Below are 42,255 nucleotides of genomic sequence, written 5' to 3'. Positions count from 1 at the left end.
ACCGGGCACCGGCCCGACAGGCCAGCCCGAACAACCCCGGCTCCACCTCGGCCAGGATCCCCCGCCCGACCAGCTTCTTCAGCTTGCCACGCATGCCCTCGGTGTGGTTCGCCTCCGTGCTCAACCCCACCCCGACGCACACGTCCTTGCAGCGCAACGGCCCGGACGCCTCGGCGAACACGATCAGGATCCGCCGATACGGCTCGGAGGTCACCGTCGTGTCCCCGGCCGCCTCGGCGGCCAACAGCACCGGCACCAGTTCCGCCAACTGCGGCAGCACCGCCCCCTCCGTATCCAGCACCACCCCCGGCGGCACCGCCGGGCCGACCGGTGAGGACAACACCTCCTCCACCGTCTCCCGCGTGATCCGCAGTCGCACCAACTGCTCCTCGGCCGTAGCCAACTCCGCGGTCAACACCTCCAGCCGCGCCCGCACCTCGGCCGCGGACGCCCGGACCTCGTCTTCCCTGGCCTGCAAGGCAGCCATCAACGACGGCACAGATGCCACCCACCCTCGCTCAACGCCCGCCCACCACAGCCGGACTCGACACCACGAGGCTAGGAACCAGCAACCCCCGACCGAGACCTGAACCCTGACGAATCACCCCAACGACGCACCCTCACAAGATGTGCACCCAACTCCAAGAGGACAACGGGCCGAGAGGCAGTCACCGACTGAGTTCCGGCCGCACGAGGAGGAGAGTGCCGTGAGGAACACCAGAGCAGGCACCACCGTCCCGGTGGTGATCTTGGGTGGGGGACCGTGCGGACTCGCGTGCGCTCACGAACTCCAGCGCCTCGGTCACCGCGACTGGGTACTGCTGGAGGCCGCGCAGACGGTCGGGGGCTTAGGATCCTCGGTCGTCGACGAGGCCGGCTTCACCTGGGATCTCGGCGGTCACGTCGTGTTCTCCACAGTGAAGAGCTTCGACGCGTTACTGGACGAGCTGTTCGCGCCGTATGAGCTGCTGCGCCACGAGCGCTCCTCGTTCGTCCGGCACAGCGGACGGTGGGTTCCCTACCCCTTCCAGCAGCACCTGCACCACCTTCCCCGGGCGCAAGCCCAGAAGTGCCTGGACGATCTGGCCATGGCCCAGGCCCGCGGCCCTGCCTCTTCGGGAACGGACTTCGGCGTGTGGCTGGAGGCCACCTACGGTCCGGCCCTGGTGGAAGAGTTCTTCGCCCCGTACAACCACAAGGTATGGGCCACCGCCCTGAGCGAGATGTCCTCCTCGTGGATAGCGGAGCGGGTCGCGCCCGCCGACTCAAGTGCGCCGCGAAGGAGGGTGGCGTCGGGAACGACGTCAACGAGCCGGTGGGGCCCCAACGCACAGTTCGCCTTCCCGGCGTCGGGCGGCACCGGCGCGATCTGGGAGCGGCTGGCCTCCCGCCTGCGCGGCGATGTCCGGACGGGGCAGGCCGTCCTGCGTATCGATGAAGCGGCGAAGACCCTGCTGACCTCCGACGGCGCCGTTCTCTCCTACGGGAGTCTGGTGGCCACTGGCGCGCTCGATCAGCTCGTCGCGATGACGGCCGGGGCACCCGCGCAGGTACGCCAGGCCGCCACGGCCCTGAAACACACCACCGTGGCCATGGTGGGTCTCGGCTACGAGTCCCCGACCACCGACAGGCGTTCGTGGCTGTACTTTCCCGGCCGTGAGACGCCGTTCTACCGGGCGACGAACTTCTCTCGGTACGCGCCGGCCAATGTCCCTCACTCCGACCCCAGCCGGTACTCGGCCTGGATGACCGAGACGTCGCTGCCCGCCGGAACCCTCCTCGACGAGGCCGCCCTGGTCGAGGAGTGCGACACGGCTCTGCGGCGCTGCGGTCTGGTTCCCGACGGTGCCCGGCGAGTCAGCGGCCACCTGGAGCTGATCCCGTACGCCTACCCGGTCCCGACCACCGGCCGGGACACGACCCTCGCGCGCATCCAGCCCTGGCTGGAGAGCCACGGGATCTACTCGCGCGGACGTTTCGGCACCTGGCGCTACGAGATCGGCAACATGGACCACGCCGTCACCATGGGCCAGGACATCGCCCGGCGGCTCGTTCACGGCACCGCCGAGAGGATCTACACGTCTCCCCGCCCGGCTGCCCGGGAGGCGGTTCATGGGCGCTGAACTCTGCCTCGATGCCCATCCGGTCACGAGCTGGCTCCTGCTCGGCGCCGCGCCCGACAGCACACGCGCCGTGGACGAGCTCCTCGACCGGGGCGTCACGCACGTCCTGGACTGCCGGACCCCGCGCCCGATGCCGCCGCCCGCGGCCATCTGCCCCGGCCTGGTGTGGTGTTCGGCGCCCACCGAGGACGACGGCGCCTCGCGCGGCACCGACTGGTACGCCGCCTGCGTGGCCTTCGCCGAACGGGCGGCACGCGAGGAGAACGCCCGGCTGTACGTCCACTGCGCGGCCGGAGTGAACCGCTCCCCGGCCGCCGCGTACACGATTCTGCGCTCGCGCGGATGGACGGCGTCCGCCGCGCGGTCCCGCATCCTGGCCTGCCGTGTCCAAGCCCGCCCCCGCTACTTCGAGGACGCCGAACAGTGCCTGGCCGAACTGGGCCTCGTCGAACAGGAGAGAGCGTGATCCGCGCCAGCCGGCTGCTCGCCGCCGCCTACACCGCCAGGGCCCTGTACATGACGGCCTCCCTGGCCCTGTCCTACCGGTCCCTGCGCACCGAGGCCGACCGTGCCGAGGAGGAACTTCCCGAGGAGACGCCGGGCCTGACCGTGATCATTCCTGCGCTGCGGGAGCAGGCAGTGATGCCCCGCTCGCTGGAGCACTTCGCCGCTCTCGCCGCCCGGTGGCCCACGTTGCGCGTCCTGGTCGTCACCGCGACACGCGAAGCCTCCGAGACCCCCAGCGGCCGGCCAACCACCGAAGAGGTCTGTCAGCGCCTCGCTCACCAGCACAACACCACGCTCGGCAGGGAGGTCTTCACCGTCCTGTCCTACCCGGGGCAGGGCCGCCGGGCCTCCCAGCTCAACTACGCCGTGGCGGCGTTGGACAAGCTGTCCCCGCCCGCGGGCGACTACGTTGCGGTGTTCGACGCCGACGCGGTCCCCGATGCCCGGCTCGCCTCCCAGTTCGCCCGCGCCGCGCGCGGTCGGCCCGCGATGATCCAGCAGCCGATGCTGCCCGCCTTCCCCGGCAGCAGTCGCGGGCGGCGCTCGGCGGTGATGTCCGGCCAGGACCTTGCCGCGTTCCGCCGCACCCTGGGCATCGAGTACCGCCGTATCAAAGTGGCCCGCTGGTGTGGCCCCGGCCGGCGCCCGCGGCTGCTGGCCACGCTCGCGCGCCCGATGGTCTACGGGGTGGGCTCCGGGCTCATCGTGCGCCGCGACAAGATCGAGGACATCGGGTTCTTCCAGGAACCGCACGACGACCTCGCCGTCGGTCACCGCCTGAGCATGGCCGGCGAGCCGATCGCGGTCCTGCCGTCGGTCAACATCGTCGAGCCGTACCAGAGCGTGGGGGCGATGGCGCGCGCGTTCAGCAGCGTGGCCTTCGCGAACGCCGCGACCCGCCACGACTACCGCTTCGCCGCGACGCACCCCACCCGCCTGTCACCGGCCGGGCAGCGGCTGCTGGCGGCCCGGGCCCTGGCCGATGGTGCGGCCTGGGCGCTGGGACCGGCGGTGATGGGCGCCGCCGCTGCCCACCTGGTCATGAAGCGGCGGTTCAAACCCCTGGTAGCCGCCGCTCTGGCAGCGGGCCTCCTCGAGCCGGTCGTGGCCTACCGGCTGCGCGGACGCGTCCTCGACGACTTCCGTACGACCGGCCCTGCCGGCGGAACCTGGCGCCAGCCGCCCCCCGTCGCGGCCGTCGCCACCTACATGCTGCAGCCCGCGGTGACCGCGCTGGGTCCCTGGCTGCTGGGCGTGCGCGCGAGTGCCGCCCAACTGGCCGGTCGGGAACTGAGGTTCACCAAGACCGAGCACCTGGGCGAGATCGCCCCCGAAACTCGAGGAGGCACCGTTCATGGGTGATCTGGACATCGGCTGGGCCGTGCCCACCGCGTTCCCCGAAACCGGCTGGAGCCGTGCGTTAATCAACGAGCACCTCGCGCAGGCCCGGGGCGAGGTACCGGCGTGGGACGACCCCGAGCAGACCCGGCTCGGCTTCGCGATGGCCGCCCCGCATCCGGAGGCGGTACGTGTCCTGGGCGACTGGTCCGCGCTCAACACCAACAACGTCGGCACCCACACCCGCTTCGGGGAGGGCAAGGCGGGCACCAGGCGGCTGGAGAAGGAAGCCCTGGCCGTCCTCACCGGCCTCTATCGCGGCGGCGCCCTCGACGGACACCTCACCGGCGGCGCCAGCGAAGCGACCCTCTCCGCCCTGCGGATCGCCCGCAACCTGCTGCGCGCCGACGGCCACCAGGTCCGCGTGATCACCTCCGACCTGTGCCACGCCTCGGTCGGCAAGGCCGCCGAGATCCTCGACCTCGACCTGGTACGCCTGCCTGCCGGGCCCACCTGGACCCTGACCCGCGAGCAGGTCCGCCACGCAGCACAGGAGGCGATGGCGGCCGGGATCACCGGCATCATCGTGGTGGCCACCGCCGGCTACTACAACAGCGGCTTCGCCGACCCTGTCGACGAGATCGCCGCCGACCTGCGCGACCTCGCCTTCCAGTACCCCGGACAGGCGGGCTGCTTCCTGCACGTCGATGCCGCCCACGGCGGATTCGTCTTCCCCTTCACCGCACCCGATCTTCCCTTCGACTTCCGCAGCCCCGGCGTGCACTCCATGGCCGTCGATCCCCACAAGGCCGGTCTCATGCCGTACGCGTGCGGGGCCCTGCTCGTGCGCAAGGGACTGCTCGAACACGTCACCCGCATCGACCCGCACACCCGGGTCCCCGACGAGACCGTGCTGGGCTCCCGCCCCGGCGCCACCGCGGCAGCCCTGTGGGCCACGCTGCACACGCTGGGCCGTACCGGCTACACCGCCCTGACCACCCGCTGCCTCGAACACCGCGACCAGCTCACCGCCGCCATACGGGCCGCCGACCCCGACGCCCTGCTGGTGCCCGCCCCGCACGCGCCCGTCGTCTCCGCCGCCTTCAGCCATCCCGGCGGACGGCTGCTGCCGGAATTGTGCGACCGCTACCGGCTCGTCCCCCTCAGCCTCCCGGACCCGCATGGAGGCGGCGGGAGCCGTCTCTTCTACCACTTCTACGCCTCCGCCTCCCTGACAGGTGCGCAGATCACCGCGTTCGCCAGGCACCTGGCCGATGTCACAGCCCAAGCCCGCGCGACGGCTCTCGACTGCCGCGGCAGCGGGCGGAGCATCACCTCCGAGGTGGTCGCGGACACCCGCACCCACACCGACTGCTTCCGTCACTTCGTCGTCCACCCCGAAGGACGTCGTGACCCGCAGGTGCCGGGCTACTCCTTCCACACCTTCGCCCACCGGCGCGCCACCGGCGAGCAGATGCAGGACATCCGCTGGGGCGGGGCGCGGGCCGGTGGCGACCTGTGGGTCTACGCTCCCGATCTGAAGAATCCCTTCGCCAATGAGCTGATGGGCGTACGCACCGAGCGCTATTTCCTCGAAGTCCTCGACCTCCACCAGCAGCAGTTGTCCCTGGTCGGCGCGATCCACGCCACGATGCTGCTGCCGGGCTCCCTGCGTGTCCTGCTGAACTTCGAGGCGGACGGCACCTTCCGCTCCGCCGAGTACAAGGCCCTGGGCGAGACCGGAGCCGACGAGCTGCAGATCTTCCCCGACGCCATCACCGCCAAGATCGGCAAGGACGCGGCGGGATTCCTCCGCCCCCACAGCGACGACTACTCCTTCTCCATCGACACCTCGGCCGAGATCAGCGTGCGCCACACCGACGGCGCCACTCCGCCCGTCGTCCAGACCGCCCGTCACAACGCCGATGTGCTGCTGCCGCGCCGCCGACACCTTCGGCGCGAGCAGTTCCGGCGCTTCCCGAACCGGTTCTTCGACACCGAACTGGAAATCGAGGCCGGCCGCACCTGGACCGGCACCGCCTACCTGGCGGAACTCCTCGCCCCCACCAGCATCGGCACCGTACTGGCGGCACGCTCCGCGACCGCGGGACTGTGCACCGTGGACGGCCGGGTCAGCGACAGCGGCCTGCACCTGGCGCTCACCGCGCTGTCCAAGCCCAGGACCGATGCCGTCGAACTCGCCGCGCCCTTCGACCTCGGCCGCCGGCTGCACGGCGCACTGCCCCGCCTGGACGTTCGCGACCCGGACCAGCTCGGCGTCGAGCAGGTCATCGACTTCGCCGAGAACGTCCACGAGGTGTTCATGCGCGACGGACTGCCCGCCGGCCTCGTCATCGCGGGAGCCGGCCGATGACCACAGCCGCGCTCGACCGCACGGCCCTCAGCCGTCTCCTGCCCGGCGCCAAAACCCTCAGCGCCCGGCCCTTGCCCCAGGGCCGCTTCAACACCTGCTGGCACCTTGCCGACTCCGACCGCGCCTATCTCCTCAAGCTCAACGACCGTGAGGGCGAACCCCATCTGCGCCAGATGGCCGCGGCCATGAGCGACGCGAGGGCGAGCGGCGCCGCAGTCCCGCAGGTCCTGCGCGTGGGCACCGACCCTGACCTTGGCCCCTTCCTGCTCCAGGAATGGCTGGATGGCCGCACCTTCGCCGAAGCCCGCCAGGACAACGCCATCACGGCGGACCTGTGGCCGCGGCTCGGACACCAGATCGCCCTGCTGCACTCCACCCAGCCACCACATCCCCTCATGGCGACACCGGCCTCCCGTGCCCGCCAACTTTCCGACCTCCTGGACGGCCTGCGCCGACACCGGCTGATCCCCACCGCGCTCGCCGGGGCAGCCCGCAGGCGTGGGCTGCATCTGGCCGAAACACTCGGCGACCACGAATGCGTGAATACCCATCAGGACATCCACCCCGATAACATCCTCATCCGTCCCGGCGGCAAGATCGCCCTGCTCGACTTCGACCACGCCACCACAGCGGAATACGCCAGCGACTTCGTCAAACCCGACCGCTGGTGCCTGCCCTCCGCCCACGACCGGCAACAGATGCTGCACGCCTACTGGCAGCAACGCGGGGAAGGGGCCGACCCGTTGTTCGAGCAGCGCCTCGCCTTCCACCGCCTGGTCATCACCCTGTCGTACTTCCTGTACTGGCACGGCCGTGACCCCACTCAGCTCCCCGGGTGCACCGCGGCCCTGCGAACCGAACTGGAGCGAACATGACCGCCAACGACACCGCCACCACAGCCGTTCCGGCTCCCGCCCCGGTCACCGGGCCCGGTGTCCAGGTCGTCGCCGCACTGCTGCGCCGCGACGACCACATCGTCCTCGTCCAGGAACAGCGCGACGGAAAGGAGATGTGGTCCGTCCCCGGCGGCGGCGTCGAGCGCGGCGAACTCCTCACCGAGGCCCTGGTCCGCGAGGTCAAGGAAGAGACCGGCCTGAACCTGAGGGCGGTTGGCCCGCTGGCCTACCTGGTCAACACCACGACCGACAGGTACCCCTCCACCGTGGTGTTGACCTTCGACTGCACCGAGTGGGACGGCGAGATCGCGGTGCACGACCCGGACGGCAAAGTGACCGGCGCGGTCCTGCTGCCGCTGACCGAGGCCAAGGCCGTCCTGGCTCCTCTACCGCGACCCGACCCGAGATCGAACCCCTGCTGGACTACCTCGGCAGCCTCAGCGCCGGCCGCGTGTGGTCCTACCGGGACGACCTGCCCATCGAATGACCGCGCCCGGGACACCGGGAGCCGGGAGAGGACTATGACGCTCACCCACGACCTCGACTCGATCACGGCCACGCTCGACCCGCTCGGCGCCGACGCGGTGATGAGGGCCTTGCCCCAGGCCAACATCGCGGCCGACACCAGGTGGCTGCACACCCGAGCCGAGCGCCTCTCCCGGCACGCTGCCTCGATCCGTGACGTCGCCCCCGCCCGGGCGGCGTTACGGGACCTGGGCATGATCACCGCCTCCCTCGCCCGCCACACCTCCCGCCAGATCCCTCCGCCCGCCGTCGAAGCGGCCATGCTCCACCTGGGCGCCACAGCCGACGAGGTCCCCCGGGAAACCGTGTACTCCTACGCGACCCGCAACCCCCGTGGTCTCCGAAGGCGCTCCTTCACCGACACCCCGGGCGAGCACGTCTTCATCGACGAGGTCACCGACGCCAGCCACGCCCTCGACGACGCGATCCGGCACTGCGCCGGCATGCCCGAGGCGGCCAACCAGGAAGCGGTCGATTCTCTCGCCGCGACCGTCCACGAGCGACTGCGAGCCTTCGCCGCGCATCTGCTGACGGTCAAACGCACGCTGACACCGGAGTACTTCACCGGTCTCCTGCGTCCGTACTACCCGCCTCTGGACATCGACGGGACCACCTACTACGCGCCGGGCGGCGCCCAGATGCCACTGCTCGTCCTCGACGTGATGATCCTCAGCCAGGCCGCCACCGGTAACCTCGCCGCCTGGTACGAGCAGTACCTCACCGACAACGTCCTCTACCTGCCGCCGCACCACCGTGCCATGGCTGACGCAGCTCGCCGGACTCCGGGTCTTGCCCGCCTCGCCCGCCACCGCCGGCACCTGCGACCGGCCGTCGCCCTGCTCATCGATGACCTGCTGCGCTTCCGCCTGCCCCACCGCCAGCTCGCCCGGGACAACATGGCCGTCCGCGCCGGCGGATCCCTCGGCAGCGGCGGCTACACCACCAGCGCCCTCGACCGCCTGCTCGACGTCACCGATAGCGCCCGCGCCCTTCTCAGCCCCGGGAGTCCCGTATGAGCGCCTCCATCGACAGCGACTTTCCGCCCTTCCCGCTCGGCGCCCCGCGCTCCCCGCTGGCACTCGACCCCTGGACCAGCAAGGCGCCGCAGCCGGTTGCGGATCACGTACGCCTGGACTACCCCAGCCGCATCAACGCCATGGCCCTGGACTCCAGCAAGATCGTTCCCAGCCAGGGCGCCTACCTCGCGGGCGAACTCCTCTTCGCCTGCGACCTCATGCGCCGCGTCGAGGTCGAGATCGTCGGCGACGGGCCCGCCGTCCAGACCACCCCCGACTGCGACCACCCGGTCCTTGCCCGGCACGCCGCGCTGCTGATGCGCACGGCGCTCGGCACTCGAGAGCGGCTGCGGGTACGGGTGAGCGCCCCGGTTCTGCCCGCGCACCTCGGACTCGGCTCGAGCAGCGGGCAGATCGCCGCCGTGGCCGCGGCCGTCAACGAGCTCTACGGACATCCCGTCCCCGCCCGCCGGCTCGTCAAGTTCCTGGCCCTCAACCACGGGGAGGAGATCGACCACGACGACGGTCACCTCCTGCCGGTCCAGTGTCTGGGCGGCTCCGCGACGGCCGGGCTCATACCCGGCGCGGTCCAGGTAATCGCCGGCGCGCACGTGCCGCTGCTGCAGGCAGCCCTGCCCGAGGACATGCGCATCGTGCTCGGCATGCCCCACGACCCGGTGATCTGGGACGCCCGCGACAGCCTCGCCGCCGAGGCCCGCCACTTCGACGCCTTCACCACCACCGGCCGCACGTACGGCCCCGAGATCGCCTACCGGCTCCTGCACGACGCCTGGCCCGCCCTGCTCGACGGGGACCTCGGTCCGCTCGGCAGCCTGCTGTTCGACTACCGCTTCCGGATGGGGAGCCTCGCCAACTGCGCCTTCTCCCACCCCGAGTTGCTGGCCACCGGCGAGAAGGTCGAACACATCTTCACCGAGCACCTCGCCGAGGTCCTCACCCTTTCCTCCGTCGGTCCCACCTTCGCCGCCCTCACCCGCACGCCCGAACAGTGCGAGCAGGCGTTCGCCGACGCGGGTCTGCGGACCGTGCGCTGCCGGCCGTGGAACAGCGGCTACACCCTCCACGGCCAGGAGGAACGGTGACCCACACTGGACCAGCACCCACCGGCACCTACTGGAACGACCGCGCCACGGTCGCCGCTTTCGCCGAGTTGCCCACGCCGCCCTACCTCGCGGATCTGCTCACCGCCCCGGTGCCCGACGCCGCCCTCGCGCTCGACGCGGGCTGCGGTGCGGGCCGAAACGTGCCCGCCCTGGCTGCTGCGGGCTACCGGGTGCTCGCGATCGACCTGCACCCCGGCATGCTGAACCAGGCCCGCCGCCACGCCGGACCCCGGACCGCCTTCGTCGAAGCCGACGTCACCCGCCTCCCTCTGGACGACCGGAGGGTGTCCCTCGTCGTGTGCCACGGCGTCCTGCACAACCTCCACCACCGTGACGCTCTCGCGACGGCGCTGCGCGAGCTGCACCGGGTCCTTCTCCCTGGCGGAACGCTGTCGCTGAACCTCTTCACCGCCCGTCACCTCGACCCGTGCCTCACTCCCCTCGGCGACGACCGGTACGCGCTGCCGAACGGCCAGCACATGACGCTCCTTTCCCCCGAGGACCTGCTCGGCTTCATCCATGCCGCAGGACTCGTCCCGAGTGGGGAAGCCGTGCAGTACCTCAGCCCGGGAGACCCGGGGCAGCGCTCGGTATGGCGCGCGATCCTCACCCGGCCGTAGCCCATTCCGAAGGGACTCACTCGTGCTTCTTGTCGCGGCCACCACCGATTCGCCGGCCGACCCCGGCGTCGCCTACGCCCATCTCAGCGTCCCCGTGTCCGGCCCCGCTCTCGTCCTTGACGGGCCGACCCTGCGCCGTCAGCTGTGGCACGGACCCAGCGGCGGCCGGCCGAAGGAGGCCGCCCTCGGGGTGGTCCGCGTCCCCTTATGGGCCTGCCATGTCGACGAATCCACCAGTGAGGCCGTCTTCTTCGTCACCGTGGGATGGCGTCCAGACGCCGCCGTCCTGGCAGCCTTCCACCACACCACCATGTCCGCCGACGTGTCCGGAGATCTCACGGCGTGGGCCTGCCTCATCGCAGATGAGCGTGCTGCGGTGAACTTCCCGCTGCCCCGCCCCGGGCAGCGCTCCGGACACGGCCCGGAGGCCGAGGAGAAGATCACCCTCACCGTCCCGGCCAACCCCGCCGCAGTCGCCCGTCTGCTGCGCGATCACCTGCCCGCTACCGGTGTGCCGGTCAGCGGCCCCACCATCCACCGGCGGGTCCTGCGCTCGGACATCTATCTGCCGCCCGGTACCGGACGGCGCGAATACGCCGCCCTCACACCCCGTTCCGACGGAACATGGTGGGCCAAGGCCAAAGTCCTCAAGGGCGGCCGGCTCCACAAAATCATCCGCCCCGCCGCCACCCGTGAGGAAGCCCTGGCCCAGGTGGCAGAAGTCCTCGGCCACCCACGCCTCCTTCATGCCGGCTTGCTCCAGCGCGCCACATGGGACCTGCCCTCGCCCGCCGACACGGACGGCCACTGGTCCACCGTCACCGTCGACACCACCACCCTCGCTCCGCACCCCGGCACCCTGCAGCAGGTCGAGATCGAGTACGGGGCCTGCTTCACCGCCACCCCAGGTACCGCGACCGCCTCCCAGATCCGGCAGTCCGTGGCCCAGACCGCCGACACCGTCGCCTCCGTCCTGACGGCTCACCACATCCCGCACGCCCGCAACGGCCAGAGCAAGATCGAACACTTCCTCGCAGCCGGAGATGCCGATGCCCGCCGCTGATCAGGTCATATCCATGCTCGACGCCTTCCTCCACGGCGACACCCATGCGGCCTCCCTCGACGCGTGGTGCACCGAGAAGATCACCGTCCAGCTCAGCGGTCTCACGATCGAGGTGCTCGCATCTACCAGCACCGCAACGACCTACGTACAGCGCCTGTTCACGCCGCCCAGCAACCTGTGGAACGTCGTGCGCCCCGACGCCGCAGCCACCGGCGTCACCGCGACGATGCGCTGTCTCGCCCTGCCCCGCGCTCACGTCTCGGCCCTTGCCGAGCGTGTCCGTTCACGGGGCACCGGAGCACCACGCCCTGCACTGATGCACGTCGGTGCCCCGGCAACATGGCACCAGATGCCCGGCGGCCCGGTACTCCTGACCGATCCCGATGCCGGGATCGCGCCGCAGCTCATCGTCCGCCACCCCGGCAGCTTCACCGTCATCACCTGCGACGACACCGACGCCACGATGAACGCCGCCCGGCACCTGCGAGAGATCGGCTACCGGCGGGCCGAGGACGACGGCTGGGTGTGCCTGCACGCCTCGGCCGCCACCATGGACGGCCGAGGCATCCTGGTCGTCGGCGACTCCGGCGCCGGCAAGTCCACGCTCGCGCTGGCCGCGACCGCGAAGGGCGCCTTCCTTTCCAACGACCGCACCATGATTGACGCTTGCTCAGGCGTGGCCCCGCAGGCTGTCGCCATGCCCGGCCCGATCCGGCTCAACGGCGGCACCCTGCAAGCACTCGGATACGCGAGCGCCGAGCAGTGGGACCTCACGCGCCCCCAGTCCACGATGAACACCGACTGGCAGAACTTCCGCGGCTCCAACAAACTGCACATCCTCCCCTCCGAATGGCATGAGCGCACCGGCACCCCACTGGCAATGTCCGCAACCGTGGATCTCGTCGTCTTCCCGCAGGTCATCCAGGGCTCCCAGGAGCTACACCTGCAGGCGATGCACCCCGAGTCGGCCCGGGAGCTGCTGGGCGCTCAGTGCATGTCGCCGGGCGACAACATCTACGTCAGCGACTGGCTCGGCATCCGGACGACCAGCCCCGACGACCTGGCGCGCAACGGAGCCCGCGTTGTCGGCGCCCTCGCCGACCGACCGGCTGTCAGCCTGCGCTTTGGCACCCGCGCCCCGTACGCCGCCGTCACCGAGACCGTGCGCGCGGCCTTCAGCAGCCCCGCTTCACACCGATGAGCGCCACAGTGATTCCCCCGAGCAACCGGCTTCTCCGCCTGCCCGGCGCCGTGGCCAAGGTCTACCGCGAACCCTGGCGCGCGCACACCGAGAAGGCAGCCCTGCAGAGGCTTTCCCAGGCCGACATACGAGCCCCGTCCGTACTTGCGGGCGGTTCTGCCCGGGGCCGCCGACTGCTGATCCTGCGACGTCTGCACGGAACGGCGCCAGGCAGCGGTGAGGAGGCGCTGCGGCGAGTCATCCCCTACCTACATCGCGTCCACCACATCACCGGCCCCGGCTTCGGTCGTCTCTTCGACCCGGTGGCCGCAAGCTGGGGAGACTACCTGCGCGAGCGGCTCGCCTCATATCAAGCCGAACTCGCCCGCCACGGATTCCACGAAGCCGCCGCCACAGCCGAGGCACTGGCGAGCGCGCCCCCGCCCGAACCGGACGCGCCTCGTCTCCTGCACAACGACCCGGAACCCGGCAACTTCCTGTTCGGGCCAGCCGGTACCGCGGGCCTCGACTGGGAGCTGGCGATCTACGGGCATCCGAGCCTCGACTACGCCCGGGCCGCTCATGCCTTCGCCGTCCACCCGGTCCAGCTGAGCCGACTCCTCACCGACCACGGCATCCCGCACTCAGAAGAGACCTTGGCCGCCTACCGCTCCGTTCACCTGCTCGGACGTCTCATGTCAGCGATCACCGCCACCCCGCCCGACCACGTAGCTGCCCAGCGCCACGCACGAGACCTGATCACAAAAACCACCTGACGACGCGACAGCGAGGCCCCCATGCAGGCACGTCACCCCCACATCGGCCCCCCGGCCGACCACCACTCGTCCACCTCACCACACGAACGCGACCCGCTCGGCGCCGCTTCACCACCCGACGCCAGCTGCCCGACACCCGGCACCTGCGACCACGGGAATCCTCCGGACCCGGACCGCTACGACGCGGTGCTCTTCGACTGGGACGGAACGCTCGGCAACAGCCATCCCCTCAACTTCCGAGGCCTCTCCCGCGCCTGCGCCAGCTGGGGTCTCACGCTCAACGAGTCGTTCTACACGTCCAGGATCGGGACCTCCGGTGCAGAGCTGATCAGCGAACTGGCAGCCGCCACGGGGACCCACGTGCCGATCGACGAGGTTGTCGCCCAGTGCCTCGACCTGATCCTCGACGAGATCACCGAACTGCAGACATACCAGCCGGTGGTCCAGCTTGCCGAGACCCTGCACGGCCACCTTCCCCTGGCAATCGCCTCGGGCGGTGCACGCCGAGCCGTCCACGCCGGCCTCGACGCCACCGGCCTACGCCCTCTGTTCACCCACGTCATCACCGGTGAAGACGCCCCCCGGGGCAAACCGGACCCCGGGCTGTTCCTCCTCACCGCGGCCCGCCTCGCCGTCGCACCCGCCCGCTGCCTGGTCTACGAAGACTCGACCGAAGGCGTACAGGCAGCCAAGGCCGCAGGCATGGACGTCGTGGACGTTCGGTGTTTCCGAACATAACCCAGCCGAGCCCCCAAGGAGTGCACCGACGGCACTCGAACGCGCAGAACCGGCACGAGCCTCTTCACATGCAGAAGGATCCGTGCCTGTAGCGGCGTCGTCGACATCCGCAGACATCGCTGCCCGCGTAGTGTGACGCGGGTGATGGTGGGCACCGAAGGCACCGGCCCGTCGACGGCGGTGCCACCCACGTGAGACCCGAGGAACCGCGGGTCCTGGAGTCCTGGGACGGCTTCGCGTACGTGCCCGAAGGCACCGCGCCGAACCTCGCGGCGGCCGCGTCGGTGAGGTTCCGGTCCCGGTCGAGGGTTGTCACTCCCTGGTCGCCGCAGATCTGGCAGGCCACGGCGGCGGTCACCCCTGCTCCCGTCCCGACGTCCAGTACCCGCAGGCCCGGGCGCAGATCCAGTTCCTCCAGCAGGTCGGCGGTCAGGCTCGTCACCGTCGACATCGACGTGATCGACGCCCCCGCTCGCATCCCTCGCGCCCGGCCCAGCAGCGGCTCCCCGTCGTGCTGGACGAGCACACTGGCCCCGCTGTACAACAGCCCGAGTAACTCGGGGCGGTCCTGCGGCGCCGACCAGTCCAGCAGATCCCACCGAGATGCGGCGCAGCCACCTCCACGACAGCCTCGACGAGGCCCGCGAGGCAGCTGAAGAGACCGCCCAGACGGCCCGGTTCAACACGGCGCACGCGCTCCTGAACGACCGGCTGCGTATGCTGCAGGCCGCCCGGCCGACGACCGAGGCGGATGCCGAGCCGGACTGGTACGCGCAGGCGGCCGCTGAGGTCCGTGCCCTGATCTGCCCCGCGCTGCCGGAGCGCGCCATGTCCGTACGACGTCCTTCGGCCTTGCCAGGCTCGATTGCGCATGGGAGCGGGGCGGGGGTGGGGGTGTGAACCGTCCCGCCGTACGGGCCATCTCGCACCGGCCTGTTCGGCGGCCGTCGTTGACCAAATGGGTGCAAGGGCTGCCGGGTCTGTCGGGGCGTGCGCGCCGGCTGCTGCTGGAGGGCGACACCGAGGGCCGGTACGCGGGCAGGACGGCCGCCGATTCCGGCTACCGGCTGACCGATGGCCCTGGCGGTCGCGGTCTCCCAGCCCGGCCGGGAGTGGACCCTCGCGCAGTGGCGGGAGGCCCTGGTGCTGCGCCCGACGGCGGGCGGCGCCTGGGCGCGGTCGCTGCGCTCGCGCAAGGGGGAGCGGTACGCCGAGGGCAAGCTCGCCGGGATGCTCGACAAGGCGCGCGTTCGTGGGCACGTCGGGCGCGATCGGGTGCCGGGCTCAGAGGGTGGATGGCCTTCGACGCCGACCTCCACGCGGCCACCCAGCGCTACCAGCTCCTCGCGATCCGCCTCGCCCGAGCCGCCGACGACACCACCACGGTCGCCAACGTCTTAGGCATGCTGGCCTACCAGCACGCCGCGACCGGCAAGCCCGCCGCCGCCCTGCGCTACGCCGAAGCCGCCGTCGACCACACCGCCCGCAGCAGCCCCGTCGTCCGCGCCCGCGCCTGGGGCCGCATGGCCACCGCCCACGCCGCCGCCGGCGACATCAGCGCCTTCCGCGACGCCACCGACCGCTGCCGGACCCTCCTGGAACACCGCCGCGACGACGACCCGCCCTCCCTGTACTACTTCACCCCCGAACAGGTCTCCGCCAAGGCCGGCCACGCCCTCGTCGAACTCGCCGCCACCAACCCCGCCCACACCAGGCGCCTGCTCGCCGAGGCGACCACGCTCCTATCCCCCCTCACCGACCACGGCCCCACCAGCGGATTCCCCCGCTCCGCCCCCCTGCACGGCATCCACCTCGCGCACGCCCACCTCCTCGCCCGCGACCCCGAAGCCACCGCAGCCACCCTCCTGCAACTCGCCGACCGGGTACCCGACGTGCAGTCCATCCGCTGCCGCAACCTCCTGCGCCGGATCCGCCGTTCAGCCGGCGTCCGCATGCGCGCACCGGACGGCGCCCGTGCGCTCACCGCCGTCGACAGGGCACTATCGGCTTCATGACCTCCGTGCCCACCGCCCCCGAAGCTCCGGCCGCGATACGCCTGACGCCCTCCACGGCCGCCGCGCCCTACGACCACCCGGACGCCCGCCGCCTGACCCAGGCCCTTCGCGCCGAACAGCTCGGCCTGTACGGCTTCGCCGACGACCCGGACACCACCCCCGAGGCAGACTTTGACCCGCCCGTCGGCCTGTTCCTGATCGCCCACGTCGGCGAAGAGGCAGTCGGGTGCGGAGGAGTACGCCTTCTCGACGAGCACACCGCGGAGATCAAACGGATGTACGTCTCCGGTGACGCCCGCGGCCACGGAATCGGCCGGTACCTCCTCGAACATCTCGAACGGCACGCTGCCAGCCGTGGCGCAACGCAGATCGTGCTGGAGACCGGACGGCGCAACACCGCCGCCCTCACTCTCTACCGCCGGGTCGGTTACCTGCCTTGCCCCTCCTACGTCGCCGGACGCGATCCCCAAGTCAACCGGGCCATGACCAAGCCCCTCAGCAGCTCACCGTGACCGCTGGAGGACCGCCCCGCCCGGCGCCGGCCTCCTGCCGAGGAGGGTGAAGTACTCCGTCGCGATGATCGACTCCCGTTTCGCTGCGGGAAGCCGGGAGAGGATTCCGGGAAGGGGCCGCTCCCGCGCGGCTTCGCTGCGGTGCGCCAGGATCGCGGCTAGCTTCCGGTCCGTGTAGTCGCTCACGTCGACCGTCTCGGTGACGTGTCCGTCCGGCACGCTGAGCACCTTCTTGCCGACCCGCGTCAAATGCGCGCCCAGTTCGCCCACCCCCGAGTGCGGATGTGTCGCGGCGTACAGCGCGTCGGGCTGCCACGGTTCCCCGGCCTGCGGGTAGAGGTGTTCCAGGCCGGCGGCGTGGAAGGCCAGCAGGGTCGCCTGGTGGGTGCGAAGGTGGTCCGGGTGGCCGGTGAGCTGGCCGTAGGCGTCGTGAGTGACGACGAGCTGTGGCCGTACGGCGCGGATGTGTTCGACGATCAGCCCCGCCACCTCCTCCAGCGGGGCGTCGCAGAGCCGGGGCCGTCCGGGCGCGGAGTCGGGGATGCGGGCGTCGACGAATCCCAGCATGCGCGGCCTGCCCGCCCCCAGGATGTCCAGGGCGTCGGCGAGTTCACCGGCCCGGTGGCTATCGGGCGCCCAGGTGGCGGTGACCACGGCGGTCGCGGCGCCCGCGGCGGCGTGCTGCGCGAGGACGCCGCCGGCCAGGAGGGACTCGTCGTCCGGATGGCCGAAGACGCCCAGCAGGGACGGCCGGGATGCAGAAGACGATGGAGGCACGGGTAAGGCCCTCTCTGTCGAACGCGGTCGCGGGCGGCCGGGCTACCGGCCGGGGGAGGCGTACGCCTGGAAGTGGGCGGGCGGGTGGTCGAGCGGGAGGGCGGGGTTCCAGGCGGTCAGGCACTGGGCGCTGGGCACGAACAGCGGCTGGGGCAGCGCGTCGAGGGGCCAGAACCGCCAGGAGCCGATGGCCTCCTCTCGTTGCTGAGGAATGCCGGACCAGCGGGTGATCAGGACGGGCACCGTCAGCCGTACGACGTCGCCCACCCGGTCCAGGAGCGTGCCCAGCACCTGAACGTCGTCGGGCTCGGCCACGAGGCCGGCCTCCTCGCAGAGCTCGCGGACGGCGGCCTCGGCGAACGTCTCGCCCGGCTCGACGGTCCCGCCGGCGAGCTCCCAGGTACGGCGCCGGTGTCGGCCGAGCAGGACGCCGTCCGGGCCGTACACGATCACACCGACCCCGAGCGCGGTGTTCGGCGGCGGAGGTGCGCTGGTGCGGGGACGGCTCGGCACGCGTTTCGGACGGCGGGCCGTGTACAGCCGGTAGGAGACCGCGTTGTCCGCCGTGGGTGAGCAGATCGGCGTGACCGATTCCAGGGTGAGGCCGTGCTGGACCAGGAGGTCTTCCCACAGCTGCACGCTGAGGACCCACATGTTCACGGGGTGGTCCTGGGTCGTGCCGGGCAAGCGCAGGATCTCGGGCCGCGGGGTCACCTCGTTCGAGGGCCCGGCACCGTCCGAGTTGGTGTGCAGCGCGGAGAAGACCAGGCGTCCGCCCGGTTTGATGCCGTTGGCCAGGGCGGGCAGGAGCCGGCCTGGGTCCAGGTACGGCACGGAGCCGACGGAGTAGATCAGGTCGTACGGGCCGGCAGCGCGCAGGTGGTCCACCGCGTCGGCGCACACCAGGTGCAGGCCGGGGTGGTCCGGGTAGCGGGTGAGGGCGCGCTGGTGCTGGGCGGGTGAGGCGTCGACGGCGGTGACCTTGGCGCCCAGGGCGGCCAGGTGCGCGGCGTGCCGGCCGAGGCCGCTGCCGAGGTCGAGGACACGAAGTCCCGCCACCTCGCCGAGGGCGTTGATGCCTGGGCCGGTCTCCGGGATTCCCCAGTCCCACCTCTCCAGCTCGGGCGGCTGACGTCCTCTGGTGATCTGGTGGGCGCCGTAGGTGTTCCAGATTTCGACGGTGTCCTTCTCGGTGGTCACCGAGTCCTCCATCGGCAAGGGGTGAGCGGGGGGTCAGGGGCGCAGGGCGTAGCAGCGGAGCACATCGAGGTCGGCGCTCTGGACGGCGGACCAGCCGGAGGTGAGGGTCTCGGCCTCGGCGGGGCTGATCCCGAGACCTCGGCGGGGATCGGTGTCCTCGCGGCGTCCGGCGATCTCGGTGACCACCCAGAACGTCCCGCCGGGGACAAGGAGGTGGCGGACGCGGTGGAGGAAGGCCGTCTTGTCCGCCATCCACCGGTAGACCAGGCGGCAGGTGATGACCGCGTACGCGGGCTCCGGCAGTGCCGTGAGGTCGCTGGTGGTGATGTCTGCGCACCGCCACGCCGGACCGGGGGCGGGGCCTTCGTCGTGGGCGGCGGCGAGTGCGACGGCGCTGGGGGAGATGTCGATGCCGGTGGTGCGGTATCCGAGCTCGTGGTGGAGGCGGCGGGCCAGGGCGCCGTCGCCGCAGCCGATGTCGAGGGCCGGGCGTCCGCGGCCGGGGCCGAGGTGTTCGTCCATCAGCCGGTTCTCGGGGCCGTCGAGTTGCCGGTAGCGACGACCGCCTGCCCAGAGCGGTTCCCAGTACGCGGCGGTCGAGGTCGTCGTCATCAGGCTCCTTCACGGGCGGGCGGCACGGCGGTCCGCGCGGGCGGGACGGGCATGTCCCGCAGGGCGCGGACAGGGGAGACGAGCAGGAGGATCACGGGGACGATTTGGAGGACCGCCCCGACGGTGAGGGTGCCGCGGACGCCGAGGAAGAGGACCAGGGCGCCGGCGGCCGCGGCGGCCAGGGGCCGGGCCCCGGCGGTCACCGTGGTGCTCGCGGCCTGCATGCGGCCCTGGAAGCGCGGCTCGCACAGGATCTGCCGGAGCGACCTCTGGCTCGTCCCGGAGGCTGTGACCCAGAACAGCTGAACGGCCAGCGTCCCGGCGAGCGCGATCTGCCACCGGAGTCCGGGTCCGGCGAGCAGCAGGGGGATCTGGGCCAGCGGGCTGACCGCGAACCCGATGATGATCGTCGGTCCGATGCCGATCCGTGAGGCGATGCGCGGGGCGAGGAGCGCCCCGGCCAGGCTGCCCGCGCCGCCGACCCCCATGATCACGCCGAACGCCGTCGGGGACACGTGCAGCTCGGCGAGGAGGTAGTACGCCCAGTACGTGTTCATGACCGCCAGGCCGAAGCTGAGCGTGGACAGGGCCGCGATCACCGTGCGGATCGTGGGCTGCCCGGCCACGTAGCGCAGACCTTCCCCGATGTCCCGCGCGAGGGTCCGGCGGCCCTCGGTCGGCGGGGCGACCGGCTCGGGGGTGCGGATGCGCCACACGAGCAGCGCGGAGACGAGGTAGGAGAGGACGTCGGCGAGGACGGAGCGGGCGGCACCGACGGCGCCGACCAGCGCGGCGCCCGCGTTGCTGCCCGCACTGTCGGCCACCGACGAGGCCGCGCCGAGCCGGGAGTTCGCGCGCTGCAGCAGGTGAGGTTCGACGAGGAAGGGCAGGTAGCTGATGGCGGCCGCGTCGTGCACGATCTTGGTGATGCCCAGGACGACGGCGACCGCGTACAGCTGGCCGATGCCGAGCACCCCGGCGAAGGCGGCGGCCGGGATGGTCGCCAGGCCCGCGGCGGCTGTGAGGTCCGCGGCGATCATCTGGGGGCGCTTGGCGTAGCGGTCCGAGAGCGCGCCGGCCGGGAGCGCCACGACGGCGTTGGGCAGTTGGCCGAGGAAGGCGAGCGCGGCGATCTGGGTGGTGGAGGCGTGGAGTTCCAGTACGGCCAGGGTGGGAAGGGCGACGGTGCTGACCGCGGATCCGGACAGGCTCGCGCACTCGCTGGCGACCAAGCGGCGCAGATCCGGGGAGGTGACCGTCGCGGTCCTGGCCGTCTGGGTGGAGGTCGTCACCCGGCCTCACCGCCCAGCAGTTCCGGGGCGATCACGTTGGCGTAGAGCCAGCCGGTGGCGAAGCGGGTGAGGACCGCGTGGGTGAAGGGGTGGCAGTCGGGCGGCGGCGTGGCCGGGTCGACCCACACCAGCTCGGTGTGCGTGCCCGGCTCGCGGTTGTACGGGGTGCCCTCCCACTCCCGCACCGTGAAAGCGGCGCCGATCACCCGCTCACCGTCCGCCGCGTGGAAGTGGAGCAGCTGGCACAGCCGCAGGCGGTCCGGGCTGATGCGGATGCCGACTTCCTCGGCGAGCTCGCGCACCGCTCCCTCGTCGAGGAACTCGCCCTCCTCGAGGCGCCCTCCGACGACCGTGAGCATCCCGGGGGAGTGCCACGACGTCGCCTGGTGCCGGACGGTCAGGACCCGGCCGTCGCCAGGACGCTGGAGCAGGACCATGACGTTCCCGATGCTCCGGTGTACGGCGCTCACGGCCGGCCCTCCCTCATGAGCCGGTCCAGGGTCCGCCGGCCCCGGGCCGTGACCTCGGCGTCGCCGTTGTCCGGGCCCCAGGCCAGGCAGTTGACCGCATCGAGCGCGGTCAGGCAGCGCAGCGCGTGCCGTTCGGCGTCGGACAGCTCCCGTCCGTAGGAGTGGAGGAACGCTTTCTCGCGGTCCGGATGGTCGGCCCACTGGGTGGTGGCGAGGATGACGAGGTCCTGGACGCGGGCGGCCGGCCGGGACCGTTCGAAGTCGATGAGGGCGAGCCCGCGCGTGGACCACATCCAGTTCCGCGGCTGGTTGTCGCCATGGATGCAGCCGACGGGCACCGGGCCGGTGCGGTGAAGGCGGGCAGCGTGGTCGCGGATCAGCTGCTGCTCGTCCTGGTTGAGCCGGTCCCCGGCGCGCGCTAGGTGCTTCTCCGCTCCGTCAGCGGCGGCGGGCAACGAGGCTTCGGCCTCCACCCGGTCGCCGCGATCGAGTGGCCCTGCCTCGTGGAGCCGGGCGCAGAGTGTTCCGGCCTGCTGGTGCACGGTCCGCAACTCGGCGGCGTCCAAGCCGAGTTCCTTCGCCGGGGCGCCGGGGACCGCGGTGAGCAGCAGGGCCAGGTCCTGGGCGCGGCTGTCGACGAGGTGGGGTGCCCGGGTGTGTCCGAGGGCGGGGACGACGTGGCGGTAGGCCCGGCTCTCACGGGTGAAGAACTTCTCGCTGGGGGAGACCTTCAGGTAGTGGTGCACCCCGCGTTCGCCCTCCAGGTCCCACACCCGGGAGCGGTCCCAGTCGTGCGAGGCGTCACGGACGGACACGACGGGGCCGATCCGTTGTTCCGCCCAGCGCTGCAGTGCCGCGGGCAGCGGCTTCGTTGGGCTCATCGGGCAGACCTCGCGCCCGTGCGCGGGTCGGCAGAGCGGCAGGGCACGTCGCCATCAGATTCGGTGAGATCGGGGAACACGGTTCCTCCCGGGGGTGTCGGTCGGCTTGGTCGTCGGGTGCCGGATGGGCCGACCGGGCCGGTGGGTCGGCCGACCCCGGCCGTTGGCGGACGGCCGGAGTCGGTTCAGGACTGCGGGCGGGGGATCAGGTCGGATCGGGCGCGCCGCCGGTGCGCTGCTCCAGTTCCCACAGGGTCCGGAAGAGCCCGGGTTCGCGGGTGAGCTGCGCGTACGTGCCTTCCTGGACCAGGCGGCTCTGGTCGAGCACGACGATCCGGTCGGCCACGGCGACGTTGGCGAGCCGGTGCGTGATCAGAAGGATGGCGCGGTCCTTGGCCAGGTCCCGCAGGCCGGTGAACACGTGGTGCTCAGCTCGGGCGTCGAGCGCGGCCGTGGGCTCATCCATCACCAGCAGACTCGCCTTCCGGTGAAATGCCCTGGTCAGGATGACGCGTTGCCACTGCCCGCCGGACAGCTGGTGGCCGCCGAACCATTCGGAGGTCAGAAGGGTGTCGAGGCCGGAACGGAGGGCGGGCAGCATGTCCGCGGCTCCGGACGCCTCGCAGGCCGCCATGAGCGCGGCGTCGCTGGTGTCGCCCTGTCCCAGGGTGACGTTGTCGCGCAGCGTCAGTGGCAGGTAGGTGAACCGCTGCGGTGCTACCGCTACGTGCTTCCACGCCTCCCACGGATCCATCCGCGCGGTGGTCGTATGGTCCCAGGCCACTTCCCCGGAGGTCGGCAGCAGCAGCCCGCAGATCAGCCGGGACAGCGTCGTCTTCCCCGACCCGTTCTCCCCGACCAGCGCCACGATCTCCCCGCGCCGTACCTTCAGCGACACACCGGCCAGGCTGTCCTTCTCCGCACCGTCGTACCGGTAGGTGACGTCGCGGACCTCGAACCGCTCTGGCGGCGCCTGCAGTATCTCGGAGCCACGCGAGGCCACCATCGCCTGCCCGTGCGCGTTGTCGATGAAGTTCTGCCAGTCCTGCACGTACCAGCCTGTGCGCACCAGCCGGGCTCCGCCGTTGATGATGCCGCGTACGGAGCCGGTCGCCGTCTGCAGGGCGAAGACCGCGCCACCGCCGGCCGCCAGGTCCATCCGGCCGGAGACCAGGAGCCACAGCAGGGTCGCCCAGACCGCCGCCGAGGCGACTCCGCCGGCCGCCGCGCCGGCCAGGCCCATCCAGGCCCCGGTGTTCGCGGCCTCGCGCTCGGAGACGTTGACGGAGGCGGCCAGGCGCCGGTAGCGGCCGAGGAGGAACGGGCCGGCCAGGCAGGCTCGCATCTCCTCGCTGGACTCCATGTAGGACATGTGCCAGCGCAGCTTGTGCAGCATCCGCCGGCGCCCCGACGTCTCCAGGCCCGCGAGGTACACCACGCGGGCTGCGCGCACGTACGCGGCGGCCTGCGGCAGGCACGCCAGGAGAAGCAGAGGCAGGAGAATCGGGTGGATCACGGTGAGGACGGTCGCGCCGGCGGCGAGGGTCGCCGTGGCGGCCAGCACGTCCTGGGCTTCTTCCACGAGGTCGGGAGTGACCTGGGCGCCGCGGTCGGCGATGTCGTACTGGTCGTTGTACCCCGGCTTGTTGTTCGCCGCGGCCTCGGCGCCGAGAGCCGCCTCGACCATGCTGACTTCCGCGGCACGGGCGAGGACCGGCCGCAGACGCCCGGTCAGCCAGGTCACCGTGACTCCCAGCAGGGCGCGCAGCCCGGCAGCCACCGCGATGACGGCCAGCTGTGGAGCCGCCTCCCGCAGCCGCTCGGTGATGTCGCCGGAGGCGATCAGCGCGGTGAGGGTCCCGGTCACGGCGAACAGGCCCAGTGCGGCCAGCACGCCGGTGCCGATCTGGCACGCGAGCAGTCCGGCCGTTGCGCCCCGGTCAACCTGCCACGCCATCCGCAGCGACCGACGCACCAGCACGGGCAGGCGCCGCGCCATCGTGGTCGTGGTCATCTGCGCGCCGGCTTGGAGCCGGGACTCGTCCCGGTACTGGAACTCCTCCTCCTGCGCCGCGCCCCCGCTGTCCGGTGGAGTCCCCTCCGCTTCGTCCGCGCTCGGCTGTGCGGCTGTGCTACCCGAGGTCAAGTCGATCCCCCTGTCGGTCGTCACGGCTGGTTCGCGAGGCTCAACGACGCAGCCCTGATATCGAACACACGTTTTTCGGTCGGCCCTGAAGCCCCGGGATAGAGGGTTCGAGGAATCGTGGAAGCTGCACCGACCCAGCTCCCGCAACGGCACTGCCACCAACGGCTGTTGGCCGAATCGCCGAGGTTCCCAGGCGCCGTACGCCAAAGGGCGCGTTGGTGCGTATGGGGCCCGGCGGACTTGTAGAGTGCGGGACTTCCGGTACGCCACGACCCCTGTGGAGCTGACTGTGCACGTGCTTGGCGGCCGCCCTCGAACGGCCGGTCTCGGCGGAACCCCTCCTCAGGCCGAAAGGAGGGCGATGACCTGTGGCGATCACTGACTCCGACATCGCGAACGTGCTGGCCGCCTACCTTGAGCGCTACCCGCAGGAGGCCGGACAGCTGGCCGAGCCGCTTCGCTTGTTGGCCGAAGGCCAGGAGTTCGCCTCGCGGCGGACCTTCCCCATGCACGTCACCGCCGGCGCGTTGCTGGTCCGGGACGGCGCCGAGGTCCTCCTGATCGAACACCTCGCGTACGGGATCACCTTGCAGCCAGGCGGTCATCTTGAGCCGACCGATACGACGCTGGTCGGTGCGGCAATCAGGGAGTTGTCGGAGGAGACCGGCATCGACCCCGCGCAGATCGTCCCCGTCTCGATGCACCCCGCCTATGTCGAGTTCGGCCAGGTGCCGGCCAGGCCCGCGAAGGACGAGCCGGTCCACTACCACCTGGACATCGGCTACGCCTTCGCGACGGCCGACGCCGAGGTCGGACGTATCCAGGAGTCCGAGGTGACCGGCGCCGCCTGGTACCCACTCGATGTGGCGGAGCGCCTCGTCGGACCCCGGATCGCGCGGGCGGTCACCACATCGACCGGAATCAGGTAACCCCTGCGCCACCGGAAGCTCTCGCGGCGGCCAGCTAACGGGCAGGGAACATCTCGTTGTAGAAGGCACTGGGGTGGGCGCGATCGGCGTCACGCCTCCTCCGGGAGCTCGGCGACGATCACGAGCCAACTCGTCACCGTGACGTCGTCGGTGGCCTCGGCGAGGATCGCCATCCTCTGCTCGTAGCCGCCTGACCTCCAGCACCCACCGGGAACGAGACCATGAAGACCTGCGACAACACCTCGGTCGGCATCGTCATCACCGATCACCGGAGCCGCTACCTGATGTTCGACCGCGCCACCTTCCCGCCCGGCACGGCACCTGCCGCCGGCCACATCGACGACCACGGGACCGCCGAGGACGCGGGCCGCGCCGAGGTCGAGGAAGAACTCGGCCTCACCGTTACCGGCCTCACCCACGTCACCGGCGCCTGGCGGGACAACCCATGCCGCCGCCTTCCCGGCGCACGCGGCACCGGCCACGACTGGACCGTCTACCAGGCCACCGTCACCGGCGACCTCACCCCGAGTGCCCGCGAGACGAAGAACGTCCGCTGGATCGCTCCCGACGCTCTCCAGGAGTTGGCAGACCGGACGGTCGCCTACGCCCAGGGACGCATCACAGACGCCGAGTTCGAGGCCGCGCCCGGCATTGAGCCGGTGTGGATGCAGTGGCTCGCCAACATCGGGGCGATCCACATCAGCCCCGACGACCTGCTTCGGGTGGACCAACTCACCAGATGATCGCCGCCCCGCTCTCCTGACCGCGGCCGCCGCCCGGTTCCACCCCGGGCTCGGCGCGCTGGCCTCTGCACTCTTGACCGACCCTGATTGCCCTGCTGCTGCAGCAGGCCCAGAAAGGCGAGTTCGCTGTCCGGGGTTGCGGCTTGCGTGAGTTACGCCGCCCATGGGGGTCATGAACTCAGCGAAGAGTCTCACGCAGGGCCTCCTCCATGACAGGTAGCCGGTCCAGCAGCATCAGAGCTGCCTCGTGCCGCACCTGCCCGTAGGCCTCAAGTGCGGCGTCGACGATGTGCGGTCGTTCCACTGGTACCGACAGCGGAAAGGCCGAGCAGAGCATGGCTGCACAGCCGACACGAAGCGAGAACAAGAGGTCGTCCGAGGACGCCTTCGGGTTGGCGTCCCGGTAGGCCAGGGTGAGATCGGTGTACCCGGTGAGCCAGTTCTCCGCGCTGTTGTCCAGCACGCTCTTGGGGTCGCACCCAAGACGTGCGATCTCCCAGGCGAGGTACCCGGGTGCGGGCGGTCGGAAGTCCACGATCGCGGCTACCTCGTCGTTCTTGAACAGCAGGTTGGGGCCAGCCATGTCGCCCTGCAGGATCTGAACGGTGAGCTGTGGAAGCGAAATGAGGGTGCGCTCGACGTCCCCCAAGATGGCTTGCCGCTCACGCGCCGCCTGCAGCGCCCACGTCTCGAACTCACCAAGCCTGGGTTTCTGCTGGTACGCATGGATCAGACGCTCGAAGCGGTCCCGTGAGGCGGCCACGTCGCACACCGCGGCACCAGGTTCCAGAGTGGGCGCGGCGGCGGGGTGAGTGCCGAGCCGGCTGTGGAGGCGGCCCATCGCTGTGCCGACGGCTGCCCACCGGGCACCCCTCAGGCCGCCCTCGGCGGTCTCGGTGTGCGGCACGTATGACCACAGGGAGATCGGCAGGGGGCCTTGGGCCGCGATGAGTTCGTGCTCGCGGGTGCGGGTTGCCCGCGCGGTCGCGACACCTCCGTCGGCGCAGTACTCGGACAGTTCGACCGACGCCCGCTCCAGATCCAAGTGCTCTCGAGTGCGGTAAACCTTGGCGAAGTGCCGCTGGCCAGCCTGGTCCACGACGGCGTAGTTGTCCGTCGCGGTGCCCTCCGGGATACGCGTGATGTCTGCCGGGTGCAGCCCGTACGCGAGCACCAGCGTGTCGGCGACCGCCTCGATCTGCTCTCCCTCCGCGGTGCGGCCGGGTGTGGAAGGCGCGGTGACGGGCTTGGTGGCGGGCTGGTGAGATGCGGTGGACATGGTCTCCTCGTCGATGCGCAGCGAAGTGCTCAGATGCTGAGCGGGCAGCGGGCGGTCGGTTCGATCCGGACTCGGGCATGAATCGCGGCCGCCAGCTGCGGCGGGCCGCGCCAAGTGCAGCGGGGCCGCAAGGTCGCCGGCGGACCCGGCTCCGTCAACGCGGTCATCTGATTGCGCCACCCTCGTTCGGGTTGTGGCAGTGCCCGAGCCCGACCCGGCACCACCACCAGCTGCCGACGGGGAACCGGCTGGCCAAGCCGGCACCGCGGCGCCCTGCCGCGTGAATCGGCTGATCGAGGCGCCGAACGCGGCAACCGACACCGGCTTATCGTGGCGAGAGTGACCGGTTCGGCATCGCATGGGCGAGGCGTAGGGCTGGCCGGCGGGCGGCGCGGCACCACGTAGGGGTGCTCGTCACATAGAGTGCGGGCGCCCGGGTGTCCATGCCGTTCACCAAAAGATGATCTTGGACGCCTTCGTTCTCGTCTCCGCAGGCTCCCTCGGGCGGGCCGCACCACCAGGAGGAACCAGTGTCGTCCCCGCAAGTGACCATCCCCGAGGAGAAGCTCGCCGAGGCGAAGAGGCAGCTGGGCTTCCCGCGTATCGTCGCGATCTGCGGCTCCACTCGTTTCATGGCCGAGATGGCTGAGGCCGATGTGCGAGAGACCAAGGCCGGGAGGATTGTCGTCAAGCCGGGTTGCGACCTGAAGTCGACGCACGAGCTTTGGTCCGATCCTGTCGAGGCTGAGGCACTGAAGGTTCGACTCGACGAGCTGCACCGGTCGAAGATCCTGCTCGCCGACGAGGTGCTCGTGGTCGGCGACTACATCGGAGACAGCACCCGATCCGAAATCGCCTACGCCCGGTCGCTGGGCAGGCCCGTGCGGTTCACGCACTCCGAAGTCGATCCCGGTGCCTGAGGGCCCGCCCCCGCGCCCGCCGCGAGCACTCTCTTGGACTTGATCATCCAGCGGGTGGCGTGGTGATGAAGGCGAGCTCATGCAGCGGCCGAACGCATCGCGGCCGTGATGGCGGCAGCGAGAGGCTGCCGGTGGTTCATCACGTAGAAGTGGTCGCCGTCGTACCTCTCGAGTCCGCGGAAGTGCGTGGTGAACGTCTGCCAGGAGAGCAGGCGGTCCTTGCCGATCAGCTTGTCGCGGCGGCCCCCGAACACCGAGAGCGGAACGGGCAGCGGCTCGGGGTCGTGGGGAGGAGCCCAGGTGTCCAGGAGTTTGAAGTCGCTGCGGAACACCGGGGCGAACGTGGGCCAGATGGCGTCGTTGTCGAGGAGCTTCGGTGTGCTGCCGCCGACGTTCCGCAGCCAGCCGCGCAGTTCGTCGTCGGACATCAGGTGAGGGCGGTCGTGGGTGCCGGCCTCACCTCGCGGGGCGCCGTAGGCGGACACACCCAGCCAGGTGGGGAGCGGGTCCCCCTCGTGGTGGAGCCGGCGGGTGAGCTGGTAGGCGATGAGGGCGCCCAGGCTGTGGCCGAAGAACCCGAAGGGCCGGTCGAGCAGGGGAGCGATGGCGTTGTGGAAGTAGTCGACCAGCCGGTCGCAGTCGTCGATCAGCGGGAGTGTCTGCAGGTGGCCTCGGCCGGGGGCCTCCAGGAGGCAGAGTTCCCAGTCCTGGGGGAAGTGTTCCGCCCAGCCCCGGTAGAGCAGGTGTGAGCCGCCGGCGTGGTGGAGCAGGAACAGGCGTACAGCTGGGTCGCTCAGCGGCCTCGGGCGGATGACCGGGCCGGCCGTCGTCTCGCCGATGATCTTCGAGATGATGAAGGCGTGCAGCTCGGCGAGGGTCTTGGCACCGCTGATGACCACGGTGTTCTCCGGGACGTCGTACGCGTTCTCCACGCGGGTGGAGATCTCGAGCATCAGCAGCGAGTCGATGTCGAGCTCGTCGGTGAAGTGCGCCTCGTTGGTGACCTCCTCGGGTTCGATCTCCAGTGCGCCGGCTACCAGGGCGCGGAGTTCCTCGATGCTTGCGGTCGTACTGGTCATGGGTGTTCCCCCGGCTCTTGCGTGGATGGACGAGTGGTCGGTCAAGGGGTCAGCAGCAGGACGGCTGCCGCGTCGTGGCGAGGGCCTCCGGCCGCGGCGAGCACGTTCCCGGTGGCGCCGCCCTCGAAGTGGGCAGCCGCGGCGGCGCACTGCAGGACGCCCAGCGCCCCGGACAGCGGGCCCAGCTGTGCTTCCAGGTCGATCCGGCGCGTGGCTGCGAGCAGCTGGCCCGGCCCGGCACCCGCCTCGTCCCCGAGCCACAGTCCGACGGATTCCTCCTCCGCCACACCGGCGCAGGTCAGCGCCGCGGCGAGGTCCCTGGCCCGTGCGTACCCGGTGATCGTGGCGCGCGGCCGTGCACCGCGGCAAGCGGCTGCGTCCGCCGGTTCGAGGACGGCGGCGACCGCCGCGTCGGTGGACTGCTCGCCGAGCAGTTTCGCCGTCACGTCGTTGACTGGTTCGACGCCGGCGACAACGGCCGCTTCGGCGCGCCCGGCCACGATGAGATTCCGGGCCCAGGCGAGGGCGTCCAGGCCGCTCGTGACGCCGTTGCAGACGGTGAGGTTGGGGCCGCGCAGCCCGTATCGGATGGCCACCCAGCCGGCGATGACGTTGCTTGATGTCTGGGGCAGGCCCAGCGGGCTGAGTCCCCTGACGCCTTCTCTGGCGATCGTGTCGGTGGCTGCGCAGACGCTGCCCACGTTGGTGCTGACCACGACGGCGGTCGCATCAGCCACGCCCGTGAACGTGGCGTCGGCGTCGGTCAGCCCCGCGTCGTGGAGGGCGAATTCGGCGGCCCGCAGGGCGAGCCGGGACGCGCGGTCCTTGTGGCGCAGCTCGCGGCCGCGGAGTCCGGTGGCCGGGTCGAAGCCGCCCTCGCCGGGCAGGGGTCCGAGAAGGTCGCCGTACGTCGCGACACCGTGGAGCGCCAGTCCGATGCCTGTGACGGCGACCTCCCGGACGTTCGGGTTTCTCATGTGCGCGGTGCTCGTCGTGCTCATCGGGCTGCCTCCACAATCGCGACGGCGTTGATCCCTCCGAAGCCGAACGCGTCTATCTGGGCGATGGCCAGGTCGCCAGAGACGGGGGAGCCCTGCACCAGGCCCAGCCCCGCGGCCTCGGGGATCGGATCGGCGAGTCCCAGGACTGGGGGTACCGTCCCTTCCTTCATGGCGAGCACCGCCATCACGAGGCTGAGCAGTCCCGAGCCGCCCAGAGTGTGGCCGGTCATCGCCTTGATGGCGGTCATCCGCGGACCGGGGCCGGCGCCGTCGAAGATGCGGCGCAGGACGCTCGACTCCGTCGCGTCGTTGAGGGGGGTGCCGCTGCCGTGCAGCATCACCAGGTCGATGTCGCGGGCCCGCACCCCTGCTCTGCGGTAGGCGTCGAGCACCGCGCGGGCGATGCCGTCGGGGTCAGGCGCGGTGGCGTGGTGAGCGTCGCAGTTCATGGACACACCGCGCACCCAGGCGTGCACGGGCCGGCTCCCGGTGCCGGTGCGCTGGACGACGACGGCCGCCGCGCCCTCACCCATCAGCATGCCCTTGTGCGTGGCGTCGAAGGGGCGGAGCGCGTCGGGGATGTCGTTCTGCACCCGGTCGAGCGTGCCGAAGCCGCTCTCGGTGGCGGCGTCGGTGCCCGCGACGACGACCGTGTCGGCCATTCCGAGCTCGATCATGTCGGTGGCCATGCCGAGCGCGTACAGCGTGGCTGAGCAGGCGTTGGCGAAGGTGTACGTGGTGGACGCCCCGAAGGTCTCCTTCAGGGCGGTGCCGAAGTGCAGCTCTTCGAGGTCGACTTCCGCGTCGTCACGCCACCACAGTTCGAGGCTGCGCTGCTCGCGCATGGTGGTCCCGACCAGCACGGGCACCTGGGACAGGTCCTCGTTCAGGCACGCGTCAGCGACTGCCTGACGGACCACGGTGGTGAGCCAGCTGGTGGCGCGCCGCGGTATGTCGCCACCGCCCTCGGGCCGGTCGTCGATCTCGTAGGCGTATTTCGCCCTGTAGTTGTCGGGGGCGAACGCTCGCAGAGGCTTGCGGCTCTCCTGGCCCGCGCACAACGCGGCGAATATCTCGCGGGGGTTGGCACCGATGTTGGCGACGGCGGCCATGCCCGTAATGTCCCAGGTCACGGTTGTTCAGCCGCCTTCCTGAGCTCGAAGGCGGCCAGCTTGCCGGTCGACGTGGTCGGGAGTTCGTCGAGGAACTCCAGACGGGCGGGCCGCTTGTAGGCGGCGAGGCCGCCACGGATCGCGGCGAGCACCGCGCGCCGCACCACGGCCAAGTCGGATTCCGGCTGGGCCACCAGGTACGCCACGGCCTGCTCAAGGCCGTCGGCGTCGCGGCCGCCGACCACCACGCAGTCCTGGACCCCTTCCACGTCGCGCAGGACGCCCTCAAGCTCGCTCGGCACGACCTTGTAGCCGCCCAGGTTGAGCACGTCATCGGTGCGGCACAGATGAGTAAAGGTGCCGTCCGGCGCACGGCGCACCACGTCGCCGGTGTAGGCGCCGCCGTCGGTAAAAGTGACTGCTGCGGCCTCCGGGCGACCGATGTAGCCAAGGGCGACCGTCGGGCCGGCGATGTGCAGCCGGCCCTCCTGGCCGTCGGCAACGGGCGTGCCGTCCGAGGTGCGGACGGTGGTCGTGGTCCCGGGCACCGGGATGCCGAAGGTGCCCGGCTGCTCCTTCCCCGGTGTTGTGCCGACGACGATGTAGAGGACCTCGGTTGCGCCGAGGCCATTGAGCAGTTGGGCCTGGAAGGCGGTGCGGATCCTCTCGCTGAGCGGGCCCGGGAGATTCTCGCCCGCCGCCACGCACAGCCGCACGGAGTCGACGCAGTCGGTGGCGAGCGTGGTCCCGGAGGCGTTCAGCAGCGCCGCGTACAGCCGCGGGACGGAGAACAGCACGGTGGGCCGGTGGCGTTGCATCGCGGCGGCGAGGGAGTGAACGTCGACCGTGCCGCGGATGAGCGCGACGCGGGAGCCGGCCGCCAGGGGGCACAGGACGGAGCTACCGAAGCCGTAGCCGAAGCTCATCCGGGCGCTGGACAGCACGGTGTCCTCGGGAGTCAGACCCAGGACCGTGCCGATGCCGTCGGCCATGGCCGCGATCGCGCCCGCCGAGTGTCGCACCCCCTTGGGCATGCCAGTGCTTCCGGATGTGTACTGCACGAGCGCCTCACGGCCCACGCTCCACGCGGCGGGGAGCCCGGCCTCCTGCGGGCGGTGCGCGGGGCCGGCCTTGGCCGTTGCCAGAGCAGCGCGGACGTCAGCGCCGGAGAACCGGGGGGGGCGTGGCGAACAGTTCCTCCAGGGCGCGTTGCCGCGTGGAGGTCGCGTCCAGGTGCACCATCGCGGCGGCGCAGTCGTCGGCGACGTAGCGGACTTCGTCGTCCGTGAGCGCCGGACTGATCACCACCGGGACGCAGCCGTGCCACCACAAGCCCAGGCCGACGACCACGAAGCTGTACGGGTCCGCGTCCAAGAATCTGGACGGTGTGCCGTTCGCGGATGAGGATGAGGCGTTCACCTTTGGCCTCGACCGGGAGTCCGACGTGCGGAACCATCGGGGCCGGAGGGTGGCTACCCCGATCAACATGGCGGACTACTGCGACCTCTGGTTCGAAGGGGTCAGTCTGCGCAGCAACTCCATGTTGTCGTACAAGTCCCGGCTGTCGGCTGTGATTCGCCCCTATTGGGTGCAGAGTACGGTGGACGAGATCACGCCCATCCAGTACGACGCGTTCAGGAAATTCGTGCAAGCCAAATACTCGCACAACTACGCGAAGGCGGTACTGGGTACATTTAAGATGATCATGGATGATGCGGTAGTGAAGTACAAATACCGCGAGGAGTCGCCCATCGTGGAGCAGAAGCGGCGAGGCCTGTACAAGAAGAAGCAGGTGCGTCGAGTCAAGCGGCAGCTGTCCACCCGATCCGTGCACCAGGCGGCCCAGAACGCCTACTACGTATGGGGATTCGCTGGGTGGACCTATATCTGGACCATCGCCTTCACCGGACTGCGGCCGCCGGGCGAGATGTTCGGACTGCAGCGAGGCTACGCCTCGCCGTACTGGCCCGCCTCCGAGCCGGACGCCGAGCTGCGCGAGGAGGCCCTCCAGCGGTACGAGTCCCTCCACGCTCTCCGGGTGCAGTACCAGACCTATCGGGCCGACAAGAGGGCAGTGCTGGCTGCGCCGAAGTACGACAGCTGGAGGACGATCGTCATCCCGCAGTTCCTGCACGAGATGCACCAGGCCCTCCTGGCGTCGCACGACCAGCCGTGGGTGTTCCTGTCGATGCAGGGCAAGCCGCTGTTGAGCACGAACTTCGATAACACCTACTGGTTTCCGATCCGGGACGGCGCCGAGGAGCGCGCCTCCGGGCCTCGGTACGAGCGGTGGGCCCGGCCAGCGCTGCCGGCCGTCGAGGAGATGGCTGGAGAGGACATCTATCGGCTGCGGCACTGGCACAAGGCGAAGTTGGACGAGCCGGGCGACATCCCACGGGTGGCAGCCGAGGAGCGGATGGGCCATGAGCTGCCGGGAGTGGAGGGAACCTACAGTGAGGTAACACTCGCGATGGAGGAGCGGATAGCTGGGTACTTCCAGAGAGTGTGGGAGAAGGAAGTGGTGGGGGCCGCGCTGTGGACGCCGACTTTTCCCACGCCTCTCCCAGATAGTCCCGCGAATCCGGCTCCGTCGCTGTTCAGCGGCCTTCCCATCCTGGAGTACGAATGATCGTCTGGATCAACGGTGCGTTCGGTGCGGGGAAGACCACGACCGCACGGGAACTGATCGAGCTGATCCCGAACAGCGCGCTCTTCGACCCCGAGGTCATCGGCGGGGCGCTCAGTCAGCTGCTTCCGCCCAAACGCCTCGCCGAGGTGGGTGACTTCCAGGACCTTCCCATCTGGCGCCGGCTCGTGATCGACACGGCGGCGGCGATGCTCGCCGAACTCGGCGGGACCCTGGTGGTCCCCATGACCCTGCTGAGACAGGAGTACCGTGACGAGATCTTCGGCGGCCTCGCGGCCCGCCGGATTCCGGTCCGGCATGTCCTCCTCGCTCCGGCGGAAACGATCCTGCGTGAGCGAATAGCGGGCCGGGAGGTTCCGCCGGACCTCCCGGACGGCGAGATGCGGATCCGGCAGTGGTCCTACGACCACATCGAGCCGTACAAAGCCGCTCTGGCCTCCTGGCTCACCGCCGACGCCTACCCCGTCGGCACCGGCTCGCTCAGCCCGTACGACACCGCCGTCCGGATCGTCGAGGCGGTCGGCAGCGGTGAGGTGTCCGCCTGCGACATCGTGCAGACACCCGAGCCGACCGCCGAGACCGTCGCCGCCGGTGTCCTCCTCTTCGACGAGCGCGACAGAGTACTGCTCGTCGACCCGACGTACAAGCCGGGCTGGGAGTTCCCCGGCGGAGTCGTCGAACCCGGTGAGGCACCCGCGCGCGCGGGTGTCCGCGAAGTCGCCGAGGAGACCGGCATCCGCCTCGACGACGTACCGGCCCTGCTCGTCGTCGACTGGGAACCGCCCGCACCACCCGCCTACGGCGGCCTGCGCCTGCTCTTCGACGGCGGCCGCCTCGCCGCCGCCGATGCCGCGCGGCTGCTGCTGCCCGGCCCCGAACTGCGCGACTGGCGCTTCGTCTCCGAGACGGAGGCCGCCGACATGCTGCCCCCGGTCCGCTACGAACGGCTCCGCCGTGCCCTGCGGGCACGGGAACGCGGGAAGGCGATGTATCTGGAAGCCGGGGTACCGGTCGGCTGACGTCCGGCACCCGACCGGACCTCGCACGCTGTCCCGCGGGCCGGGCCGCGCGGGTGGGATCAGCCCGTGGACCCGGCCGCGGACGCGTAGGCGCGCAGGAACAGTGCCTCCGTGACCGACAGCCGCTCCAGCTCGTCGGGCGAGACGCTCTCGTTCACCGCGTGGATCCGGGCCTCCGGCTCACTCAGGCCGATGAGCAGGATCTCCGCCTGCGGGTAGAGGGCCGCGAGGGTGCTGCACAGCGGGATGGAGCCGCCCTGTCCCGCACAGCTCATCTCCTGGCCCGGGTACGCGACCGCCATCGCGTCGGCCATGGCCCGGTAGGCCGGGCTGCTGGTGTCGGCGCGGAACGCCTGCCCCTGTCCGATGTGCTCGGTGCTCACCTGCGCGCCCCACGGCGTGTGCGCCTCCAGATGCGCCTGGAGCAGCTTGGTCGCCTCGGCCGCGTCGACACCCGGCGGAACGCGCAGGCTGATCAGCGCGCGGGCGCTCGCCTGTACGGACGGGGTCGCGCCGAGGACCGGCGGGCAGTCGATGCCGAGGACGGTGACGGCCGGGCGGGCCCAGATGCGGTCGGCGACCGTGCCGGAGCCGATCAGCTCCACGCCGTCGAGGACCCTGGCGTCCTTGCGGAACTGCTCGTCGTCGTACTGCAGCCCTTCCCAGGTGCTGTCGCGGGTGAGCCCGTCGACGGTGGTGCTGCCGTCCTCGGCGCGCAGCGAGTCCAGGACGCGGACCAGGGCGGCCAGGGCGTCGGGTGCGGCGCCGCCGAACTGGCCCGAGTGCAGGTTGCCTTCGAGGGTGTCGACGCGCAGCCGTACGAGCGTCATGCCGCGCAGGGTGGCGGTCACCGTCGGCAGACCGGCGCGGAAGTTGCCGCTGTCGCCGATGACGACGGCGTCGGCCGCCAGCAGTTCGGGATGCTGCTCGGCGTACCGCTCCAGGCCACCGGTGCCCTGTTCCTCCGAACCCTCGGCGATCACCTTGACGTTGACGGGAATGCCGCCGTCGGCCCTGAGAGCGCGCAGCGCCAGCAGGTGCATGATCACACCGCCCTTGCAGTCGGCGGTCCCGCGCCCGTACCAGCGGCCGTTCCGCTCGGTCAGCTCGAACGGCGGGGTGTCCCAGCCGGCCTCGTCCAGCGGCGGCTGCACGTCGTAGTGGGCGTACAGGAGCACCGTCCTGGCACCCTCGGGGCCGGGGAGGTAGCCGTACACCGACTGCGTGCCGTCCGGGGTGTCGAGGAGGGCCACGTCCTGGAACCCCTCGGCCGTGAGCGCGTCGGCGACCCAGCGTGCGGCGCCCTCGCTCTCGCTGCGCGGGAACTGTTCGAAGTCCGCCACGGACTTGAAGGCCACCAGTTCGGCGAGCTCCTCCTTCGCCCTGGGCATCAGCGAGGCGACGGTCATGGCGACCTGATTCGACGACATGGGCACGCTCCTTGTGGGTGCGACGTTGTACGGATGCGTACTTCGTGAGCGAGGCGATCGTGGAGCACGGGTGAGGCCCGGTGTACGGGGCACCCATGCCGCACGATCCTCCCACAGCGGCCCCGAGTGATCGTCGCCGTAGTATGCGGTGGACAGACGGGGGCACCCCCTGCTCGATCGAAGCCGGGAGCTGGGGGGAGACAGGCGGCTGGATCGGGAGCAGTAGACCATCGTGAGCAGCGAGAACTCTTCGGCGGACGACGCGCGGCAGGTATGGGACGTCGTGGTGGTGGGCGCGGGACCCGCGGGGGCCTCGGCCGCCTACGCGGCAGCGGTTGCGGGACGGCGCGTGCTGTTGCTGGAGAAGGCGGAACTGCCGCGTTACAAAACGTGCGGCGGCGGCATCATCGGCCCCTCGCGCGACTGTCTGCCGCCCGGCTTCGAGCTCCCGCTCAAGGACCGGGTGCATGCGGTGACGTTCTCGAACAACGGCCGTTTCACCCGTACCCGCCGGTCCCGGCAGATGCTGTTCGGGCTGATCAACCGGCCCGAGTTCGACCACCAGCTGGTGGAACACGCGCAGAAGGCCGGCGCCGAGGTGCGCACCGGCGCAGCCGTGCAGCGGGTCGAGCAGCACGGCTCGGCCGTACCGGACCGCCGCACGGTCGCCCTTGTCCTGCAAGGTGGCGAGACCGTGCTCGCACGGGCCGTGGTCGGCGCGGACGGCAGCGCCGGCCGCATAGGAGCACATGTCGGGGTCAAGGTGGACCAGGTCGACCTGGGCCTGGAGGCGGAGATCCCGGTGCCGGACACCGTCGCCGAGGACTGGAAGGGGCGGGTGCTCATCGACTGGGGCCCGATGCCCGGCAGTTACGGCTGGGTTTTCCCCAAGGGCGACACGCTCACCGTCGGCGTGATCTCCCGACGCGGTGAAGGCGCCGCGACCAAGCGGTACCTGGAGGACTTCATCGGACGGCTCGGTCTCGCCGGCTTCGAACCGAGTGTCTCCTCCGGTCACTTGACCCGGTGCCGGACGGACGACTCGCCGCTGTCGCGCGGACGGGTGCTCGTGTGCGGGGACGCGGCCGGGCTGCTGGAACCGTGGACCCGTGAGGGCATCTCGTTCGCGCTGCGCTCGGGCCGGCTGGCGGGGGAGTGGGCGGTGCGCATCGCCGAGGCCCACGACGCCGTGGACACCCGTCGGCAGGCGCTGAACTACGCCTTCGCGGTCAAGGCGGGACTCGGTACCGAAATGAGTGTGGGCAAGCGGATGCTGGCCGCGTTCGAGCGGCGCCCCGGGGTGTTCCACGCCGTCCTCACCGGCTTCCGGCCCGCCTGGAAAGCCTTCCGGGACATCACCCGCGGTTCGACGACCCTCGGCGAGCTGGTCCGTACCCATCCGCTGGCCCACCGCGCCATGACCGCGCTGGACCGGCGTCCCGCGGGCGGCGGCTCCGCTGCCGGGGACGGGCCCGGTGCCGGAGGCGGGGCCGAGGCCGAAACAGCGGCCGGTGGAGCGTCCGAGGCCGGGGGCACGTCCGCCGGTTCGTGACCGTGATCCGGAAGACCGGGTGGTCGGGGGCGATGCGGCACGGGCGGCGATGGCGACACTCCGGGCAGGGCATCCGCTGCTCGCCCGTCCGCCGCAGCGGTGGCTGCCGCCGACCGGTGACGCCGCTGCCTCCTGGAACGAGGAGATGGTGATCGTGTCCTGGGCGGCGGCGGAACCGGCCGGGACCGCGGGACCGGCCGCCGCTGAGGGCACCGGCCGGCCTCGGCCCGGCCGGTGGGGCCTCCGCCCGCCGCCCGGCCGGCAGTCCGCTCACCGCCAAGACCCGCGTCAGCCGCGCCATGGCCGAACCCGGCGTCCGCGACCGCACCCCGCGGGTCTTCCCGGCCCACCGTCGGACCTGGCCCGGCCGGTCCGGTCCGGTCCGGCTGATCCGGTGCCCGGAACCGCATCAGCACACTGATCACCCGAACGAGGAAGAGGACCGGCGCAAGCACCACCCCGGCGCCGAGCAGCAGCCCTTCGACGGCATCGGGGAGAGTGAAGAGCAGCGCCGGGCCCGCCGCGGCGCCGAAGACGACCGCAGCGGCGAACGCCGCGCTGCACAGCGCGTAGCCGGTCTCGTCGGTGATCGCATCCCGCTCGGCCTGAGTTCGCCGCACCCGTAACCCCTCACCCGTGTAACCTGCTTGGCCTTCCGTGAAGTCAAGCCGCCCGGATCCGGGCGGACAAGGAGCCCCGAGCGCGTACGTGGCGTGGGCGGCGTGCCTGCTACGGTGCGGCCATGGCGGCGAAGCAGGTCGAGCAGGCGCTCGTGCAGCAGTGGCGGGACATCCTGGCCCTGCATGCGCGCACGCAGTGCGAACTCGACCGTGCACTGCACGAACACGGCCTGTGCGGAAGTGACTTCGAAGTCCTCGACATCCTCGCGGGCGCGCTGCGCGGCTGTTCCTGCCGCATCCAGGAGATCGCCGAACGCGTCCACCTGAGCCAGAGCGCGCTGTCCCGGCTGATCGCCCGTCTGGAGCGGGAAGGGCTCGCCGAACGGGGCTTGTGCGCGGAGGACCGGCGGGGCGTGCGGGTCTCGCTGACGGAGAAGGGGCGCGCGCTGCACGACGAGATACTGCCCGTGCAGCGCGCGGTGCTGGCCCGGATGCTCACGCGCGACTGACCCGGGGCTCCCGGCCCAGGATTCCTGCGAACCGCAGACGTCCACGGACAGGAGCGTGCCGTACGCGGCCGTGGCCGGTGGAGGAAGGGGTGGCGGGCCGCCCCTTCCCTCGGCCAGAGGCCAGGCCGGGTCCGTCTTGCGGGTCGCGGACCCGGTCACCGTGGCCGCTGCCGCGAGTACCGCCACGCCGGTCGGGGCGGCCGGAAGGCCGAACCGATCCGCCGTCGAGCACCACGCGCCCCGGCTCTTCCCGTCGCTGCAGATGCCGGGAAGGCCGATGACCAGCAGGCAACTCGCCCGTCGACTGCTCGGCACCGGACCTTCCACCGGAGCGGGACGATGCGCGGCCCTGCTCGATCTCTGCACGCACATCCCTCCAGGCATTTTCCCACGCCTCCTCGGGACCGGTCCTTCGACTGCCGAGCACTGGTCGGCCGGGGCCGTCAGAACCGCCTGCGCAGCCGAGGCCGCCCGCCGACCGGACGGCTGGGAGCGATCACGCAGAAGACGCCATCCCGGCGCCTGGCCGGCGCCCGGCTGCGACGGGCCGCACCGGCCAGGCCGGGTGACACCCGTCGGTGCGGCGCCGTACCGGCGGCGACGTGTGGTGACACCGGACTTCGTGGGGCGGCGAACTCGTCCACGTCTCCACGTGTGTGCGGGGCGACACGGCGGAACGGTTCCGCTCGGCACGGCGGTCCGGGGAACATGGCCGCGGACACCAAGGGCCGGGGCCGCGCCGTTGTCGGGGGACGCGACCGGGCCGCGCCATCCGGGGGGATGCCATGGACACAGCCGTACGCACACGGACGACGGGCAGGGGACGCGGGGTGCTGGAGGGGGCGTTCGCGCTGCTGGAAGCCCTGCGGCAGCACGGCGACGAGGCAGGGGTGACCGAACTGGCGGTCGCTTGCGGAGTACCCAAGAGCACCGCCCACCGGCTGCTGGAGCAGCTGGTGGCCCTGGGGGCAGTGGAGCGCCGTGGCCTGCGCTACCGGCTGGGCGCGCAGCTCTACCGGCTCGGCCAGGCGTGGCAGCCGCACCCGGGGTTGCGCGGGGCGGGACGCCTGCCGCTGCACCGGCTGAGGGCCGCCACCGGAGGCAGTGTGGTGCTGGCGGTGATGCGCGAGGAACGGGCCCTGACCGTCTGTTCGGTGCCCGGCCGGGTGGAGCCACTCGTGCCGGTCCGTAACGGCGAGGAGTTCTCGCTGGACACGGCGCTGGGCAAGGCGCTGCGGGGCCCGGTGCGCAGCGGCGCCGTACTGGACCGGGAGGATGTGGTGGCCGGGGTCTGCTGCGCCGCGCTGCCGGTGCGGTCCCCGGCGGGGGCCGTGGTAGGGGCGGTGGCCGTGATGGTCGAGGCCGGTCAGCGGCTGGAGGTGGCAGCGGGCCGGGTCGCCGAAGCGGCCGCCGCCGTCACCCGTGCACTGGGCCGGTCCGGGATCGAGGTGCGTCCGTGAGGGCGCGTCCGGCCGCGTTCCGCTCAGTGGAACGCGCGTAGATGTGAGCCGGTAGAGGCGGGCAGGGTGGATGCGTGCCGGGGGACGGCACGGGCCTCGCAGGACCACGCGGGGCCACCACCTCATCCAAGGGGGAACCAGCCATGCGTGGAATCGTTCGAGTGGCCACGGCCGCTCTGTTCTCGCTGGGCAGCGTCGCCGGGTTCGCCGGGACGGCCCAGGCCGAACCGATCGACTACGTCCGCATCGAACTGCTGGAGCTGACCTGTCACCAGCAGAGCGAGGGCGATCACGACGAGGCCTACCTGAAGGTCACCGACGCCAACGGCAACGCCGTCAAGGTGTGGCCGGGAAGCCTCAAGTACCAGACGATGGGCGCGGGGTATGTCCGGTCGATGACCGACGGCAACGGCAAAGCGGCCCTCGTCCTCGGCAGGCAGCAGGCGCGCACCATGACGCTGTGGGACTACGACACGACGAGCGGCGACGACAAGCTGGGTTCGACGCTCGCGACGGGCAGTGAGGCGGGTGCCGAGATCCAGTACCGCTCGCTCGAGGGGTCCGGCGGCGTCTACACCATCGCCTACCGGGTCATCGACATCTGACGGTCCCGGCGCCCTCGCGTCGACAGTCTGCCGGGCGGGTGCTCCCCACCCGCCCGGCGACGAACCGCACGCCCCATCGGCGCGATCACCGGATGGGGCGGTGGACATTGTCCCCGGCCGGCGGGCCGGGGGTGCCGTCGGCGATCCAGGCGCCGTCGCCGCTCGGGTCGATGGCGCCCTCCTCCAGCCAGGTGTACGTGCCGGACAGGACGTCCTTGACGACCCTGCGGCCGAGGTCGTCGGTGTTGTTCCGGAGTCGGCAGAACGGCCCCTCGACCGGGTGTCCGAGGCGAGAACGACCTCTGAGGCGCTATTCCGAGCAGACGGACACCCGAACCTACCGAGACCGGGTGGGCGGAGGGGGCCGACGGCCGGCGCGCCCAGCCCCGCGCCGGCCGTGCCACCCGGGCTGAGCGCGGCGTGGAAGCCCGGCATGACGGGGCGCCGCAGCACGGCCACCAGACCGACGGCCGCACTGCTGAAGGCGACGTCGATACCGCCGTGGGCCGCGCCGAACACCAGAAGCACGGCGCCGGGCGCGGGCGCGGAGTGGGTGAGCGGCGGCAGGCCGCCACTGAGGCAGAGCAGGACCGCGCAGACCACGGTGACAGGACGACTGCCGTAGCGGGGCACAGCCGGCCGGTGAAGACCATGATGACGACGGCCCCGGCGGAGACCCCGAACAGGGCGGGCCCCAGCCCGCTCGCGGAGGTGCCGGTCTGCTCCTCGACGGCGGGAACGCGCACGACCCAGCCGGCGAGGACGAAGCCGTCGAGCACCAAGAGGAGGGGCAGGGAGAGGAGGAGGCGGGCGAGGCCGGAGCGGCATGGGGAAAGGCGTCGATACCGCCGTGGGAGTGGCTCTGTAACCCGTGTGAACGCCTCGAATGGTGGGAGTCGGATCCATGACTGACGGTAGATCACGTCGGGGCTCGGTCCATGTGCTGACGTGGCGTCAGCAGCCGGGGCCACCGACGGAAGGACACTCGGATGCGCTCTGCCCGCATGCTGCTCGCCACCGCGACGGCCACCGCGGCCCTCGTGGTCTCGGCGCCCACAGCCTTCTCCATCACGATGGGCGACGGGGAGCACGACAAGTCTTCCTACAGCAAGGAGCACGACAAGGACAGCAGCCACGACAAGGACAGCAGCTACGACAAGCCCAG

Annotated in this window: 39 protein-coding genes and 5 pseudogenes; 25 read left to right on the top strand and 19 right to left on the bottom strand. The window is 71.2% G+C overall.

The window, feature by feature from the left end; translation table 11 throughout:
* Positions 1-487, bottom strand: a 487-nt coding sequence (locus TU30_RS25080) for a hypothetical protein (protein WP_158719359.1), incomplete at its 3' end; no start/stop codon positions are given.
* 220 nt (positions 488-707) lie between these two features.
* Between TU30_RS25080 and TU30_RS25075 the strand changes: the two genes are divergently transcribed.
* The 13 genes and pseudogenes from TU30_RS25075 to TU30_RS37625 all read left to right on the top strand — a co-directional run.
* Positions 708-2,123 (top strand): NAD(P)/FAD-dependent oxidoreductase, encoded by a 1,416-nt coding sequence (locus TU30_RS25075; protein ID WP_199816896.1) that lies wholly within the window; start codon positions 708-710, stop codon positions 2,121-2,123.
* Positions 2,113-2,589 carry a dual specificity protein phosphatase gene (locus TU30_RS25070; protein WP_042173841.1) on the top strand — a complete coding sequence of 159 codons (477 nt, stop codon included), beginning with the start codon at positions 2,113-2,115 and terminating at the stop codon, positions 2,587-2,589. The genes TU30_RS25075 and TU30_RS25070 overlap by 11 nt, the downstream gene beginning before the upstream one ends.
* Positions 2,586-3,992, top strand: a complete 1,407-nt coding sequence (locus TU30_RS25065; protein WP_042173839.1) for a glycosyltransferase family 2 protein — start codon at positions 2,586-2,588, stop codon at positions 3,990-3,992. The genes TU30_RS25070 and TU30_RS25065 overlap by 4 nt, the downstream gene beginning before the upstream one ends.
* Positions 3,985-6,342, top strand: coding sequence for a pyridoxal-dependent decarboxylase (locus TU30_RS25060; protein WP_042173836.1), 2,358 nt, complete (start codon positions 3,985-3,987; stop codon positions 6,340-6,342). The genes TU30_RS25065 and TU30_RS25060 overlap by 8 nt, the downstream gene beginning before the upstream one ends.
* Complete coding sequence (locus TU30_RS25055; protein ID WP_042173833.1) at positions 6,339-7,217, top strand: phosphotransferase family protein; 879 nt, start codon at positions 6,339-6,341, stop codon at positions 7,215-7,217. Before TU30_RS25060 ends, TU30_RS25055 begins: the two co-directional genes overlap by 4 nt.
* Entirely contained in the window at positions 7,214-8,779 is a 1,566-nt protein-coding gene (locus TU30_RS25045; protein WP_199816895.1) for a monodechloroaminopyrrolnitrin synthase PrnB family protein, read from the top strand. The genes TU30_RS25055 and TU30_RS25045 overlap by 4 nt, the downstream gene beginning before the upstream one ends.
* A complete protein-coding gene (locus TU30_RS35625; protein ID WP_042173829.1) occupies positions 8,776-9,882 on the top strand; it encodes a hypothetical protein in 1,107 nt (368 codons plus the stop codon). The genes TU30_RS25045 and TU30_RS35625 overlap by 4 nt, the downstream gene beginning before the upstream one ends.
* Positions 9,879-10,523, top strand: coding sequence for a class I SAM-dependent methyltransferase (locus TU30_RS36145; RefSeq protein WP_052479905.1), 645 nt, complete (start codon positions 9,879-9,881; stop codon positions 10,521-10,523). Before TU30_RS35625 ends, TU30_RS36145 begins: the two co-directional genes overlap by 4 nt.
* Positions 10,524-10,545: 22 nt before the next feature.
* Positions 10,546-11,586 (top strand): hypothetical protein, encoded by a 1,041-nt coding sequence (locus TU30_RS25030; protein WP_042173827.1) that lies wholly within the window; start codon positions 10,546-10,548, stop codon positions 11,584-11,586.
* Positions 11,573-12,787 carry a hypothetical protein gene (locus tag TU30_RS25025; RefSeq protein WP_042173825.1) on the top strand — a complete coding sequence of 405 codons (1,215 nt, stop codon included), beginning with the start codon at positions 11,573-11,575 and terminating at the stop codon, positions 12,785-12,787. The genes TU30_RS25030 and TU30_RS25025 overlap by 14 nt, the downstream gene beginning before the upstream one ends.
* Positions 12,784-13,542 (top strand): phosphotransferase, encoded by a 759-nt coding sequence (locus TU30_RS25020; protein WP_078878497.1) that lies wholly within the window; start codon positions 12,784-12,786, stop codon positions 13,540-13,542. Before TU30_RS25025 ends, TU30_RS25020 begins: the two co-directional genes overlap by 4 nt.
* Positions 13,543-13,563: 21 nt before the next feature.
* Positions 13,564-14,280, top strand: a complete 717-nt coding sequence (locus tag TU30_RS25015) for an HAD family phosphatase (RefSeq protein ID WP_078878496.1) — start codon at positions 13,564-13,566, stop codon at positions 14,278-14,280.
* A 191-nt stretch (positions 14,281-14,471) separates the two neighbouring features.
* Positions 14,472-14,537: pseudogene (locus TU30_RS37625) on the top strand (hypothetical protein); the annotation flags it as partial.
* 68 nt (positions 14,538-14,605) lie between these two features.
* Here TU30_RS37625 and TU30_RS37620 read toward each other — a convergent pair.
* Positions 14,606-14,731, bottom strand: a pseudogene (locus tag TU30_RS37620) (protein-L-isoaspartate O-methyltransferase); the annotation flags it as partial.
* Positions 14,732-14,883: 152 nt separating this feature from the next.
* On the opposite strand from TU30_RS37620, the gene TU30_RS25005 reads away from it, so the two are divergent.
* The 3 genes from TU30_RS25005 to TU30_RS24995 all read left to right on the top strand — a co-directional run bounded on the left by TU30_RS25005 (position 14,884) and on the right by TU30_RS24995 (position 16,807).
* Complete coding sequence (locus TU30_RS25005; protein WP_042173819.1) at positions 14,884-15,180, top strand: hypothetical protein; 297 nt, start codon at positions 14,884-14,886, stop codon at positions 15,178-15,180.
* 395 nt (positions 15,181-15,575) lie between these two features.
* Positions 15,576-16,295, top strand: a complete 720-nt coding sequence (locus tag TU30_RS25000) for a hypothetical protein (protein ID WP_234307983.1) — start codon at positions 15,576-15,578, stop codon at positions 16,293-16,295.
* The gene (locus TU30_RS24995; protein ID WP_078878501.1) at positions 16,292-16,807 is read left to right on the top strand and encodes a GNAT family N-acetyltransferase; all 516 of its coding nucleotides are present in this window, start codon (positions 16,292-16,294) and stop codon (positions 16,805-16,807) included. The genes TU30_RS25000 and TU30_RS24995 overlap by 4 nt, the downstream gene beginning before the upstream one ends.
* Here the strand turns inward: TU30_RS24995 and TU30_RS24990 are convergent.
* The 7 genes from TU30_RS24990 to TU30_RS24960 form a co-directional block, all read right to left on the bottom strand.
* Positions 16,799-17,584 (bottom strand): PIG-L deacetylase family protein, encoded by a 786-nt coding sequence (locus TU30_RS24990; RefSeq protein ID WP_078878495.1) that lies wholly within the window; start codon positions 17,582-17,584, stop codon positions 16,799-16,801. The genes TU30_RS24995 and TU30_RS24990 overlap by 9 nt on opposite strands.
* A gap of 42 nt (positions 17,585-17,626) precedes the next feature.
* Entirely contained in the window at positions 17,627-18,784 is a 1,158-nt protein-coding gene (locus TU30_RS24985) for a bifunctional class I SAM-dependent methyltransferase/NUDIX hydrolase (RefSeq protein ID WP_234307982.1), read from the bottom strand.
* A gap of 33 nt (positions 18,785-18,817) precedes the next feature.
* Positions 18,818-19,396 (bottom strand): bifunctional 2-polyprenyl-6-hydroxyphenol methylase/3-demethylubiquinol 3-O-methyltransferase UbiG, encoded by a 579-nt coding sequence (locus tag TU30_RS24980; RefSeq protein WP_042173814.1) that lies wholly within the window; start codon positions 19,394-19,396, stop codon positions 18,818-18,820.
* On the bottom strand, positions 19,396-20,688 hold the full coding sequence (locus TU30_RS24975; RefSeq protein ID WP_042173812.1) for an MFS transporter: 1,293 nt from the start codon (positions 20,686-20,688) through the stop codon (positions 19,396-19,398). Before TU30_RS24975 ends, TU30_RS24980 begins: the two co-directional genes overlap by 1 nt.
* Complete coding sequence (locus TU30_RS24970; protein ID WP_234307981.1) at positions 20,685-21,158, bottom strand: NUDIX domain-containing protein; 474 nt, start codon at positions 21,156-21,158, stop codon at positions 20,685-20,687. Before TU30_RS24970 ends, TU30_RS24975 begins: the two co-directional genes overlap by 4 nt.
* A complete protein-coding gene (locus TU30_RS24965; RefSeq protein WP_042173810.1) occupies positions 21,155-22,039 on the bottom strand; it encodes a phosphotransferase in 885 nt (294 codons plus the stop codon). The genes TU30_RS24970 and TU30_RS24965 overlap by 4 nt, the downstream gene beginning before the upstream one ends.
* Positions 22,040-22,244: 205 nt before the next feature.
* Complete coding sequence (locus TU30_RS24960) at positions 22,245-24,185, bottom strand: ABC transporter ATP-binding protein (protein WP_042173887.1); 1,941 nt, start codon at positions 24,183-24,185, stop codon at positions 22,245-22,247.
* Between the two features lie 368 nt (positions 24,186-24,553).
* Between TU30_RS24960 and TU30_RS24955 the strand changes: the two genes are divergently transcribed.
* Both TU30_RS24955 and TU30_RS24950 read left to right on the top strand, forming a co-directional pair.
* The gene (locus TU30_RS24955; RefSeq protein WP_042173809.1) at positions 24,554-25,114 is read left to right on the top strand and encodes an NUDIX hydrolase; all 561 of its coding nucleotides are present in this window, start codon (positions 24,554-24,556) and stop codon (positions 25,112-25,114) included.
* A 221-nt stretch (positions 25,115-25,335) separates the two neighbouring features.
* Entirely contained in the window at positions 25,336-25,857 is a 522-nt protein-coding gene (locus TU30_RS24950) for an NUDIX hydrolase (protein WP_042173807.1), read from the top strand.
* Between the two features lie 178 nt (positions 25,858-26,035).
* On the opposite strand, the gene TU30_RS24945 is transcribed toward TU30_RS24950, so the two are convergent.
* On the bottom strand, positions 26,036-27,136 hold the full coding sequence (locus TU30_RS24945) for a phosphotransferase (protein ID WP_234307980.1): 1,101 nt from the start codon (positions 27,134-27,136) through the stop codon (positions 26,036-26,038).
* Positions 27,137-27,666: 530 nt separating this feature from the next.
* Between TU30_RS24945 and TU30_RS24940 the strand changes: the two genes are divergently transcribed.
* Entirely contained in the window at positions 27,667-28,056 is a 390-nt protein-coding gene (locus tag TU30_RS24940) for a hypothetical protein (RefSeq protein ID WP_042173805.1), read from the top strand.
* 77 nt (positions 28,057-28,133) lie between these two features.
* Here the strand turns inward: TU30_RS24940 and TU30_RS24935 are convergent, their stop codons facing one another.
* From TU30_RS24935 to TU30_RS37615, 5 genes are all read right to left on the bottom strand, one after another.
* Positions 28,134-29,135 carry a thioesterase domain-containing protein gene (locus TU30_RS24935; RefSeq protein WP_052479904.1) on the bottom strand — a complete coding sequence of 334 codons (1,002 nt, stop codon included), beginning with the start codon at positions 29,133-29,135 and terminating at the stop codon, positions 28,134-28,136.
* Positions 29,136-29,176: 41 nt separating this feature from the next.
* Entirely contained in the window at positions 29,177-30,136 is a 960-nt protein-coding gene (locus TU30_RS24930) for a beta-ketoacyl synthase N-terminal-like domain-containing protein (RefSeq protein ID WP_042173803.1), read from the bottom strand.
* Positions 30,133-31,269 (bottom strand): beta-ketoacyl synthase N-terminal-like domain-containing protein, encoded by a 1,137-nt coding sequence (locus tag TU30_RS24925; RefSeq protein WP_042173801.1) that lies wholly within the window; start codon positions 31,267-31,269, stop codon positions 30,133-30,135. The genes TU30_RS24930 and TU30_RS24925 overlap by 4 nt, the downstream gene beginning before the upstream one ends.
* Positions 31,266-32,282, bottom strand: coding sequence for an AMP-binding protein (locus TU30_RS24920; protein WP_052479903.1), 1,017 nt, complete (start codon positions 32,280-32,282; stop codon positions 31,266-31,268). Before TU30_RS24920 ends, TU30_RS24925 begins: the two co-directional genes overlap by 4 nt.
* Before the next feature lie 124 nt (positions 32,283-32,406).
* A complete protein-coding gene (locus TU30_RS37615) occupies positions 32,407-32,622 on the bottom strand; it encodes an AMP-binding protein (RefSeq protein WP_052479902.1) in 216 nt (71 codons plus the stop codon).
* Positions 32,623-32,635: 13 nt separating this feature from the next.
* Here TU30_RS37615 and TU30_RS24915 point away from each other — a divergent pair, with 13 nt between their 5' ends.
* The gene (locus TU30_RS24915; RefSeq protein ID WP_052479901.1) at positions 32,636-33,877 is read left to right on the top strand and encodes a hypothetical protein; all 1,242 of its coding nucleotides are present in this window, start codon (positions 32,636-32,638) and stop codon (positions 33,875-33,877) included.
* Complete coding sequence (locus tag TU30_RS24910) at positions 33,874-34,914, top strand: NUDIX hydrolase (protein WP_042173799.1); 1,041 nt, start codon at positions 33,874-33,876, stop codon at positions 34,912-34,914. Before TU30_RS24915 ends, TU30_RS24910 begins: the two co-directional genes overlap by 4 nt.
* 59 nt (positions 34,915-34,973) lie before the next feature.
* Here TU30_RS24910 and TU30_RS24905 read toward each other — a convergent pair whose 3' ends face one another.
* Positions 34,974-36,344: a dipeptidase gene (locus TU30_RS24905; RefSeq protein WP_042173797.1), complete on the bottom strand. Its 1,371-nt coding sequence runs from the start codon at positions 36,342-36,344 to the stop codon at positions 34,974-34,976.
* Between the two features lie 232 nt (positions 36,345-36,576).
* On the opposite strand from TU30_RS24905, the gene TU30_RS24900 reads away from it, so the two are divergent.
* Positions 36,577-37,896 (top strand): geranylgeranyl reductase family protein, encoded by a 1,320-nt coding sequence (locus TU30_RS24900; RefSeq protein ID WP_042173795.1) that lies wholly within the window; start codon positions 36,577-36,579, stop codon positions 37,894-37,896.
* A gap of 368 nt (positions 37,897-38,264) precedes the next feature.
* Here TU30_RS24900 and TU30_RS37610 read toward each other — a convergent pair.
* A pseudogene (locus TU30_RS37610) lies at positions 38,265-38,516 on the bottom strand (DUF6332 family protein); the annotation flags it as partial.
* Positions 38,517-38,638: 122 nt separating this feature from the next.
* On the opposite strand from TU30_RS37610, the gene TU30_RS24890 reads away from it, so the two are divergent.
* The 3 genes from TU30_RS24890 (at position 38,639) to TU30_RS24880 (ending at position 41,090) form a co-directional block, all read left to right on the top strand.
* Positions 38,639-39,025, top strand: coding sequence for a MarR family winged helix-turn-helix transcriptional regulator (locus TU30_RS24890; RefSeq protein WP_042173792.1), 387 nt, complete (start codon positions 38,639-38,641; stop codon positions 39,023-39,025).
* Between the two features lie 785 nt (positions 39,026-39,810).
* Entirely contained in the window at positions 39,811-40,485 is a 675-nt protein-coding gene (locus tag TU30_RS24885; RefSeq protein WP_042173789.1) for a helix-turn-helix domain-containing protein, read from the top strand.
* A 143-nt stretch (positions 40,486-40,628) separates the two neighbouring features.
* Positions 40,629-41,090 (top strand): hypothetical protein, encoded by a 462-nt coding sequence (locus tag TU30_RS24880; protein WP_042173787.1) that lies wholly within the window; start codon positions 40,629-40,631, stop codon positions 41,088-41,090.
* Positions 41,091-41,175: 85 nt separating this feature from the next.
* Here TU30_RS24880 and TU30_RS37605 read toward each other — a convergent pair.
* Both TU30_RS37605 and TU30_RS37600 read right to left on the bottom strand, forming a co-directional pair.
* A pseudogene (locus TU30_RS37605) lies at positions 41,176-41,367 on the bottom strand (hypothetical protein); the annotation flags it as partial.
* Between the two features lie 74 nt (positions 41,368-41,441).
* Positions 41,442-41,884, bottom strand: a pseudogene (locus tag TU30_RS37600) (MFS transporter); the annotation flags it as partial.
* Between the last annotated feature and the right edge of the window lie 371 nt (positions 41,885-42,255).

The organism is Streptomyces sp. NBRC 110035 (genome assembly GCF_000829695.1).
In the GTDB taxonomy this organism is placed as follows: Bacteria; Actinomycetota; Actinomycetes; order Streptomycetales; family Streptomycetaceae; genus Streptomyces.
The sequence above is the reverse complement of the archived record's forward strand: the minus strand, read 5'-3'. Positions and strand labels throughout refer to the sequence as shown.

Excerpts from the sequence above, each read along its gene's own strand:
- TU30_RS25070 (WP_042173841.1), top strand. The coding sequence starts at position 2,113 with ATGGGCGCTGAACTCTGCCTCGATGCCCATCCGGTCACGAGCTGGCTC.
- TU30_RS25060 (WP_042173836.1), top strand. The coding sequence starts at position 3,985 with ATGGGTGATCTGGACATCGGCTGGGCCGTGCCCACCGCGTTCCCCGAA.
- TU30_RS25055 (WP_042173833.1), top strand. The coding sequence starts at position 6,339 with ATGACCACAGCCGCGCTCGACCGCACGGCCCTCAGCCGTCTCCTGCCC.
- TU30_RS25045 (WP_199816895.1), top strand. The coding sequence starts at position 7,214 with ATGACCGCCAACGACACCGCCACCACAGCCGTTCCGGCTCCCGCCCCG.
- TU30_RS35625 (WP_042173829.1), top strand. The coding sequence starts at position 8,776 with ATGAGCGCCTCCATCGACAGCGACTTTCCGCCCTTCCCGCTCGGCGCC.
- TU30_RS25025 (WP_042173825.1), top strand. The coding sequence starts at position 11,573 with ATGCCCGCCGCTGATCAGGTCATATCCATGCTCGACGCCTTCCTCCAC.
- TU30_RS25020 (WP_078878497.1), top strand. The coding sequence starts at position 12,784 with ATGAGCGCCACAGTGATTCCCCCGAGCAACCGGCTTCTCCGCCTGCCC.
- TU30_RS25015 (WP_078878496.1), top strand. The coding sequence starts at position 13,564 with ATGCAGGCACGTCACCCCCACATCGGCCCCCCGGCCGACCACCACTCG.
- TU30_RS25005 (WP_042173819.1), top strand. The coding sequence starts at position 14,884 with ATGCGGCGCAGCCACCTCCACGACAGCCTCGACGAGGCCCGCGAGGCA.
- TU30_RS25000 (WP_234307983.1), top strand. The coding sequence starts at position 15,576 with ATGGCCTTCGACGCCGACCTCCACGCGGCCACCCAGCGCTACCAGCTC.
- TU30_RS24995 (WP_078878501.1), top strand. The coding sequence starts at position 16,292 with ATGACCTCCGTGCCCACCGCCCCCGAAGCTCCGGCCGCGATACGCCTG.
- TU30_RS24980 (WP_042173814.1), bottom strand. The coding sequence starts at position 19,396 with ATGACGACGACCTCGACCGCCGCGTACTGGGAACCGCTCTGGGCAGGC.
- TU30_RS24965 (WP_042173810.1), bottom strand. The coding sequence starts at position 22,039 with ATGAGCCCAACGAAGCCGCTGCCCGCGGCACTGCAGCGCTGGGCGGAA.
- TU30_RS24950 (WP_042173807.1), top strand. The coding sequence starts at position 25,336 with ATGAAGACCTGCGACAACACCTCGGTCGGCATCGTCATCACCGATCAC.
- TU30_RS24945 (WP_234307980.1), bottom strand. The coding sequence starts at position 27,136 with ATGTCCACCGCATCTCACCAGCCCGCCACCAAGCCCGTCACCGCGCCT.
- TU30_RS24935 (WP_052479904.1), bottom strand. The coding sequence starts at position 29,135 with ATGACCAGTACGACCGCAAGCATCGAGGAACTCCGCGCCCTGGTAGCC.
- TU30_RS24930 (WP_042173803.1), bottom strand. The coding sequence starts at position 30,136 with ATGAGCACGACGAGCACCGCGCACATGAGAAACCCGAACGTCCGGGAG.
- TU30_RS24920 (WP_052479903.1), bottom strand. The coding sequence starts at position 32,282 with ATGCCCAAGGGGGTGCGACACTCGGCGGGCGCGATCGCGGCCATGGCC.
- TU30_RS24910 (WP_042173799.1), top strand. The coding sequence starts at position 33,874 with ATGATCGTCTGGATCAACGGTGCGTTCGGTGCGGGGAAGACCACGACC.
- TU30_RS24905 (WP_042173797.1), bottom strand. The coding sequence starts at position 36,344 with ATGTCGTCGAATCAGGTCGCCATGACCGTCGCCTCGCTGATGCCCAGG.
- TU30_RS24890 (WP_042173792.1), top strand. The coding sequence starts at position 38,639 with ATGGCGGCGAAGCAGGTCGAGCAGGCGCTCGTGCAGCAGTGGCGGGAC.
- TU30_RS24885 (WP_042173789.1), top strand. The coding sequence starts at position 39,811 with ATGGACACAGCCGTACGCACACGGACGACGGGCAGGGGACGCGGGGTG.
- TU30_RS24880 (WP_042173787.1), top strand. The coding sequence starts at position 40,629 with ATGCGTGGAATCGTTCGAGTGGCCACGGCCGCTCTGTTCTCGCTGGGC.